Origin of the sequence: Lysobacter sp. Hz25, assembly GCF_046097045.1 — a bacterium.
Lineage (GTDB): Bacteria > Pseudomonadota > Gammaproteobacteria > Xanthomonadales > Xanthomonadaceae > Lysobacter > Lysobacter antibioticus_B.
On the sequence record NZ_CP175666.1, the window covers coordinates 816,359 to 873,670 of the forward strand.

Below are 57,312 nucleotides of genomic sequence, written 5' to 3' on the forward strand. Positions count from 1 at the left end.
CGCGCCGGGATTTTCCGATAAGACGTCCCTGTCTTATCGGAAAACGCCGCACGTCCTGTGCGGCGCCCTCCGGGTCTCCACTTGACCGGTAAAGCGGCAAAGCAGATCAAAATCTCGGCAACGGCAACGGCAACGGCAACGGCAACGGCAACGGCAACGGCAACGGCAACGGCACGCCAGGGCTTCAAATCGACAGCAGGGTTCGGGTAACCCGCCATTCCAGGGCAGGCCTGAAGCCAAACAGCGCATCCAACTATTTGCGCCGCAGCGCATGACCATCGCGCTGCATCTGCCGATGATGCCGCTCCGCGCAGGACGGGCCGCAATAGAGCCGCTGCGGGTCGTCGTCGAACGGTTCCAGGCAGGCGTGGTTCAAGCAGTAGCCGGCCGCGAGCGGCCGGGTCGTGGCTTCCGCGGCCAGCAGATGGGCCTGCAGCGATTGGGCGAGGTTGATCTCCTCGAATTGCTGCGCTTGATCGATGATGTCGCTCATGGAGGAATCGAATCCTTGGGAAAGGCGCCGACGCGAAGTCGTCGCAGGGAGGCGGGTCGAACGCGGCAGGGCTGGTCCGATATGGCGGACCGGGCGGCCGTGTTCGTGTCGGCATCAGCCTTCCATCGCCGCGTCCCACCGGCTGACACGCGGGCGCGGACGGCGGAGGCGAAATCGCATGGCCTGCGCGTTTTGCGCCGTGGTTCACGCCGGAATGCGGATGGGCTGAACCGAGTCCCTACGGCATGAGGTCATGACATGACGTGCGCATGAACGAAGTCCATAAATGCGGCGCGCGTATCTCGAGGTGAGACGTCGGCTCGCTAAGGTGTCGTCATCGGCCATCGCGCGGCCGAGTGGAGTGCGCCATGACGTTCGAGACCCGTCCCGATCGCGGCCCGGAACCCAGCCGCGCCATGCAGGCGCTGTACGACGCCACCTGGTTCGCGTTGTGCGAAGGCGACCGTTATTCGGCGATGGGTCGGCGCGCGGTCGCCAACTCGTTCTACAAGCTGCTGCCGCTCCTGGCCGAAGCGCGCAAGGCCATGGTGCTCGAGACCGCCGCCGTCCAGGCCGCGGGCGACGGTGCGGCGATAGCGGGCGAGCGTGCGCTGTGCGTGCTGCCCTTGGCCGGCATCGAGACCATCGACGCGGCCTCGTCGTCGCTGGCGCAGGACGAATGAATCGGCGCGGACCGGTCTAGTCGACGGGTCGGTGCCGGTTCGATCGTCGTTGTCGGCATCGCGCGGGCCACGGACGCGATCGGTCCGCAACACGGCTTGGGCCGGCCAGACCCGCCGATCCGATTCGATCCGGCTCAATCCGGGCAAGCCCGATCCGGGCAGGCCCAAGGCCCTGGTTTTCCTGCGTTTCAGGGCCGTCGCCGCGGGCGCGCAAGGCCCGACAGGCGACGAAGCAGCCGGCTCCGGCTATGATCCCCGGACCGACACAAGGGAAGTGGATCGATGATCAAGTTGGCTTGGGTACTCGGCTTCACCGCAATGCTCGCTCTACCCGCCGGGATCGCTTCCGCCGCCGAACCCAATGCGCCCGCCGCACCGGCTGCCCCGCCTGCCGCTGCGACCGCCGTTACCAGTGCCGCCGACAAGGCCTTGCACGACACCATCGCCGGGCTCGATACGCAGGTGTTCGACGCGTTCAACCGCTGCACCGACCCGAAGCAGCTCAAGCGCTATTCGGATTATTTCTCGTCCGACGTCGAGTTCTATCACGACATCGGCGGCGTCTCCTGGACGCGCGAATCGATGATCGCCCAGACCCGCGCCGGCGCCTGCGGCAAGATCCGCCGCGAGCTGATCCCGGGCACGGTCAAGGTGCGTGCGATCAAGAATTACGGTGCGCTGGAAACCGGGCAGCATCGTTTTTGCCAGGTCAAGACCGGCCAATGCGACGGCATCAGCGACTTCCTGCTGATCTGGCGCCAGCAGGCCGATCATTGGGAAGTCGGCCGCGTGATCAGCTACGGCCACGTCGACAACAATCCCTGAGCGGGCGCGGCGGGCCTGAGGCCCGCATTGGCGCGATCCGCGGCGTGATCAGCGGCGTGTTCGCGATCGCGCCCTGCTGAATCCGTTCGAAAGCAAACCGCCTCCCCGTGCTCGGCATTGCGTGCTCAGCAGGGGGAGGTTTCGGCGCGTCCGCTCGACCGCTTGCCCAGCGAGAGCCGGGCAGCGGGCGATCAGGACTTCTTCGGCGGCGGCAGGGCCTTGGCGTGAACCTTGTTGCCTTCGGCGAGCAGGGCGTTCGGCGCCAGCACGATGGTCTCGCCCGGGCGGACGCCGCTGAGGATCTCGATCTCGTTGCCGAGGTTGCGGCCCAGGGTGACGTCGCGATAGGCGATGGTCGAGTCGCTCTTGAGGGCGACGATCTGGGCGCCGCTGGCGCGCTGGACCACGGTCGACACCGGCAGCACCACCGCCGCGGCGGCGCGGGGCAGGTGCAGGCGGACGGTGCCGACCATGCCGGCCGGGATGCGGCTGTCGGGGTTGGGCAGGCGCAGTTCGGTGCGCATCACCCCGGCCTCGCGCGAGAGGTTGCGCGCGCTGCGCGCGACCTGGGCCTTGAAGACCTGCCCGGGCAGTTCCGGAAAGCTGACCTCCGCTTCCAGGCCCGGTTCGATCTGCAGGGCGGCGTTCTGCGGTACGTCGACGACCACGCGCAGCGGGTCGAGCACGTTGACCTCGAACATCGGCGCGCTGGCCGAGGCCGAATCGCCGACCACGCGATCGCCGCGCTCGATGTTGCGCGCCACCACCACGCCGGCGAACGGCGCGCGCACCGCCTGGAACGACTGCCGTTCCAGGGCCGCGGTCAGGCGCGCCTGGGCGGCGTTGCGCGCCGCGACCGCGACATCAAAGCTGCCCTTGCGGTCGCTGAAGTATTCCTTGGAGATCGCGCCCGAACCGATCAGCGCCTGGGCGCGGTCGTAGTTGACCTTGGCCAGTTCCTGGTCGGCCGCGGTCTGGGCGAGCACGGCGCGCGCTTCGCGCACCGATTGGTCGATCTCCGGCGCGGAGATCGTCGCCAGCACCTGGCCGGCGGCGACGCGGTCGCCGAGTTCGACCTTGCGTTCGCTGACGAAGCCGGTCGCGCGGGCGTACAACTGTGCCGACTCGCCGGCCTGCGCGCGCGCGGGCAGGGACAACTCGGTGATCGGGTCGGCGGCCTTGGCCTGCACAGTGAGCACTTCGGGCAGGGCCGCGGCCGGTGCGGTCTCGGCGTCGCTGTGGCCGCAGCCCGACAGCGCGGCCAGCAGGGCCGCGGCCAAGGCGGTGCGCAACAGCGAACCGTTGAGGACGATGTTCATGGAGCGACTCCTGCGGCGATGGCGGCGGCGTCGACCGGATCGGTCTGCGCCTGCGGTTTCCGGCGGCGGCCGAGCACGGCCAGGATGGAAGGAACCAGGATCAGGGTGGCCGGCGTGCCGAACAGCAGACCGCCGATGACCGCGCGGCCGAGCGGCGCGTTCTGTTCGCCGCCGTCGCCCAGGCCGATCGCCATCGGGATGATGCCGAGCACCATCGCGCAGGCGGTCATCAATACCGGGCGCAAACGCACCGCGGCGGATTCGTAGGCGGCCAGTTCCGGGTCGTGGCCGTCGGCGATCAGGCCGCGCGCGAAGCTGGTGACCAGCACGCTGTTGGCGGTGGAGACGCCGATCACCATCATCACGCCCATCAACGCAGGCACGCTCAGCGGCGTGCCGGTGACGAACAGGCCGATCGCGGCGCCGGCGATCGCCACCGGCAGGCCGGACATCGCCACCAGCGGCTGGATCCACGACTGGAAGTTCACCACCAGCACCAGGAACACCAGGATCGCCGACATCAACAAGCCGGCGGCGAGCTCGCCGTAGGCGCTCTGCATCTCGCCGGCCTGGCCGACGATCTCGATGCGGTTGCCGGGCTTGAGCTTGGCGCCGAGTTCGCTAGTGATCGCGGTCAGCTCGTCGTAGACCGAGCCCAGGTCGGTGCCCTGCACGTTGGCGACCACGCTGATGGTCGGCGCCAGGGTGGTGCGGGCGATGCTGGCGGGAACGTTGCGCGGCGTGACCGTGGCGATGTTGCGCAACAACACCGCCTGGCCGTCGCTGCCGATGCGCAGCGGCGCGTTGAGCAGGGCGTCGATGTTCTGCAGGCGGTCGATCGGCGCCTGCACCTGCACGGTGTAGGCGATGGCGTTGACGGTGTCGGTCCAGTACACCGGCGAGACCGTGCCGGCCGAACCGAGCACCGCGAGCACGGCGCGGCTGGCCTGCTGCGCGTCGAGGCCGAGTTGGGCGGCGCGGGTGCGGTCGATCTTGACCTGGTACTCGGGCAGGTCGAGCACCTGGCGCAGGGCGATATCGACCGCGCCCGGCACCTGGTGCAGGCGTTGCTCGATCTGGCGAGCGGCGGCGAGGTTGCCGGGCACGTCGCGGCCGATCAGGCGCACCTCGAAGGCGGCCGCGGCGGAACCGGCGAGGGTGCGACTGGTCGCGTCGGGCGGGCGCTCGAACAGCTTCACGTCGGGGAAGCGTTCGGCGATGCGCTGGCGGATCTTGACCAGGTAATCGTGGCTGTTGGCGTGCGGCGAACGCAGCTGCAGCATGATCTCGGCCTCGAACGAGCCGACCACGGTGCTGTCGACCAACGACAGGTTGATCGCGTCGGGCACGCCGATCTGTTCGTACACCGTCTGCAGTTCGGCCGGCGGGATGATGCTGCGGATCTCGCGCTGGATTTCGCTGACCCGCGCCGCGGTCTCTTCCAGGCGCGTGCCGGTCGGCAGGCGCACCTGCAGGCGCAACTGGCCGGCGTCGACCTGGGGGAAATACTCGCGGCCCAGCGACATCGCCGCGAGCGCGCCGGCGCCGAACACCAGCACCGCGACCAGGCCCAGCACGGCGCCGTGATGGCCGAGCCGGATCAGCAGCGCATGATGCTTGTCGCGCAGCCGGTCGAGCACGTGTTCGACTTTATGACTGACCTTGAGCAACAGCTTTTCCGGCGCCCAGCGCGGGTTGGCGCGGCTGGCGATGTCGGCCGGCAGCAGCAGGTAGCACAGCACCGGGATCAAAGTGCGCGAGAGCAGGAACGAGGCCAGCATGGCGAAGATCACCGCCAATGCGAGCGGGGTGAACACCCACGCCGACAAGCCGGTCATCAGCAGGATCGGCGTGAGCACGATGCAGATCGCGATGGTCGAGACCATCTCCGGGAACACCACTTCCTTGGCGCTGTCGAGGATCGCGGTGCGCACGTCCTTGCCCAGGGCGATGTTGCGGTTGGTGTTTTCGACGTCGACCACCGCGTTGTCGACCAGGATGCCGATCGCCAGCGCCAGACCGCCCAGGGTCATGACGTTGAAGGTGTAGCCGAGCAGATGCAGCATCGCCACCGAGGCGAGCAGGGCCAGCGGAATCGCCGACAGCACGATCATGCTCGAGCGCCAGGAACCGATGAACACCAACACCACCAGGGCCACCAGCAGGCCGACCAGCACCGCCTCGTGCTCGATCGAGCCGATCGCGTTGTCGACGAACACCGACTGGTCGAAGATCGGCTGGATGCGCGTGCCCGGCGGCGCCGAGGCTTCGATTTCCGGCAGGCGTTCGCGGATCGCGCGCACGATCTCCACCGCCGACGCGCCGCCGAGCTTGATCAGCGCCACCGACACCGCGCTGGAGCCGTCCATGCGCGCGATGTTGGTCTGCAGCGCGCCGCCGTCGCGCACCGAGGCCACGTCGCGCACGTAGATCACCACGCCGTTGCGCGCGGTCACCGGGATTTCCAGGAACTCGGCCGCCGTGGCCGGGCTGGTGTCGATCGAGATCTGCATCTCGCGCCGGCCTTCGCGGATCGAACCCGAGGGCAGGGTGGGGCTGCCGCGTTCGAGCGCGCCGGTGACGTCGGCCGGGGTCAGGCCGTAGGTCTGCAGCTTGGCCGGATCCAGGTCGACCATGATCTGCCGCGGCGCGCCGCCGTAGGGCAGGGTCATGCGGATGCCGGGGATGGTCTGGATCTGCGAACGCAGTTGCAGGCGCGCGTAGTCGTACAACTGGGCCTCGGTCAGCGAATCCGATGACAGCACCAGTTGCAGCACCGGCGTGCTCGACACGTTGTTGCGCACCACCAGCGGCGGCGAGGTGCCCGGCGGCATGCGCCGCAGGATCGTCTGCGAGACCGCGGTGATCTGGACCAGGGCGCGGTCGAGGCTGACGGTAGGCTGGAAATCGATGCGCACGATGCTGGCGCCGTTGAGCGTTTCCGAACGCACTTCCTTGAGGTCGTCGACGGTGTTGAGGATCGCCGCCTCCGAGAACGAAGTCATCTTCGCGGCGACGTCGGCCGCGGGCAGGCCGCTGTAGGTCCAGACCAGGTTGACCGAGGGGATGCCGACCTCGGGCAGGATGTCGGTCGGCATCTTGCGCGCCGACAACACGCCGAACAGCAGGATCAGGATCGCCAGGACGCCGATGGTGTAGCGGCGGCTCAGGGCGTATTGGACTATCCACATCGCGAGGGGTTTCCGACGGCTGGATGAGTGGAGCGAGTGTCCGCGCCGTGCGGCCGGGTCGTCGGCCGCTCGACGTGGGAATGGCTGTGCGTTGGCCGCGACGATCGGGCGGGCGCTCGACAGCGTGTCGGCGTCGGCACGGGGGGCGGTGGGGTTCCGGGCTGGGCTCGGCCTCGCTGGGCGAAGAGGGGGATGGCGCCTGCCGCGCCTGTCCTTACGGCCCGCTCCGGAGCCGGCGCCGGCGGTCGCCAGCGTCGCCCCATTCAGGACGGCGTCGTCGAGCGCAGACTCATCGCTCGCCGGGCCATTGCCGTGGCGTCCGACGGGAGATTGGGCATAACTTAGTCCCTGGGGCGCCGACGCGTTAGTACATTACTGTCGCATCATTGCCTATTCCTGCAATTCGGCCGAAGCGGCACAGTCTGAGGCCAGATTCGTGCCGATAATCGCCGCAACCCGATAGCCGACGGGAAGCCATGAACGCCAATACTTCCGCAGAATCGATCGCCCAACGCGGAAGCTGCGCGGCGCTGGCCGAGCTGGTCGACCGGATTGCCCGATTGACGCATGGCGACGGAGTGCACCCGACCGGGGTCGGCGCCCTGCAGCTGATCCGCATGAGCGCGCCGACCGAGTGCTCGCCCTCGGTGTACGAACCGCGCCTGTGCATCGTCGCCCAGGGCCGCAAGGTCGTGACCCTGTCCGACCGCACTTATCACTACGATCCGCTCAATTACCTGGTGGTGTCGGTGACCCTGCCGATGATCGGCCAGGTCGTCGAGGCCACGCCCGACAAACCCTATCTGTGTCTGCGCATCGACATCGACCCGGCCGACATCGCCCGCTTGCTGGTCGACGCCGGTCAGTCGCTGGCCGAGCGCGGCTACGGCGGCAGCCACCATTCGGCCGATCTCGGCCTGTACGCGGCCCGCGTCAACAAGACCCTGATGGATGCGGTGCTGCGCCTGATGCGCCTGCTCGATACGCCGCAGGACCTGCCGGTGCTGGCGCCGCTGGCCCTGCGCGAAATCTTCTACCGCGTGCTGATGGGCGACCTCGGCCATCGTCTGCGCGCGCTGACCGTCAGCGACAGCCGTTCCAACCGCATCGCCAAGGCGGTGGCGGTGTTGCGCCAGTGTTATCTGCAACCGCTGAGCATCGAAGCCCTGGCCGAGCAGGTGCACATGAGCACTTCGTCGCTGCACCACCAGTTCAAGGCGGTGACCACGATGTCGCCGTTGCAGTTCCAGAAGCAGTTGCGCCTGCACGAGGCGCGCCGGCTGATGATGGTCAACGGCGTCGAGGCGGTGGTCGCCGCGCATCGCGTGGGCTACGAGAGCCCCTCGCAGTTCAGTCGCGAGTACAAGCGTTTGTTCGGCGCGCCGCCGCGCGCGGAAGTGGTGCAGGCGCGCAGCGCGCCGCAGAGCTGACCGGCCGAGCCGGGGCGCCTGCGTCGAGGCACCGCAGATTCGCGTGCTTGGATAGGCCGACCGGTTCGCGCTGCCACGCGCGCATCCATCGCGCACTCACCTTCGCTCACCCACGCTTGCGCTCGCTAACGATGCGCAGGCGCAACGCGTGCGCTGTAAGCAGTAACGCAAACGAAGTGCGTTGCAGGACAGCATCGGCGGCGCGAACGCAAATAAATCCCGGATATTTTTCTTTTGCCGCGCGCGTCGCATTTTTGCCCGCGACGCATCGGTAGCGTCTGCGCTCGATGCGAGTGGAGCCAGCGATTGCGATCGCCAGCCAAGCCGGATTCGTCGGCGTGGAATCGCAATACACCAGCACAGGGACGCTGCCTGCACCGCGACGGAGCGAAAGCCTTCGCTTCGTTAGACCAAGGAGCAGGGGTCCCGCCATGACACACCGATATCGCCGCAGTCTGATGCTGTCGGCGTCCGCAGCATTGATCGCCTTGGGCGGTTGCGCCGACAGCGGCGTGAAGCCCGAACCGCACGACAAACTGACGCGCGCCGATATCCGCTCGCAGGCCGCCTTGCCGCCGCTGAGCTGGCAGATTCCGCTCGACGTCGATGTGACCCAGGGCAATCCGAACCTGCAGGACCTGCAGGACGATTTCGACTTGATGTCGTGGCAGACCTTCGTCGCGGTGAATTGGCCCGCCGACGCCAACGGCAACCCGAACACCGGCACCACCATCGGCGCGAACCTGCCGACGGTGTGGGAGAGCTGGAAGGAAAGCCGCGAGGTCTTCCTGCCCGGCGGCGCCGCGCCGCCGGCGTGGGGCACCGACTCGCCGCCACCCGAAGTGTGCAAGGGCATGGGCGACGGCACTCTCAACCTGACCCAGGTCGGCAAGACCCCGAACGTACTCGACGAAAGCGCCGAGCCGTTCGAGACCGGTCCGCTGATCGACCAGAACGGCCAGTACGTGCGCTTCGCGATCATGATGAACCAGGACATGTTCGACCGCATCGTCAGCGACCAGCTGTACAGCAAGGCCGGCCAGGCCGCCTTCAACAAGCCGGCCGACTTCGCCCAGAAACAGACGCCGAGCAACGTCGGCGCGATCATGATCAAGTCCTCGTGGAAGGTGATGGGCGGCAACGACGATACGAGCCGCTTCCACACCATCAAGGCCCTGGTCTACACCAACCCGGGCGAGCACGAGGGCGTGTCGGCTTCGTGCAAGTTGCAGACGATGGGTCTGGTCGGCCTGCACATCGTGCACAAGACCAAGCACGCACCGCAGTGGGTGTGGTCGACCTTCGAGCACGTCGACAACGCGCCGAGCCTGGGCGAGCCGCAGTCGAAGCCGAGCTACAACTTCTTCAAAAAGAACTGCACCGCCTGCCTGGCCAACGAGCCGCCGCCGCGGCCATGGAACCCGAACGCGAGCTACACCCAGCCGACCCAGGTGGTGCGCGAGATTCCGCTGACCGATGCGACCCAAAAGCTCAACGCCCAATACCAGGCCTTGCTGCGCGGCGCCAATGCGAGTTCGGTCTGGGCCAACTACGAGCTGATCAGCACGCAGTGGCCGACCAAGGCGAATAACCCGATCGACCCCAGCGGCACGCCCGCGCCGGTCTTCCTCGCCAACGCGACCCTGGAGACCTACATCCAGGGCAAGACGCCGCAAGGGTCGTCGAGCTGCATGGGCTGCCACAACAACGCCACCATGACCAACGGCATGACCTCGGACTTCACCTACCTGCTGCAGCGCGCGCAATAAGGAGCCTTTCGATGACCCCCATGGACACCTTCATCAGCCTCAGCATCGGCCTGACCGGATTCAAGCGCGGAGCGCTGGCGCCTGATGACGATACCCACGACATCAAGTCCCTGTATCTGAAGACCTTCGCCGAGCGTGTGACTCAGGCGACGGTCGACGACATCCTGCTTTGGTACAGACTCATCGACAAGCGGGTGTTGGGCAATACGCCCGATCGCGAGGAGCGCGTGGTAACGGTGCTGTTCGCGGACAAGCCCGAGTACGAACTCCCGTGCCGGAAACTGTTGTTCCTGTGGTATGCCGGCGCCTGGCCGACGGTCGTCGACACCCCCGCGTCCACTCACGGCCAAACCTTCAGCGAAGTGATCTCGGCCGAGAGCTACATCCAGGGCCTGGTCTGGCGGGTGATGCAATCGCATCCGATGGGCAGCACCACCTACAACTACGGTTACTGGGCCAACCCGCCGCCGCCGCTGAGCGCCTACCTGGAGAACCCGGTATGAGCATCGTCACGCCTACCGGCGGCTTCGACGTGGTGATCGTCGGCTCCGGCATCGCCGGTTCGATCATCGCCTACCAGATCGGCAAGACCGGCAAGAAGGTGCTGATCCTCGAAGGCGGGCCGCCGGTGCCCAAGAGCCGCGAGGAATATCTGCAGACCTTCTTCACGTCCAACGCCAAGACCCCCGAATCGCCATACCCGCCGACCATTCAGGGCGCCGTCCCGGCCACCGACGACAATCCGCTCGGCCAGCCCAACCCGTCCAGCCTCAACACGCCGCGCTACACGGTGTTGCAGATCAATGCCTGGCAGAACCCGAACGTCAGTTATTTCGTCTACGACGCCCCGAAGCAGGGCATAGCGCCCGACAGCCCGGAACTGACCTTCGCCTTCGGTAGTTCCTACGAGCGCGTCGCCGGCGGCACCACCTGGCATTGGCTGGGTACTTCGCTCAACAATCTGCCCAACGATTTCCAGCTCAAGACCAAGTACGGCCAGGGCGTCGACTGGCCCGGCGGAGTGCAGTTCTACCAGAACCTGGTGCCGTACTACCGTAAGGCCACCGAGGTGATCGGCGTGTCCGCCGACAAGCAGGCGATGGTCGATCTGTACAAGACCTTCGACGTCGAACCCAGCGGCGTGTACGGCGACAACTACGGCTTCCCGATGCCGGCCATCGTGGAGTCGATGAACGACGTGCTGTATGCGCAGAAAGTCACCACCCTCAAGATCGACAACATCCCGCTGTTCGTCACGCCGACGCCGCAGGGCCGCAATTCGCGGCCCGGCAACCGCCGCCAGTGCGCCGGCAACACCAACTGCATTCCGATCTGCCCGATCCAGGCCAAGTACGACGGATCGGTGACCCTGGCCCAGGCCCTGCAGACCGGCAACGTGCAGATCCAATACAAGACCGTGGCGAGCAACATCCGCCTCAGCGGCGACCGGGTCAGCGGCATCGACTACATCACCTACGACAGCCAGACCGGGCCGCCCACCGGCACCGGCACGGTGTCGGCGAAGCTCTACGTGCTGGCCGCGCACGCGATCGAGACGCCGAAGTTGTTGCTGATGTCGAAAAACAATCCGGGCTGGAAGAATGGCGTCGCCAACAGCTCCGGCCAGGTCGGCCGCAACCTCATGGACCACGTCATGTACCTGGCCTGGGGGCTGGCCAAGGATCCGATCTATGCTTTTCGCGGGCCCTTGTCGACCTCGGGCATCGAGGCGGCGCGCGACGGCGCCTTCCGCAGCCAGCGTGCGGCCTATCGCATCGAGATCGGCAACGAGGGTTGGAACTGGGCCACCAACGACCCCAATACCACTCTGTCCGATTTCGTCTTCGGCCAGAACATGACGCAATTGAACGGCGACTCGCTCAACCAGCAGAACCAGCCGCTGCGTTTCGATCCGACCCTGCCGGCCTTCAGCAAGTTGTTCGGCACTCGTCTGGTGAACACGCTCAACGCGATCTACGTGCGCCAGTTGCGCCTGGGCTATCTGATCGAGCAACTGCCCGATCCCGACAACCGAGTGCAGTTGTCGTCGCTGCGCGATCACCTCGGCCTGCCGCGCCCGGCGGTGACCTACCGCATCCGCGAAGACTATGTGAGAAACGCCTTCGTCTCGGCCAAGCAAGTGTCGACCCAGATCTTCAACGCGCTCGGCGCCAAGGAATACACGCAGCTGCCGGGGCCGGTGCAAACCAGCGGCGATACGGCGACGGCGAGCCTGTTCGAATACAAGGGCGACCGTTTCGCCTTCTACGGCGCCGGCCACATCATCGGCACCTACCGCATGGGCAGCAACCCGCGCGATTCGGTGCTCAACGCGCGGCAACAGTCCTGGGACCATTCCAATCTGTACATGGTCGGCAGCGGCGTGTTCCCGAGCACCGCCACCGCCAATCCGACCTTGACCATCGCCGCCCTGGCCTTGCAGGCGGCGGACAATATCCTGCACGACCTCGTTTAACCCCACGGGGCGTGCGGATGCTGCAGGGAGGGCAGAGGAGGCCGCGTCCGGGAGGGGCGCGGCCTCATTGCATTGGGCGCGGGTATCGCCGTGGCGATGGCGGATCCGTTAGAGCATCCACTCCGCCCGCGCGCGAATTCGGATGAGCGCCGCGAGTCGTCGTGCGTTTCGGTTTCAATGGAAACGGAATGCCGGGCAATGCTGTCACGGATGCCCGATCGAATCCGATCGCCTGTTCGAATCGCCTGTTCGAATCGCCTGTTCGAACCTAACGCAAGTTCGCTGGATCACCCCACGCGCGACGTCATTGCGATTCGTTCTATGAAAAATTTGACGCCGCGGTAGGGGAATTAAACGCGCGTCACGTTTGATCTAGTGAGCCGGTTCGAAGCGCCTTGCGCACGAACGGCTCTTATCGAGGTTTCCATTCGCCGGAACAAGGTCTTCGCCTTGGCCCCGCCGCGGGCGTGCGCCCGTCGGCGACGGTGTTCCGTGCTTGCGATCACACGAATAGGAAAAACAAAGAATGAAGAAGATCCCCTCCGGCAGGACATTCGCCGTGCTCGGTCTCGCCGCGGCGTGCGCGACCGTGTTGATGTGGTCGCGTCAGGATGCGCAGCAACGCTCGCTCGGTGCGCCCGGCGATGCGTTCGCCGCAACCTCCCGCGCCTCGGGCTCCTTTACCGGGGCCAGCATGCGCAACGTCGCCTACGTTGCGCCCACGCCGCGCAACGATGCGCAGGCCAAGCTCGGCAGCGGCCAATTGCTGGATGCGGTGCAGTGGCTCGCGCAGACTCAGGCGGCCAACGCGGCGTCGCCGAGCGCTGCAACGACGGGTGCCGGTGCGTCCGGCGGCTCGGGCAGCGCTCAGGGCGCTGCGAAGCAGACGGTCAGCGCCGCGGCGCAGATCGCCGCGCTCGATCGCGCCGGCATTCCGCTGCGCTTCCGCGACGGCGAGAAGGTCAAGGTCAACCTCGGCCTGGCGCTGAGCTTCGAGGAAGTGCAGAACCCCAGCCTGCTCGATCGCGCAACCTCGAGCTTGCGCGAAACCCTGCTGGCCGCCGGTCTGCAGGCGACACCGGTCAACGGCTCGCCGGTGCTGGAGGCCTTGGTCCCGTTGGCGAAGCTGGAATGGGTCGCCAGTCTGCAATCGGTCGCCCAAGTGTCGTTGATGAAGATGTCGCAGACAGCCGTGTTCAGCGACGGCGCCACCGCCAGCAACATCGATCATCTGCGCACGCTCGGCAACTACGATCAACTTGCCGAGAATCTGCGCAGGGACCTGCGCGGCGAAGGCCTGAACATCGCCATCATCGATCATTTCGGCAACCTCAACGGCGAAGTCGCGGCGCTGCAGGCAGCCGGCGAGTGGCCGAGGAACACGGCTGCGGAGCCCAACAAGATCACCATGCGGGCGTTGCAGGGGCAGGCGTTCGGCCACCGTGGCGCGGCGCACGGCAACGCGGTGACTGAGATCGTCTACGACATCGCGCCGGCGGCCTCGTTCCGCGTCTACGACAGCTCCGGCGCGGCCGACTGGGTCAGCGCGGTCCAGGACGCGGCCAACCTCAATGCCCAGAACGTCAGCCAGGGCGAACCGCGCTCGCAGGTCATCACTGCATCGCTGGGCTTCGATCTGTACGGGCCGGGCGACGGCACCGGCACCGGCAGCGCCCTCAAGGGCCTGTACGACGCCATCGAGGCGGCCGCGCGCAATGGTGTGCTGGTGCTCAACGCCGCCGGCAACGAAGCGCAGGTGCATTGGGACGGCGGCAGCACTCCAGGTGCGGTCGCCAACGTGCGACAGGATTTCGACCTCAGTGCGGCGGGCGTCGACACCGTCAATCGCTTGAACCTGGGCGCCGACTTCGGCGGTTGCATCCCGGTCGGTGCCTTCAGCGCGGAGGACCAGGAGGATTTCGAGGTCAGCGCGACCCTGGGCTGGAACGACTGGACCAATGCGAACAATGTCACCGACGCCGACTATCGGCTGGAGTTGGTGCGCTGGGCCGATGCGGTCCGCCGCAACGGCCGCGTGATCACCCCGGCCGGCTGGGTCGTGGCGACGCAGTCGGACGAGCTTCAGACCGGCGGCGCCGGCCAGACGCCGCTGGAAGGCATTTCCTTCATTCCGTCGGCCGCCACCCGCACCGCCGAATGCGATGGCGTGTTCAACAACCGCTTCGCCGGCGGCGGCAAGTTCGGTCTGCGCATCGTGCGCAAGACCGCTGGCGCGAACAATTTCCTGCGCCTGATGATCGGCGGCTATTACAAGCCGCAGTACGCGCAGGCCGAACGTTCGCTGATCCACCCGGCCGACTCGGCCAGCGCGATCACGGTGGCGGCGCTGGATGCGGCGACCTCGAACCTGGAGGGCTACAGCTCGCGCGGCCCGGTGCTGGCGGCCGGCGGTGCGCGCCCGAACGGACAGGCGGCGGGCAACGCCAAGCCCGACATGGCGAACTTCGCCAACGTCGACACGGTGTCCTACGGCGCCAACGAGTTCAACGGCACCTCTTCGGCGACGCCGCACGTGGCCGCGCTGGCCTTGCTCGGTCTGCAGCATCAGCGTCAGCTGACCAACGCGACCGTGCCGGTGCTGGCGGCCAACCCGACCGCGCAGCAACGCGCCGACCACGCCGTGGCGCTGCGTCAGCGCAACGTGTCCCTGGCCGGCTCGGTACAGGACTCGCTGACCTACGTGGCCGGTACCGGCGGCAACGACCTCGGCGTCGCCGGCTTCGACAGCAGCTATGGCACCGGCCGTTTGAAGTTCCACGCGCAGTCGCAGGCCTGCTTCCTGTCGGCGCTGTACGACCCGGCCTACCGCGGCCTGTTGCCGGCGCAGGCCAACCCACTGCCGGCAGGCCAGAAGAGCTACGACGTGCTGCACGGCGAGAACGACACCGCCTGCTCCAACGCCGTCGCGCAGTAAGGCGACAGCGCGGTAGACAGGTCATGGACCCGCGTCGCGTCCGCGCGGCGCGGGTCCGTCACCGAGCCGGCCTTGGCGTCGGCCCCGCAGGAGGCATGGCCACGATGCCCGCCGATACGGCGGGCATCGCCTTGTCTCGCTCATGCCGCCGCCGTTCGGCCCGCTATTGTCTCAGCGTGGATGCCGGGCGCTCCGCCTCGGCGGCCAGTCCTCATTGCATTGCGCGCTGCAGGCGGGCGAGGACCTCGCGCAATTGCGGCAGCAACTCGGGGGCATCGAGAATCTCGAACTCCACGCCGGTCATGGCCAGCAGCGCGACCGCCTGGTCGACCGAGTCGGCGCCGACGTGCAGCAGGCAGTAGTGATCGTCGACGGCCTCGAGCACCCCGCACCAGCTCGGGATGCGGGTCGCGAGCGCTTCGGCCGAGCCTTGCAGGCGCGCGCGCAGGCGATGCAGCTGCGAGGGTTGCCGGATGGAGCGCTCGACATAGGTGGCGACGTCCTCGGGCAGGGTGCGCGGCACGAAACTCGGCCCCGGCGTCTGCACCTGGGCGATGCGGTCGATGCGGAAGGTGCGCCAGTCCTCGCGCTGGCGATCCCAGGCGACCAGGTACCAACGCTGGCCGGTATGCGCCATGCGCAGCGGCTCGACGTTGCGGGTGCTCGGCTTGCCGGTGCGGTCGCGATAGCCGAGCTTGAGCAGCAGATGGTCGCGGCAGGCGGTGGCCAGATGGGTCAGGGTGTCGACGTCGGGCGTGGCGTTGTTGTGGCTGAGCGACACGGTCACCGAGTACAGCGCGCTGACCCGGCGGCGCAGGCGTGCCGGCATCAGCTGGTCGAGCTTGCTGAGCAGGCCGAGCGCGGTGTCCTCCATGCGCGACACGCTGCCGGTGGCGCTGCGCAGGGCCACGGCGACGGCGACCGCCTCGTCGTCGTCGAGCAACAGCGGCGGCAGCGAGGTGCCGGCGGACAATTGGTAGCCGCCGCCGACGCCGACCGAGGCCTGGATCGGGTAGCCCAACTCGCGCAGGCGTTCGACGTCGCGGCGGACCGTGCGCGCCTCCACTTCCAGGCGTTCGCACAGTTCCGCGCCGGTCCAGTGGCGCCGCTGCTGCAACAACGACAGCAGGCGCAGCAATCGGGTCGAGGTCTTGAGCATGGGCCCAGTCTAGCGACTATTTAGGACATATCCTGTCCGCTATTAGTCGTATCCTGAGCTTGTCCCGCGGTACGCCCGCCCTTCGACCAGGAATGCCCTCATGACCGTACAGACCTATCAGTTGAGCTGCCACTGCGGCGCCGTGCGCTGCGAAGCCGAGGTCGACCTGGCCGAAGGCAGCGGACGCTGCAATTGTTCGATCTGCGCCAAGCTGCGCAAGTGGGGCGCGGTGATCCGGCCGAGCGCGTTCCGCCTGCTGTCGGGCGAGGACGCCCTCAACAATTACCAGTTCGGCGGTTTCGTCGCCCATCACCAATTCTGCAAGCACTGCGGCGTGCACGTGTTCGGCAAGGGCTACGTCGAAGAGATCGGCGGCGACTATTACTCGGTCAACCTGGCCTGCATCGACAACATCGAACACGCCGAGCTCGCCGAGGTGCCGGTGACTTATTTCGACGGCCGCCACAACAACTGGTTCGAAGTGCCGGCGGTGACCAGCCACCTTTGAGCCGGCGACCTTCAGGGCAGCGATACAAGGCGCTGCGGCGCGGCTGTGCGAGGATGCAGGCCCCGACCGCAGCGAAACCGACGCGATGGATACCGAGCGACTCAAGCAGTGGTGCCGTGCCTACCCGGGCGCGGACGAGGTCGTGCATCCGGCGCCGTCGAACATCCTGGTCTACAGCGTCGGCAAGAAATTCTTCGCCTACTTCAAGACCAGTGAGCCCGAGCGCTGGCGTTTCAGCCTGAAGGTCACGCCGGACCGCTTCGTCGAACTGACCGACATGCCCGGCGCCAAGCCGGCGCGTTTCATGGGCCGTTATCACTGGGTCACCATCGTCGACGTGCGCGGCCTGCCCGACGATTACCTGCGCGAACTGATCGACTGGTCGTATCGCAAGGCGCTCGGCGGGCTCAGCCGCAAGCGCCAGGCCGAGATACTGGCCGATGCCGATGAAGCGCAGCGGCTCAGGCTGGCGCCGATCGCGCCGACGAAAGCTCGCCCAAGACTCGTAACGCTGCCGCGACGCGGGCATCGAGCGGATGGCCGTAGTTGAGCCGCAGACAGTGGCCGTGGCCGCGATGCGCCGAGAAGATCGGCCCCGGTGCGATGCTGATGCCGCGGTGCGCCGCCTCGCGATGCACGCGTAAGGCATCGCGGTCCTCGGGCAGTTCGATCCAGAGGAAATAGCCGCCGTCGGGGCGGGTCACCCGCGTGCCCTGCGGGAAATGCTCGGCGACCGCGGCCAGGTAGGCGGTCTGCTGCGCGGCGAGGGTCGTGCGCAGCCGCCGTAGGTGGCGCTCGTAGCTGCCGCGCTGCAGATAGCGCGCGATCGCCAGTTGCGCCGGCACGCAGGTCGCCAGGGTGTTGGTGAGTTTGAGCCGCGCTACCTGCTGCGTGTAACGCCCGGCCGCGGCCCAGCCGATGCGGTAACCCGGCGCGAGGGTCTTGGAGAACGAGGAGCAGTGCAGCACCAGCCCGTGCCGGTCGTAGGCCTTGGCCGGCGCCGGCCGGTGCGTGCCGAAGTGCAGCTCGCCGTAGACGTCGTCCTCGATCAGGGGCAGTTCGTGGCGCGCCAGCAGTTCGACCAGTTCGCGTTTCTTTTCGTCCGGCATCGTGCTGCCGAGCGGGTTCTGGAAATTCGTCATCAGCCAGCAGGCCTTCGGCGCGTGGCGTGCGATCGCGGTGGCCAGCGCGCCGAGCTCGATGCCGTCGCGCGGATGGGTCGGCACTTCGATCGCATGCAGGCCGTGGCGTTCGAGCACCTGCAGGGCCGCATAGAAGCATGGCGATTCGACCAGTACCGCGTCGCCGGGCCGGGTCACCGCGGCGATGCACAGGTTCAAGGCCTCGATCGCGCCATTGCACACGACCAGATCGTTGGCGCCGAGCTCGACCCCGCCGATGCGATAGCGCAAGGCGATATGGCGGCGCAGTTCGGCGTTGCCCGGGGTCAGGTCGTCGACCGTGCTGCGCGGGTCCAGGTGCACGGCCTCGTGCGCCATCGCCCGCCCCAGCTTGGCGAGCGGGAACAGCGCCGGGCTCATGAAGGCCGAGCCCAGCGGCACGATGTCGTGGGCCATCGCCGATTCGAGCACTTCGAACACCAACTCGCTGACGTCGACCGGCCGCGACTCGCCGTCCGGCTGCGACGCCGCATCGGGTTCCGGTGGCAGCGTTCGGGCCTGCTCGCTGACGTAATAGCCCGAGCGCGCCCGCGACTGCACCAGCCCCTGCGCCTCCAGCAGGTAATACGCCTGAAACACGGTGGACGGACTGAGCTGCCGCGCCGCACTGGCCTGGCGCACCGACGGCAGCCGCTGCCCCGGCGACAGCAGCCCCTGGCGGATCGAACGGGCGATGTCGTCGGCGAGGGCCTGGTAGCGCTTCATGTGGGGTCCGAATGTTCGAGGCTAGTGTCGGCGTCCCTGATCCCGCTTCGCGGGAGGGCATGCCTGTCCCTTCTCCCGCTTCGCGGGAGGGGCGTGCTTGTTCCCTTCTCCCGCTTCGCGGGAGAAGGTGGCCGAAGGCCGGATGAGGGCCGCCGTAGGCCAATCCACGACATCACCGCCAATGGGCCCTTGGTATGGCTAAGTCCGGTCAAGCCATGTATCGCGACACTTCCGCGACCTGCCCCCTCGTCCCGTCTGGAGCCATTCGAGGGTTTCAGCCGGGACGCACCGCAACACTTCCGCAAACGGCTCCCTCGTCCCGTCTGAAGCCATTCGACGGTTTCAGGTCGCTACGCAACTGACATGGTTTTTTATCCAAAATCTGATTCTACGTCTTCTGATCCGGTCCGGGCAGAATGCCCTCCGTAGCAAGAGCCCCCTTCGGAAGCCTGCCGTCATGAACCCGCAAGTCGAACTCAACCTGGCCCTGATCCTGTTCGTGCCGTGGTTTTCGATCCTGGCCTGGCTGTTCTGGGCCTATCCGCGCCAGCCGCGCGGCGGCGCCCGCACCGTCTTCGACAGCGCCAGCCTGATCCTCGCGACCGTGCTGGCCGGCTGGGGCATGCACTGGAGCATGCACAACGCCGACCCCAACGCCGGCGCCATCTGGAAACAGGTGTTGGCCAGTTCGGTCGCCTATGGCCTGTTCCTGCTGGTCATGACCCTGGCCATCGTCGTGCGTTGGCGCTGGCTGCGAGCTCGCCGCGCGACCTCTACCGCTGAGCCGGCCGCTCAAGCGGACACTCACCGAAACAGCACCCGCCCGCTCGCGGGCAAGGTCGAATCATGAAGATCCTGTTCGTCGCCGCCTTTCTCGCGGTGATCCTCTACAACCTCGGCGCCGGCCTGTACTACATGCTGGTCGACAAAGGCACCAGCAAGCGCACCGTCAACGCCCTCACGCGCCGCATCGTTTTCTCGATCGTATTGATCGGCCTGGTCGTGGCCGGCATCGCCACCGGCGTGGTCGAACCGCACGGCGTCGGCGTTTAAGCCCACTGCCCGCGCAGGCTAAGCTGGCGGCAAACCGCCGAAGAAGCCTGCGCGATGCCTCACGCCCGAATCGTTTCCAACGCCGACACCGCCGAGTACTACTTCGAAGAACGCTGCCACATCATCGAGTGGTGGAATTCCAGCGACGACCCGCAGACTTCGATCGCGCGCGCCCGCGTCGAGCCCGGCGTCACCACCCGCCTGCACCGCCTGCGCGACACCAGCGAGCGCTATGTCGTGCTCGAAGGCCGCGGCCGGGTCGAGGTCGGCGACCTGCCGCCGAGCATCGTCGGCCCCGGCGACGTCGTGGTGATTCCGCCGGGCGTGGCGCAACGCATCGCCAACCTCGGCGACAGCGATCTGCTGTTCCTGGCGATCTGCACGCCGCGCTTCGAGCCGGCCAACTACGAAGACATCGATCCGGAGGCCGCATGAGCACGACGGCGCCGACGCTCGGTCTGCGCGAACGCTACCTGGGCTGCCTGCTGGGCCTGGCCTGCGGCGATGCGGTCGGCACCACCGTCGAGTTCAGCGCGCGCGGCAGCTTCGCGCCGCTGACCGACATGGTCGGCGGCGGGCCGTTCGGCCTGCGCGCGGGGCAGTGGACCGACGACACTTCGATGGCCCTGTGCCTGGCCGCAAGCCTGATCTACCGCCGCGGTTTCGACGCGCGCGACCAGATGAGCCGCTACTGCAACTGGCGCGAAGTCGGCTACATGAGCAGCAACGGCGAGTGCTTCGATATCGGCATGACCGTGAGCGCGGCGCTGACGCGCTTCATGACCGGCCACGACCCCTTCGCCGGCGACACCGGCCCGCGCGCGGCCGGCAACGGCGCGCTGATGCGGCTCGCGCCGGTGCCGATGCTGTGGCGCCGGCATGCCGAGGCGACCCAGCACTATGCGGCCGAATCCACCCGCACCACCCATGGCGCCGCCGAGGCCCTGGACTGCTCGCGTTTGTTCGCGATGCAGTTGCGCGCCGCGCTGATGGGCGCCGGCAAGGACGCGGTGCTGACCCCGGCGATGCCGCCGCCGGCGAGCCCCAAGGTGGCGGCGATCCATGCCCGCGACTACGCCGGCAAGCGCGAGGACGCGATCGTCGGCTCCGGCTACAGCGTCGAATCGCTGGAGGCCGCGCTATGGTGTTTCCTGCACAGCGACGACTACGAAACCGCGGTGCTGCGCGCGGCGAACCTGGGCGACGACGCCGACACCACCGCGGCGATCTGCGGCCAACTCGCCGGCGCGTTCTACGGCATCGACGCGATCCCGCCGCAGTGGCTCGAACGCTTGACCATGCGCGAAGAGATCGCGGCGATGGCGGAAGCGCTGCTGGCGTTGTCGGACAGCGACGAGGTGTTGGCAGGCGCGTGAGTGATGGGGGACAAGCAGGAGCAAATCCCCCTAACCCCCTTTTTCAAAGGAGGAGCGTGGATCCTCCGCGGGCGGGCTGCTCATGTTGCTGCCCGCAGAAATGCATCGATCGTGGCCACGTCGCCACGTTCCAGCCAGGCCTCTCCCCCCTTTGAAAAAGGGGCGGGGGGAGTGCTTTTAGCTCGCCGAATGCCTCCAGCCCAGCGAGCGACTACTTACCCCGCGGTTTCAAGGCGTCCGGCGCGGTCTCGTAGACCGGGTCGGTCAGGCCCTGCAGGCTGCGCGCGCCGCCGCCTTCGACGTCGAGCACGACCACTTCGTTGCGGCCTTTGCGCAACCAGGGAGCGGGCACGAACAGGGTCTGCTGCGGGCCGATCTTCCAGTAGCGGCCGAGGTGATGGCCGTTGATCCAGACATGGCCCTTGCCCCAGCCGCGGGTGTCGAGGAAGGTGCTGCCGACACGGTCGAGTTCGAAGCTGCCGCGCCAGAATGCCGGGCCGGTCGGTGCGGTCTTGCTGGAATAGCGCAGGCCGCTCAGGTCGCTCAGCGGCAGCGGGTGCATGGTCCAGTCGAATAGTTCGCGCCCGCCGACCGTCACCGAACGGGTGATGCCCTTGCGTTCTTCGTCCAGGCGCGTGCCGAAGTTGATCCGGCCCATGTTCTCGACGAGCAGGTCGAGCCGCTCGCCCGGTTTCAGGTCGGTCGCCAACTCGCGTTCGCCGAAGCGCCGGTCCAGGGTGCCGAGCGGCTTGCCGTCGGCCAGCGCCACCGCGTAGTCGCGCACTTCGTCGACGACCAGCTTGCCGCTGGCGCCCTGCGGCACGGTGTTGCGATAGAGCACGAAGCCGTAGTTCTGGTCGAGCGCTTCCATGGTCCGCGGCAGTTGCGCACGCACCGGCCGGCTCAGCGCCGGCAGAGCGTCGAGCACGCTTACCGATTCGCGCAGCACGAACGGCGCGATCGCGATGGTCGGCGCGGCCGGCTCGGGAATCGGCGGCAGACTTTCGCCGGCTTCGAGATGACGCCCGATGACCTCGCGCAGGGCGCGGTATTTCGGCGTGATGCGGCCGGCTTCGTCGACCGGCGCGTCGTAGTCGTAGCTGGTGGTGTCGGGCTGGTACGGCATGTCGCGGCTGTAGTTCGCGCCGGCCATCCAGCCGAAGCTGGTGCCGCCATGGAACATGTACAGGTTGAACGAAATGCCCTGGCCGAGGAACCAATCGACCGTGCTCGCCGCTCGCTCGGGCGGCGTGGTGTGGTGCTGCTCGCCCCAGTGGTCGAACCAGCCGGCCCAGTACTCGCCGACCATGCGCGGCCCCTGCGGGCGGAACGCCTTGAGGTGCTCGAACGAGGCCTTGGCGTCGGCGACATCGCCGTCGAAGTTGATCACCGCGGTCACGCCCGGCAGCGGCCCGCCCTCGAAATAATGCGGGCCGGCGCCGTCGGAGGTGAACAAAGGCAGGTCGAAACCGGCACCGATCATCTGTCGCTTGATCGTTTCCATGTAATCGCGGTCGCGGCCGTAGGAACCGTACTCGTTCTCGACCTGCATCATCAGGATCGGCCCGCCGCGCGTACTCAACAGCGGAGCGAGTTCTTCATGAGTGCGGCGCAGGTAGCGCTCGACCGCAGTCAGAAAACGCGGGTCCATGCTGCGCACGCGCAGGCCGGGGGTGCGCAGCAGCCAGGCGGGAAAGCCGCCGAACTCCAGTTCGGTACAGATGTAAGGGCCGGGGCGCACGATCACGTCCAGGCCTTCCTCTTTCGCGGTGCGGATGAACGCGGCGACGTCGAGATTGCCGCTGAAATCGAACCGACCCGGCTCGGGTTCGTGCAGATTCCAGAACACGTAGGTGGTGACCGTGTTGAGACCCATCGCACGCGCCTGCCGCAGGCGCTCGCGCCAGAACTCGCGCGGAATGCGCGGGTAGTGCATTTCGCCGGAGCGGATCAGGTGCGGCTTGCCGTCGAGCAGGAAACGGTCGCCTTCGATGGCGAAACGCGGCGCGGCGAAACTTCCCAGTGAAGCGAAGGCGAGTCCCAGGCCGAGCAGGGCGGCGGCGATGCGGTGACGAGGTGCGCGTTGGATCATGATCGGGTTCCGTAGGTCGGCCGCCGCGCGGCGAGATGCGGTGGATGGATTCGATGCGGCGGCTTACGAACGCAAGCCGCACGGCGTCGGTGCCGATTCCAGCCACGCTTCGTTGAAGGCCTGCGCGGTCGAGGCGACCTGCGGCGCGGTGGTGCCGGGCTTGTACAAGGTGCCGCCGATGCCGAAGCCGATCGCGCCGGCCTTGCGCCAGATCGCGAGCAGGTCGGTGTGGATGCCGCCGACCGGCAGCACCGCGGTGCCGGCGGGCAGCACCGCGCGCAGAGCGCTCAGCATCGCCGGGCCGAGTGCATCGGCCGGAAACAGCTTGAGCCCGTCGGCGCCGGCGTCGAGCGCGGCCAGGCATTCGCTCGGCGTCGCCGCGCCCGGCAGGGCGAACAAGCCGCAGGCCTTGGCGTAGCCGATCAGGGCCGGATCGGTGTGCGGGCAGACCATCAGGCGCGCGCCGATGCGGACCAGGGTGTCGACTTCGTCGGCGCGACGCACGGTGCCGGCGCCGAGCAGGATCGCATCGCCGAAACGCCGTTGCAGGCGGGCGATGCTTTCGAACGCATCGGGCGAATTCAGCGGCACTTCGATGATGCGCCAGCCCGCATCCCACAGCGCTTCGCCGACCGGCAGGGCCTCGTCGGGGGTGATGCCGCGCAGGATCGCGACGAACGGCGACTGGACGAGCCAGGCCGGCAGCGTGCTCGGCAGGGGCAGGGACGTGGCGAGGGTCATACGAATCGGGCTGCCTTTGCGATGCGCCATAAGCCGCGGCAAAACGCGGTGTCGCCTTCGATGATGTAGTGGGGGATGCCGTAGCGGCGCAGCGCCAGGGCGTAGGTCGCGGCGAGCTTGGCGCCGCCGATCACCGCGACTTCGCCGCCGTCGCCGGGTTCGTTGTTGGCGGCCAGGCACTCGTAGCCGATCAACAGGCCGGACAGGAACGCCGGCAGCTCCTCGACCGGCGCGGCGTCGCGGACGTTGCGCGCGCGCACGCCGAACAACTGGTGCAGCCAGTCGGGGCGTTCGCGCGCGGTGTCCAGGCCCTTGATGAAGCCGCGTTCCGACCAGGCCTCGGCCGGCAGGCCGCGCCCGAGCAGGCTGTGATGCAGCAACAGCGAATAAATCTCGCCGGTCGGATAGGTCGAAAACCCGACCACGCCGCCGCCGTCCAGGGTCAGCCACTTGCTGTGCGTGCCCGGCGCGGCCACGCGTCGCGTTCCGGGCGGCACGCCGAGCGCCTGGGTTTCTTCGCCGCGCATGACGTCGTCGAAGCCGTCGCTGGCGCCGCTGACGCCGGGCACGATCGCGGCGCGGCGCTGCTTGAACGTCAGCGGCTGCAACGCCGCGGCGAGCGCATCGGCATGGGCGGGCAACGGCGCATACGGCGCTTCCTGCCAACCGTTGCGCGCGCCGACCATGCCGGCCAGCAGGATCGGCGCATCGCCATCGTCGAGGTCGACGCTGAGCAGGTCGTCGAGCGCGGCGGCGAAGGCCTCCGGCGAATGCAGCGAGGCCATGCCGCGCGCGCTCTGGCGCGTGGCGATGATGCCGCCGAGCGAGTCGAAGGCGTGCACGCGCAGATGAGTGGAGCCCCAGTCGACGCCGATCAGGGCGACCGCGTTACCGGTGTTGGGGGCGTTGCGGTGGAGCGATTCATCGAGCATGGCGTTCCTCCTCGCGGCGCAGGACGCGGCCGCGGCGTTCGCCGGTGGCGTGGGCATCGCGCAAGGCGCAGGCGCCGCCGACCCAGACGGCGCGGATGCCCGCGGCCGCTTGCTTGGGTTCGGCGAAGGTGGCGCGGTCGGCGATGGTGGCGGGATCGAACAGCACCAAATCGGCGGCGAGTCCGGGGGCGATGCGTCCTCGCCGTTTCAGGCCGAAGCTGTCGGCCGACAGCGCGGTCATGCGGCGCACCGCTTCGGGCAGATGGAACAGGCCCTCGTCGCGGCAGTAATGGCCGAGCACGCGCGGAAATGCGCCCCACAGGCGCGGATGCGGGTGGGCGTCGTGCGGCAGGCCGTCGGAACCGATCATGGTACGGTCGTGGCTCAGCACGCGGCGCACGTCGTCCTCGCGCATCTGGAAATACACCGCGCCGGCCGGGTGCAGGCGGCGCGCGGCTTCTTTCTGGTCGACCCGCCAATCGGCGGCGATGTCGCTCAGGTCGCGACCGGCCTGTTCGGGGTGCGGCGTCGACCAGCTCACGAGGATCCGGATCAGCCCGTCGACGTAGTCCGGATCGAGCACGGTCGAGCCGGCGGTGTAGGGATAGGCGTCGAGGCCGACCCAGTGCCGGCGCCGGCGTTCGTCGATGCGCGCCAGGGTTTCGACGGTGCGGCCCCAGTTCGCGGGGCCGGCGCATTTGTGATGCGACAGCACGACCGGGGTGCGCGCGGCTTCGCCGGCGTCGACGGCTTCGTCGATCGCTTCGAGCACACCGTCGTATTCGTCGCGCAGGTGCGAGGCGTAGACGCCGCCGTGGGCGCCGCTCTCGCGGACGAGTTCGATCACTTCGCTGTTCGGCGCGGCCCGGCTCGGCTGGTAGAACAGGCCGCTGGAGAAACCGATCGCGCCGGCCTGCATCGCCTCGCGCAAGCGCGCGCGCATGCGTTCGATCTCGGCGGCGTCGGCGGCGCGGCCGAGGTCGGCGACCTCGGCGATGCGCAGGGTCGAATGACCGACCATCGCCGCGACGTTGACCGCCGGGCGCGCCGCATCGACCGCATCGAGGTAGTCGCGGAAGCGTTCGAAACGAAAATCGGCCTGGCCGCCGATCAACGACAGCGGCGCCGGCGGTTCGCGGTCGGCGCGCCACGGCGCCAGGCTGATCCCGCAATTGCCGGCGATCACCGTGGTCACGCCCTGGCTGAGCTTGTTGAACACGCCGGGGTCGTCGAGCACCGCGCGGTCGTCGTGGGTGTGGACATCGATGAAGCCCGGTGCCAGTGCGAGCCCGCGCGCGTCCTCGCGTTGGCGTCCGTGCAGGCTGTCGGGCGCGCCGATCGCGGCGATGCGCTCGCCGTCGATGGCGACATCGGCGCGGTAGCCGGGGCCGCCGCTGCCGTCGAGCACCCAGGCGTCGGCGATGACCAGATCGAAGGTGGCTGCCGCCGGTGCGAATCTCGTGCTCATGAGCGGCCGGGAACCTGGGCGCGTTCGACTTCGGCCTTCGCCCGGCGCGCCTTCTCCAGCACGCCCGGTTCCTGGCGCAGCGCGACTGCGATCGCCAGCATGTCGATCACCGCCAACTGCATCAGCCGCGACACGCCGGGCGAATACGGCGTCGCCGCGCTCGACGGCGGCAACAGCAGCGGCACGTCGGCGTCCCAACCCAGCGGCGCGCCGGCCTGGGTCAGGGCGATGATGCGCGCGCCGCGCTGCTTGGCGATGCGCACGCTGTCGTTGACCTCGGGGCTGCGGCCCGACAGAGAGATCGCGAACAGCACGTCGTTGGCGTCGAGCATGCCCGAGGCGAGCCGCTGCAGATGGCCGTCGCTGTGTGCGGTGGCGGCGATGTCCAGGCGCAGGAAGCGCAGGAAGGCGTCTTGCGCGACCACGCCCGAGCCCGAGCCGACGCCGATGCAGCACACGCGGCGAGCGCCGGCGATCAAGCCGGCGGCGGCGTCGAGCGCGGCCGGGTCGGTGCGCTCGCGCACATCGTGCAGGGCCGCGGAGATGCTGTCGCAGACCTTGTGCACCAGGGTCGCGGCGTCGTCGTCCTTGTCGATGGTGACGGTCTGATAGGGCACGCCGACGGCGAGGCTGTGGGCGAGCTGGACCTTGAACTGGCGCAGGCCTTCGCAGCCGATCGCGCGGCAGAAGCGGGTCACGCTGGGTTCGGACACGTTGGCGCGTATCGCCAGCGCGCCGATGCTGGCGTGGATCGCGAAGTCCAGGTCGGCCAGCACGGTCTCGGCGACCTTGCGCTCGGCCGGGCGCAAGGTGTCGAGCGCTCCGCGGATCTTGGGGATGAGGTTGTCGGACACGATGGGGTCGTTCCTCGGAAGGGTGTCGATCGAGCCGATAACGCGGCGGGTAGGGCGTATTGATCGCGTCGGTGGCGCGGCGAGCGGGTATCGATCGCGCCGATGGCGCGATCAGAAGAAAGTATTGATGGCGCCGGTGACGCGATAGCCGTCGTCGACGGTCAGCAGCACCTGCCATTTGTCGAACGTGGTGCAAGGGTGCGAAATGCCGGTGGCGACGAGATCGCCGACCTGCAGCGGATGATCGTGCGGCAGTTCGAGATAGGCATGTTGGTCGTTCATCTTGGCGATGCGCGCATCGCGCATGGGCGACGGCGCCGGCTCGCCGGGGCGGTGCCAGCACAGCGGCTTGGGCAGGTCGATGTCGTAGGACGCATCGCGCTTGCCGAGGGTGAGCAGGGCCAGGCCCGGCTCCGGGCGCGACTGCACCGCCGCCCACACTTCCAGCGCCGGCTGCAGGCCGTGGCGGAAGCTGGCGTCGTGGCGGGTGCGCATTTCCTGTTGCAGGCCGTGATAGAAGCCGTGGTCGGAGGTGAGGTAACACCCCGAGCGCAGCACGCGTCGCAGGGGGCGCGTGGTCGCGCCGACCGTGGCGAAGGCGTCGGCGACAAAATCGAAATACGCCGAGCCGCCGGCGCTGATCAAAATCTCCTCGCCGTCGAACAGGCCCTCGCCGTCGCAGCGGCGAGTCAGCTCGACCAGTTCGGCGAGCAGGCCGCGCACGCGCGCCAGGTCGCTGTCGCGGTCGGCGCCGACCCACAGGCCTTCGTAGCCTTCGATGCCGGCCAGGCGCAGCGCGGGGCTCGCGGCGACTTCGCGTGCGAGCGCCAGCGCGGCGTCGAGGCCGCGCACGCCGGTGCGGCCGCCGTCGGCGCCGAGTTCGACCAACACCGGCAATCGACGTTGCGGTGCGAGCCGCTGCATCGCCTCGGCGAGGCGTCGGGCGCCGGCCGAGGAATCGACCAGGACCCAGGCCTCGAAACCGGGGTCGTCGCGCAGCAGCGCGGCCAGGCTTTCGATGTCGGCGATCGCGACCGGCTGATTGGCCAGCAGCACCCGGCGCACGCCGAACCGATGGGCGATGCGCAACTGCGGGATCGTCGCCAGGGTGATCGCCCAGGCGCCGGCATCGAGTTGGGCCTGGAACAACTGCGGGCTCATGGTGGTCTTGCCGTGCGGCGCGAGCAGAGCGCCGGCACGTTCGACGAAATCGCGCATCCAGGCGATGTTGTGGGCGAGAGTGGATTCGCGCAGCACCGCGACCGGATACGACAGGCTGCCGTCGAGAACATGCAGGCCGAGCCCGCCGATCGCGTCCTGGCGTGTGGCCTGCTGCAACGGCAATCCCTTGACGCCGGGCAGCAACAGGTTCTGTCCGAGCTCGCGCAGTGCCGCGTTCATCGGTACGGCTCCAGTCATCAGTAAGGCTCCAGGGTGAGTTCCGAAGCCATCACCCGGTTGCCGGCCATCAGGCCGCCGTCGACCGGCAGCACCGCGCCGCTGATCATGCGCGCCTGCGGCGAGGCGAGGAACCAGGCGGCTTCGGCGATGTCCTCGGGCGTGGCGAAGTCGCCGAGCGGATACCACTTCTTCAAGTCCTCGAACACTTGCGGATGCCTGTCGGCGCGCGCCTGCCAGGCCTGGGTCTTGACCGTGCCCGGGCAGATCACGTTGGCGCGCAGGCCAAGCCGGCCGTATTCGATCGCGATCGATTTGGCGTAGCTGATCAAGCCGGCCTTGGCCGCGCTGTAGGCCGGATGGCCGAGTGCGGCGAGGCCGTTGACCGAGCCGATGAAGACGATGTTGCCGCGGGTATGCTTGAGCCCGTCGAGCGCCGCTTCCACCGTGCAGTAACCGGCGTTCAAGTTGACGTCGACGTCGCGCTGCCATGCGCCCGGTGCGGTGCCGGCCAGACTCAGTCCTTCGGCGCTGCCGGCGTTGGCGATGACCGCGCCGATCGGGCCGTGCGCCTGGGTGACCGGCGCGAGTGCGGCGCGCAAGGCGTCGAGATCGGACAACTCGGAAGCCGCGGTCAGCACTTGCCCGGGCGCGAAGCTCGCGGCCAGCGCGGCCAGCGCATCGGCATCGCGATCGTGGGCGAGCACGCGATCGCCTCCGGCGACGAAACGGGCGAGCAATCCTCGGCCGATGCCGCCCGCGGCTCCGGTGATCAAGGTCAAACGGCTTTGGCTCATGGACGGATCATTCCTTCAATGGGGGCGCCCGCAGCGTCGGACCGAGCGCAACGAGGCGATCGGGACGCAGCGGGTGGTGACGGTAGACCGGAATATCGCCGATAGCGGGAGGCTTTGGGTGTGCCGAGCGAGGCGTCGGCACACTCTCTGCGTGAGGCGGGGCCGTGCGAATCCATGTGTCCCCGTCGTGGCGGCCGCGCGACGAAGACGCGATCGTTGCGCAGGATTTCGGCCGCAGTACGACGGCGAAACGGCGCAGGTGCGGGCCCGATTGCGTGCCGGTCGCGTGCCGGTCGCGTGGCTCGGGCGCGCGGCCGGACTCCCAGGAGCGGGGTGCGGCGAATGGATCACAGCGCGGTTCCCTGGTCATCCGATCATTCCTGTAAATTTCAAACACAGATGGCTTGATGGGCGACGGAAATGTAGCAGAGGCCCTAATAAATCGCCATGGTGCAGTGCAAAATGCATCGTGAAAGTTTGTAAGATACTTTCACGTCGGCAACGGGAAGGCCTTGAACCTGCCATCCGGCGCCGAGCGCCGCCGCCATGCTGCCCGCGATCTGCGAGCGGTGCGGCGGAGCGCGCCAGCCGTCGTAGCTTCGCTGTTTCCGTTCCTCCCTACGCAGAGAGTCCATCCATGAGCGATTCCAATTCCATCGTCCGCTACGGCCTGGAGCCCAGCGGCGCCGGCGGCCAACAACTGCCGTTCTCGCCGGCGGTGCGTGCCGGCGACTTCGTCTACATCTCCGGCCAGGTCGCCATGAACGAGCGCGGCGAGATCGAACAGGGCGGCATCGAGGCGCAGACGCGCCGGACCATGGAAAACGTCAAGAAAGTGCTTGGCCTGGCCGGCTGCGACTTGAGCCGCGTGGTCAAGGTCACCGTCTGGCTCGACGACACCCGCGACTTCTGGAGTTTCAACCGCGTCTACCGCGAGTACTTCGGCGAACAGCCGCCGGCGCGTTCGTGCGTGCGCTCGCAAATGATGGTCGATTGCAAGATCGAGATCGAAGCCATCGCCTATCACCCGGTGGCGCGTTGATTACCCGGCAATGCACTGACTAATCCATGACGCGCTGAAGCGTGTCGCCGTCGCCGTCGCCGCGACCGTAATCCTTCTTCTTCCCTCATCGAACCCCACCGAGGCACCTGCATGAACCGACGCGACTTCCTCGCTACTTCCGCGACCGCGGGCACCGTATTGGCCAGCACCGCGTTCACGCCGGCCTTCGCCCGCAAACGCTCGAAGTTGCGTCTGGGCCTGATCGGCACCGGCATGCGCGGCCAGGTGCTGCTCAAGGAGCTGGTGCGTCGCGACGACGTCGAGGTCGTCGCGTTGTGCGACGTCGAGCCGATCATGCTCGGCCGCGCGCTGAAGATGATCGAGAAGGCCGGCCGGCCCAAGCCGACGACCTACGGCGAAGGCGGCGACAACGACGCCTACCGCAAGATGCTCGACAAGGGCGGTCTCGACGGCGTGATCATCGCCACGCCCTGGGAGTTCCATGCGCCGATGGCGATCGCGGCGATGCAGGCGCGCATCGCGGTCGCCTGCGAAGTGGTTGCCGGCATCACCCTCGACGACCATTGGCAGGTGCTGCGCACCCAGCAGAAGACCGGCACGCCCTACATGTTGCTGGAGAACGTGTGCTATCGCCGCGACGTGCTGGCGGTGCTGAACATGGTGCGGCAGGGCCTGTTCGGCGAAATCGTGCATCTGCAGGGCGGCTACCAGCACGACCTGCGCGCGGTGAAGTTCAACAGCGGCAACCCCGAGCGCGCCACCGGCGGCGGCGTCGAGTTCGGCGCCAAGGGCTGGTCGGAGGCGCGCTGGCGCACCGAACATTCGGTCCAGCGCGATGGCGAGCTGTACCCGAGCCACGGCATCGGCCCCTGCGCGATGGTCGCCAACATCCATCGCGGCAATCGCTTCACCTACCTCAGCTCGTTCTCGAGCAAGGCGCGCGGCCTGCACGACTACATCGTCAAGCAGGCCGGCCCGGACCATCCGAACGCCAAGGTCAAATTCAAGCTCGGCGACCTGGTCACTACCCAGATCGCCTGCGAAAACGGCGAGACCATCCTGCTGCAACACGACACCTCGCTGCCGCGTCCGTACTCGCTGGGCTTCCGCGTGCAGGGCACCGACGGCCTGTGGATGGACATCAACGATTCGATCCACATCGAAGGCAAGACCGCGCCGCACGAGTGGGACAAGGCCGAGGCCTGGCTGGCGAAGTACGACCACCCGCTGTGGCAGCGGTTCGCCGACACTGCGGCCGGCGCCGGCCACGGCGGCATGGACTACTTCGTCGTGCACGCCTTCATCGAGGCCCTCAAGGCCGATGCGCCGATGCCGATCGACGTCTACGACGCGGTGGCCTGGAGCGCGATCACTCCGTTGTCGGAGCAGTCCATCGCCGAGCACAAGACCGTGGAGTTCCCGGACTTCACCGAAGGCAAGTGGAAGAACCGCAAGCCGATCTTCGCCTTGAACGATCGCTACTGAGATCTGAGCTCACCGCGCAGTAGCCGCTCGCCGTCGATCCGGCGGGCGGTCGCCGGCGATGCGTGCTCTCGTCGCTGGTGCCTACTCTCTCTCTGCCTTCCGACCTCCACCCGGCGCATGCCGGGTTTTTTTGTCTCCAGGTCGCGGGCTTCAAGATCAGGAGCGGTGCAAGCCGCGACCGCGAACGCATGATCGCGGCCGTTCGTAGCGTGCGCGACCGCTCTGCCGCCCGGCCGAGAAATCCGGAGCGCTGCCCGAGGGCAGGCAGCGCTCCGCGGCAATGGACCCGCAACGGGTATCGCCAAAGCGGTCGTAGGCTAGAGGCGGGTGATCCTGAGCCAGTTGATGTTCCATCCGCCCTGCGCCGCATAGACGCCGAGGTTGTAGGTCCCGGCGCCGACGCTCACGGTGTGCGAGACCGTGGTCCAGTTCTGCCAGCCGCCGGTCGCGGGAATCTGCACGGTTCCGAGCACGACGCTGCCTGCATTGAGGTCGAGCGACAGTGCGCCGCCGCCGGCGCTCGCAACCCGGTACTCAATGCGGTAGGTGCCGGTGGCAGGGAAGGTGATGCCGTTGTAGGCCATCCAGTCGCCCTGATCGATCCAGCCGACGTTCTGGCCGCCTTCCGAACATGCTTCGGCCTGCACGCCCTGCTGCGCGCTGAAGTTCTCGGCCTGCAGCGTCAGCGACCAGGGTTGCGAGAACCGCGCCACCGCCAGCGACGAGGCGCGGTCGTTGAAGCCGTCGCCGGCCAGGCAGGAGGCGTCGGCGCTCTTGGTCACGCTGGCGCCGCTGAAGTTGTCGTCCTGGTAAAGCGTGACCTGGTAACCCGGATTGACGCGCAGCGAAGAGATCTGGTCGTTGCCGATACCCCTGGCCTGCAACTGCGCGGCCGTGTAGCGGCCTTCCGGCAGCGCCACGCCCCAGCCGCCGAAGTCGCAATGCTGGTACGCCGATGCGACGCCGGGATTCGCGCTGTCCCCCGAGTACACGCGCACGTAATCGACGTACATCTTCGCCGGCAAGCGCGTCTCGTCCACGGTGAAGCCCGGCCAGTTGCCGCCGATGGCGAAGTTCAGCAGGAGGAAGAAGTCCTTGTGGAACTCCTCGGTGCCGTTGACGCCGCCCTGGATATTGGCTTCGTGGAACTTGTTGCCGTCGACGTACCAGCGGATCGCGTTGACGTCCCACTCCACGGCGTAGACGTGCCAGTCCTGCACGGTCATGGCGGTGTTGCCGCCGTACTGTGCGTAGGTGCCGTTGTGGTCGCTCCAGTGGATCGTGCCGTAAGTCTTGTCCTCGTCGTTGACGTGCTCCATCACGTCGATCTCGCCTGAAGCGGGCCATCCGGCCTGCGGCAGGTTGGCGCCCAGCATCCAGAAGGCGGGCCAGGCGCCCTTGAACGAGGGCAGCTTCATGCGTGCCTCGATGCGGCCGTACTTGAAAGTCCGGCGGTCCTGAGTCTTCATGCGCGCCGAGGTGTAGCGATAGCCGCCGAAGTCCTCGCGCTTGGCGGTAATCGCCAGGGCGTTGTTCTCGATGCTCGCGTTCTCGCGCCGGTAATATTCCAGTTCGTTGTTGCCCCAGCCGTTGCTGCCGTTACCGGTTTCGAACACCCAGTCGGGCCCGATGGCCCCATTGAACTCGTCGCTCCACACGAGCTGCCAGTTTTGCGCGAAGGCGCTGCCGGAAAGCAGGAAAAACATCAGGAATGCGATGCATTGGGTCGCGGATCTCATGTGCTGTCCTTTGATTTGATGGCCGGAGCGGCGGCGCATGCGGCCCGTTGCGCTCGCATGCGGGGCCGTCGGCCCGGGCGTGGATCAGGTGTGCTTGCTGCGTTGCCGTGCGCGGTGCGCCGCTGCCGTGCTTACGGCGCGGCGGTCGTTTTCCGGCTTGCTGCCGGAAGCGCGTCGGCGGTCGGTGCGGGGGGATTCAGGGCTTGCCTGCTTCGTCTTGTGCCTCCGTTGCGAAGTAGATGCGGGCCCGCTCCGCGTGGAGCGGTACCTAATCCCTCTTCAATGGGCCATGCCCTGACGCGGGAGGGTGATCCCTCCTCATGCCTCACCGTCGCCCGCCTCTGATCTGGCGGACATCCGGTGGGCTTTGGTCCGCAGCCTGCTCCAATTGACAGCGCTGTCAAGCGGTGCGGCGCAACTTGTCGTACTTGTCGCGAATTTGCCGCATACGACGGTGATCTTCAGCACGGATTTGCTGCGCTGCACCCAGGGTGGCGGTCGGTGGCGACGGGATGAGATCGCCGTCGCACGCGTCTATATGGTGAGGAAGGACGGGCGTGACCGGCTTGCTTGGGTGCGCAAAGCACATTGCCGCCAGGCGCCGTGGTCGTTGCGGACGTCGTCGTGGCCGCGGCGCGCTCGCCTCGTCTCCGCCCGTTCAGAGGTCTGCATGAGAACGATCAACTGCAGTAACTGTCAAAATATAATTGACAGGTTATAAGAGGAGGGTATAGCCTCTAAAAACACATTAAGAGGTTATGCGGATGCGCCTCGCGATCGGTCGTTCCGTGCTCGGCGCCGCACTGTCCTCGCTGCTGCCGGCCTGCGCGCAGTCGCCGGCGGTAGCGTCCGTAACCGTCATGCCGAACCCGCCCGCCATCGTGGTGATCGATGCCCCCAGCAATCTGGGGTTGCGCCCTCCGGCGCCGGGTGTCGAGCCGGGCGTGCGGAAATTGCCCGATGCGCTGCGCGCGACCGGGTTGCTGCGGCGCCTGCACGCCCGCGATGCAGGCCGCGTCGATCCGCCGCGGTATTCGCCGGCCCCCGACTTCGCGATCGGCTTTCGTAACGGCGCCGCGCTGCGCGACTACAGCCAGACCCTGGCCGACCGTCTGACGCCGCTGCTCGCGCAGAACCGCTTCGTGCTGGTGCTCGGCGGCGATTGCAGCGTGCTGCTCGGCAGCGGTCTGGCCCTCAAGCAGCGTGGCCGCTACGGGCTGGCCTTCATCGATGCTCACGACGATTTTTCCTTCATCCGCGATCGCCGCCGCTACCGCGGTCTGCTCACCGCGGCCGGGCTCGATCTCGGCTTGGCGACCGGGCACGGCCCCACTGCGCTGTCCGACCTGCGCGGGCGCTCGCCGTACTTCCGCACCGACGAGGTGGTCCATCTCGGCTTGGTCGTCGCCGATCAGGACCGCGTCGACTACGACGTCGAGAGCTTCGAGCGCTCCGGCATCCACGCCATCGAGGCCGAGGCGATCCATCGCCGCGGTGGCGACGCCGCCGGGCGGGAGGCGCGCACACGCCTCGAGGCGATGCCGACCGACGGCTACTGGATTCACCTCGACGCCGACGTGCTCGCCGAACGGGTGATGCCGGCGGTGGATTCGCCGAACCCCGGCGGCCTCGACTTCGATCAGTTGCGCGCCGTGCTCGCCCGATTGCTCGCCAGCCCGAAAGCGGTGGGTATGGAGCTGACGATCTTCGATCCCGACCTCGACCCCGACGGGCTCCTCGCGCGGCGCCTGGCCGACACCGTCGCGAGCGCGTTCAAAGACAGCGGCCGCTGGCCGCGGCAAGGCGCCGCAGCTACCGCATCGTCCGTGTCGGAACGCTGAGGTGTCACCGTGCAGCGACGCAGCTTCCTGCTGACCAGCGCCGCCGCGATGACCTGGTTGTCGGGGCCTGCCGCAGCGCCGATGCCGGGAGGCAAAGTCGTCGATGAAACCGCGCCGGGTTCGCCTACCGCGCCCAACGGCGAATCGATCCACGCCGCGCAACCGCACTCCATCACTGCCGCGACCCGGCTGCTGTTCGTCAGCGGCCAGATCCCGGTCGACGCGCAGGGCGAGGCGCCGCAGGATTTTTCCGGACAATGCGCTCTCGCTTGGGCCAACCTCGAGACGCAGCTACGCGCGGCCGACATGGACCTGCAGCACCTGGCGAAGCTGACCGTCTTCCTCGCCCGCGGCAGCGACCGCAAGCGCGAACGCGAGATCCGCCGCCGCCTGTTGGCCGGCCGTGCCGATCCCGCGGTCAGCGTGGTAGTGACCGGTATCTACGATGAAGCCTGGCGCATCGAAATCGAGGCGATCGCGTTGGCATAGGGATCAAAGTTGCCGTCTCGCCATTCCTCTTCGCGAAATCGATACCGATTCGGTCTCGGGCTACATTCAGTTGATACGAACGTAGGCGTAACGATTCTTCAGTTCCGCCTGGGTCGACTCCGGGACCTCGATGCCGTCGAGCCACAGGCGTTGCAGGCTCGGCAACTCGTCCAGTATCGGCAGGATGCCTTCGATGCGGAGGTGATATTGATCCTGGGCGCAGCCGAGCGATAAGTACTCAAGCTTGGGCATGCCGCGCAACAAGTTCAATTCAGCCTGAGGGATGTTGGTACACCACAGATCGAGTGAGAGCAGTTGTTCGGACTCGCGAATCGCGGCCAGTCCTTGGCCGGTAACCCGGGTTCGGCCTGCATCGAGGTGGAGCAGGGTCGCCGAGCGCTTGAGGCTGGCGGCCATGGCGTCATCGAACGGTGTTTCTTCGATATCCAGCGACTGCAGCGCCGGCATTTCCATCAGGGCGTCGAAAGCGCGGTGCGTCAGTCGCGCCGAATGCAAGGACAGTTCGCTCAAGCCCGGGCTGCGCGCGACTTCCAGTATGTCCAGCTCCGCGAGCCCGTAATGTTCGCGAAATACGCGCAGGTGTTCCGCGGTGTCGAAGCCCTGTAGGCGGCCGGGGCGCCGGATGCGCGACACATCGAGTTCCCGCAACTGCGGTATTTCGAGTACATGTTGCATGGCCCGCCGCGTGACCTCTCCCATCACTCGCAACTCGTCGATGGAAGGAAGGGCGGCCAGCTCGCGCGCGTGGGCCTTGGTCAGCAGTACCTTGCCATCGATGGTCAGTCGCTGGATGGGGCCGGATGCGATCAGCGCAGCGACTTCGTCGGCACCGAATCCGCTTTGCAGCGTCGGGCCATCGTTCCAACCTGTAGTCATATATCCGAACTCTCTGACTGCTGTGCAGCATGATCGATGCGTCCGATGAGCGGGTCAACGCGAATCGAACTGCGATCGGATCCGGCAGCGCATCAGATCTTGGAACGATACTCGCGGTGAAGACTTCGGTACTCCCTCGGCGCCATGCCCACAGTGGCCTTGAACTGGCGCGCGAACGCGCTCTGGTCGGAGAAGCCGCAGGACTGGCCGACCTCGGCGATGCTCGCCTCTTCCTGCAGCAACCTCATTGCCGCTTCGATGCGGATCTTGGTCAGGGCCTGTTGCGGGGTCAGCTGGAACACGCGCTGGAAATGGCGTTCCAACTGCGCGACCGAGAGCTTGGCCAGTTCGGCCAAGGCGGTCACGCGCAGCGCGCCGGCGAAATGCGCCTGCATGTGTTCGGTGACCCGGCGCAGGCGTTCGTAGGTCGGGTGATGGCCGTCGGGCGCGCCGAGGTCGCGCGACAAGCCGACCAGGCCTGTGCGGCCGTCGGCCAACGGCAACGGGCGCTTGCCGGTCAGGCACCAGCCCGGTTGCCGGTTCGGAAACAAATGCACCTCAAGCTGGTTTTCGATGGTCTCGCCGTCGAGCACGCGCCGGTCCTGGATCGCATAGCGGCCGCCGAGGCGGGCCGGAAACAGTTCGGTGACGTCGCGGCCGATCACGTCCTCGCGCCGCTTCAGGCCGAGCCGGCGCACCAGGGTCAGGTTGGCGTGGCTGTAGCGGCCGGACGCATCCTTGGCGAAGAACACCACGTCGGGCAGGGCGTCGCACAGGGTCTGCATGAGGTCGGCGGGAATCTGTAGGGACATGGCAGCCTGCTCCGGGCGGTTCCTCAACGAAAGCCGGATTATGCCGAATTCCGCATCCATGACCGGCAAGGATTCCTAGACGCGCGAGGCCGCCGACGCGAGCATGGCGGCATGCACAGCCTAGACATCATCGACTCCCACACCGGCGGCGAACCGACCCGGGTCGTGGTTGCCGGCTTCCCCGATCTGGGCGGCGGCAGTCTGGCCGACAAGCGCGAGCGCTTCCGTGCCGAATTCGACCACTGGCGCCAGGCCATCGCCTGCGAGCCGCGCGGTTCCGACACGGTGGTCGGCGCCTTGCTGCTGCCGCCGAGCGAGCCCGAGGCCGCCGCCGGAGTGATTTTCTTCAACAACGTCGGGTACCTGGGCATGTGCGGCCACGGCACCATCGGCCTGGTGCGCACTCTGCAGCACCTCGGCCGGATTCAGCCGGGCCGGCACCGCATCGAGACGCCGGTCGGCACGGTCGGTGCGGAGTTGCACGAGGACGGCCGGGTCTCGGTCGACAACGTTGAAAGCTGGCGCCATCTGGCCGGCGTGCGCGTGCAGGTGCCGGGCTACGGCGAGGTGGTCGGCGATGTCGCCTGGGGCGGCAACTGGTTCTTCATCGCCCGCGTCGCGCGGGTGATCTCGCTGCTGCACCAGCGCGAGCTCAGCGATTATTCCGAAGCGATCCGGCATGCGTTGGAAGCGGCCGGCGTGACCGGCGCCGGTGGCGCGCCGATCGACCACATCGAACTGGAAACGCGGTCGACCACGCCCGGCGTCGACGCGCGCAACTTCGTCCTGTGCCCGGGGCTGGCCTACGACCGTTCGCCGTGCGGCACCGGCACCAGCGCCAAGCTGGCCTGCCTTGCCGCCGACGGTAAGCTCGCGGCGGATGCGGTGTGGCGCCAGGAGAGTGTGCTCGGCAGCGTGTTCGAAGGGCGCTATCGCCCGGGCCCGCGCGGCGTCCTGCCGACCATCACCGGCAGCGCCTACATCACCGCACACGCGCAGTTGTTGATCGACGAAGCCGACCCCTTCGCCTGGGGCATCGCGGCGAAGTGACCGGCATGAGCGCAGCGCCTTCCAACAGCTACGACCTGATCGTGATCGGTGCCGGCATCGTCGGCAGCGCCTGCGCCGAGCGTGCCGTGCAGGAAGGGCTGCGGGTCGCCGTGGTCGAGCCGGGCCCGGTCGGCGGCGGTGCCACCGCGGCGGCGATGGGGCATCTGGTGGCGATGGACGACGACCCGGCCGAGTTGGCTTTGTCGCGTTATTCGCTGGCGCTGTGGGAACGCTTCGCCGATCTGCCCGAAGCCGAATTCAGCCGTTGCGGCACCTTGTGGGTCGCGCGCGAGGCGCGCGAGTTCGACGGCGTCGCCGCCAAGATCGCGCGCCTGGCCGCGTCCGGCGTTCGCGCGCAACGAATCGACGCAGACGAGTTGTACCGACTCGAACCCGGCCTCACCCCGGGGCTGTGCGGCGGCATGTTGGTCGCCGACGAGGCGGTGGTGTATCCGCCGCGCGTCGCCCAGCATCTGTTCGAGCGCGCCCTGCAGGCCGGCGCCACGGCGTTCCTGGGGCGTCGTGTCGTCGAGCTGAGCGCCAACGGTGCGCGCCTCGACGACGGCAGCGAATTGGTCGGCCCGGTCCTGGTCGCGACCGGCTGCGCCGTGCCCGAGCTGCTGCCGCAGTTACCGATGCGCGCACGCAAAGGGCATCTGGTCATCACCGAGCGCTACCCCGGGCGGGTGCGCCATCAATTGCTCGAACTCGGCTATGCCGACAGCGCCCACGGCGATGCCGACAGCAGCGTCGCCTTCAACGTGCAGCCGCGTCCGACCGGGCAGATCCTGATCGGCTCCTCGCGCGAGTTCGGTGTCGAGGATCGCGCGGTGTCGCTGCCGATGCTGCGGCGCATGCTCGACCGCGCCTTCGCGTTCCTGCCGATGTTGCGGGAGTTGCAGGCGCTGCGGGTGTGGACCGGTTTCCGGCCGACCACGCCCGACGGCCGCCCCTACATCGGCGCGGTCGCCGACCGGCCGCGCACCTGGGTCGCGGCCGGCCACGAAGGGCTCGGCGTGACCACCGCGCTGGGCACGGCGCAGTTGTTGCTCGATCAAATGCTCGGCCGCGCGCCGGCCATCGATCCCGCGCCCTTCTTGCCGGAGCGTGTCCTGCAGGAGCGCGCGCTGCGATGAAACGTCCGAACGTGCAGTTGTCGATCGACGGCATCGCCGTCGAAGTGCCGGCCGGGGCCAACGTCGCCGCGGCCGTGGCCCAACTCGGTCTGCGTTTTCGCCGCTCGCGCAGCGGCGAGACGCGTGCGCCGCTGTGCGGCATGGGCCTGTGTTTCGAGTGCCGGGTCAGCATCGACGGCGTCGCCCATCAACGCGCCTGCGTAGTGGTGGCGCGCGACGGCATGCAGGTGCAGCGCGATGACTGAGCCCTGCGACGTGCTGGTGATCGGCGCCGGCCCGGCCGGGCTGGCGGCGGCGCGCGCCGCGGCGAGCCACGGCGTCAACGTCGTGCTGGTCGATCTGCAGGCGAACCCGGGCGGGCAGGTCTGGCGCCACGACGTGCGCAAATCCGCACCGGCCGCCGCGCGCCTCGCAGTGGCGGAGATGCGCGCGCGCAGCAATCTGCATTGGCTGCCGCAGGCGCAGGTCGTTGCGACCGCGCCTGGCCGGGTGCTGATCGAAGAAGCCGGCCTGGTGCGCGAAATCGAATACGGCGCCCTGGTGCTGGCCACCGGCGCGCGCGAGTTGTTGCTGCCGTTCCCGGGCTGGACCTTGCCCGGCGTCACCGGCGCCGGCGCCCTGCAGGCCCTGGTCAAGCAAGGCTGGCCGATCGCCGGCAAGCGCGTGCTCCTCGCCGGCAGCGGCCCGCTGCTGTTGGCCTCGGCCGCGACCTTGCGCCGACACGGCGCGCAGGTACTGGCGATCTGCGAACAGGCACCGGACGCGGCGCTGATGGCGTTCGCTTCGCAACTGTGGCGCTGGCCGGGCAAGTTGCTGCAGGCCGCAGCGCTGCGTACGCGCCTGGCCGGGGTGGCCTATCGGCGCGCGAGCTGGGTACGCGCCGTGCACGGCGACGAGCGGGTGCGCGAAGTCGAGATCGAAAGCGCGCGCGGGGTCGAACGCATCGCCTGCGACCAGGTCGCGGTCGGTTACGGCCTGGTGCCGAACACCGAACTCGCCGCGCAGCTGGGCTGCGCGCTCGAGCTCGACGGTCGCCATCCGCGCGTGCGCGTCGACGAACGGCTGATGACCAGCGTCGACGGCGTGTACGCCGCCGGCGAGGCCTGCGGCATCGGCGGCGTCGATGTCGCGCGTGTCGAAGGCGCGATGGCCGGTCACGCCGCCGCCGGCGCGGACGATGCCGCGCGTAACCTGCGTCCGCGCCGTCGCCACGCACGCGCCTTCGCCGATCTGTTGCCGCGTTATTTCGACCTGCGCGACGACGTGCGCAAGCTCGCCGAGCCGGCCACGCTGGTATGCCGCTGCGAGGACGTGGCGTTGGCGCAGTTGCAAGGATATTCCGACGCGCGCGCGGCCAAGCTGGCCACGCGCTGCGGCATGGGCAGTTGCCAGGGCCGCATCTGCGGCACGGCGCTGACCGAGTTGGGTCTGCTGGTGCCGGCGACGCGTGCGCATGCCGCGCGGCCGCCGGTTTTTCCCACCCGGCTGGCCAGTTTGGCCGCAGCCGGCTCTTGTTCCGATCGTACTTTCCTTACCGAATCCAAAGGGTCTGTCTAATGAGCAATGCTTCGTTCTGGCGTGGCGTCATCCCCGCGATCACCACCCCGTTCCGCGCCGACGGTGCGATCGATCACGCCTTCCTCGCCGAACACGCGCGCACCTTGATCGATGCCGGCTGCGTCGGCATCGTGCCGCTGGGTTCGCTCGGCGAAGCGGCGACGCTGAGCTTCGAGGACAAGCTGGCGATCCTGCGCACCCTGGTGCAGGCGCTCGACGGCCGCGCGCCGGTGATCCCCGGCATCGCCGCGCTGTCGACCGACGAAGCCGTGCGCCTGGCGCGCGAGGCCGCCGCAATCGGCTGCGCCGGCCTGATGGTGCTGCCGCCGTACGTGTATTCGAGCGACTGGCGCGAAATGAAGGCGCATGTGCGCGCAGTGATCGAAGCGACCCCGCTGCCGTGCATGCTCTACAACAATCCGATCGCCTACAAGACCGATTTCGTGCCCGAGCAGATCGCCGAACTCGCCGCCGAACTGCCGAACCTGCAGGCGGTCAAGGAATCCTCGACCGATGTGCGCCGCTTCGCCGCGATCCGTTCGCTGCTCGGCGAGCGCCTCGACCTGTTGGTCGGCATGGACGATGCGGTGGTCGAAGGCGTGGCGATGGGCGCGACCGGCTGGATCGCCGGCCTGGTCAACGCCTATCCGAAGGAATCGGTGCAGTTGTTCGAACTCGCCCGCGACGGCGGTGCGCGCGCCGCGGCCGATCTCTACGCCTGGTTCCTGCCGCTGTTGCGCCTGGACACCGTGCCCAAGTTCGTCCAGCTGATCAAGCTGGTGCAGGAGCGTGTCGGCCTGGGCAGCGAGCACGTGCGCGCGCCGCGCATGGTCCTGGTCGGCGCCGAGCGCGACGCCGCGCTCGCCGTGATCGAGCGCGCCATCGCCGCGCATCCGGGCCGCTGAGATGGGCGCGCGCGAACCGGTACTGATCGAAGGGCGCTGGCAGGCCTCGCGCGATGCCGGCGGCGATTTCCGCGCCTTCGATCCGACCCGCGGCACGCCGTTCGGACCGGCGTTCCCGGTGTCCGGCGCGGCCGACGCCGAGGCCGCGCTGGCCTCGGCCTGCGCCGTCGCCGACGAACTGGCCGCGGCCGATCCCGAACGCATCGCCGATTTCCTCGAGGCGTATGCGCTCGGCATCGAACACGACGCGCCAGACCTGGTCGCGCTCGCGCATCTGGAAACGGCGCTGCCGATCGAACCGCGTCTGGCCAAGGTCGAATTGCCGCGCACCACCGGGCAGTTGCGCCAGGCCGCGCGGGCGGTGCGCGAGCGTTCGTGGACGCAGCCGATCATCGACACCGCGGCCGGTCTGCGCAGCCATCTCGCGCCGCTGCACAAACCGGTGCTGATCTTCGGGCCGAACAATTTCCCGTTCGCCTTCAACGCGGTGGCCGGCAGCGATTTCGCTTCGGCCATCGCCGCCCGCAACCCGGTCATCGCCAAAGTGCATCCGTCGCACCCGGCGACCAGCCAGCGTCTGGCCGAGCTCGCCCACCGCGCCCTGGTCGAGGCCGGCTTGCCGGCCGCGGCCTTGCAGGTGCTGTATCACCTCGACCCCGCGCAAGGGCTGGCCCTGGCCGGCGATGCGCGGCTTGGTGCGCTCGCCTTCACCGGCAGCCGCAACGCCGGCCTGGCGCTGAAGGCGCGCGCCGACGCGGCCGGCGTGCCGGCCTATCTGGAACTGTCCAGCGTCAATCCGGTGTTCTTGCTCGAAGGCGCGCTGCGCGAGCGCGGCGAAGCCTTGGCGCAGGAGTTCTTCGCGTCCTGCACCATGGGCACCGGTCAGTTCTGCACCCATCCCGGCATCGTGGTGCTGCCGCGAGGCGCCGACGGCGATGGCTTCGTCGCCGCGGCCGCGGCTTCGTTCGCGCAGGCCCCGTCCGGGGTGATGTTCTCGCGCGGTGTGCTCGATCACCTGCAGCAAGGGCTCAGCGATTGGCGCGAAGCCGGCGCGGAACTGGTCGCCGGCGGCGCCACGGCGGAAGGCGAGGGGTATCGCGTGCAACCGGCGCTGCTCAGCGTCGATGCGGCGACCTTCCTCGCCGACCGGCGCTTGCAGAGCGAGGCCTTCGGGCCGGTGAGCCTGGTCGTGCGCGTCGACGGTATCGAACAGGCCGTGGCGATCGCACAGGGGCTCGAAGGCAATCTGACCGGCACCATCTATGCCGGCGAACCCGACGCTGCCGACGAGGCTCGCCTGGCGGCGAGCCTGCGCCCGCGCGTCGGCCGCCTGATCGCCAGCCGCATGCCGACCGGCGTCGCGGTGAGTCCGGCCATGCACCACGGCGGGCCCTACCCGAGCACCGGCCATCCCGGCTTCACTGCGGTCGGGTTGCCGGCGGCGATCCGCCGCTTCGCCGCCTTGCATTGCTACGACCACGTGCGCGACGAGTTGCTGCCGCTGGAGTTGCGCGACCGCAATCCCGGCGGCATCGCGCGTCAGGTCGACGGCCGCTGGACTTACGATGACCTTGGAGCTGCGCCATGACTCAGATCGGTGGTTTGACCCTCGAGCAGGCGCGTGCCGGCCTGCAACCGTGGAGCGAGCGCGCACCGGCGATCGGCGCCGACGAGTACGCGCAGCGCATCGAACGTGCGCGTGAGCTGATGCGGCGCGAGCGCTGCGAGGCCTTGCTGATCACCGCCGGCACCTCGCTGCGCTATTTCACCGGCGTGCCCTGGGGCGCGAGCGAGCGGCTGGTGGCGATGCTGCTGACCCTCGACGGCGACCCGGCGGTGATCTGCCCGGGCTTCGAATCCGGCTCGCTTTCGCACGTGCTCAAGATCCCGGGCGAATTGCGCCTGTGGGAAGAACACGAAGACCCCTGCGCGCTCGTCCTCGACACGATGCGCGCGCGCGGCGCCGCTCGGCTGGCGCTCGACCCGGGCGCGCCGTATGCAGTGTTCACCGCCTTGCGCGCGCTGGCACCGACGCTCGACATCGTCGATGCGACCGCCATCGTCGACGGTTGCAGGGCACGCAAGACCGAGGCCGAGCTGGCGTTGATGAAGCAGGCCACGGCGATGACCCTGCAGGTCCATCGGCTCGCCGCCGGCCTGGCCGAAGAGGGCGTGAGCACGGCGACCTTGCGCCGTTTCATCGACGAGGCGCATCGCGCGTTCGGCGCCGACAACGGTTCGACCTTCTGCATCGTCCAGTTCGGCGAAGCGACCGCGTACCCGCACGGCATTCCCGGCGAGCAGACCCTGCGCGAAGGCGAACTGGTGCTGATCGACACCGGCTGCGCAGTGCAGGGCTATCAGTCCGACATCACCCGCACCTACATCTGCGGCCGTGCCGGCGCCGAGCAGCAGCGGATCTGGGACCTCGAACTCGCTGCGCAACGGGCCGCGTTCGATGCGGTGCGCCCCGGCGTCAGCGGCGAAGCGGTCGATCAGGCCGCGCGCACGGTGCTCGAACGCGGTGGCCTGGGCCCGGACTATCGTCTGCCCGGCTTGCCGCACCGCACCGGGCACGGTTGCGGCATGAGCGTGCACGAGACGCCGTATCTGGTGCGCGGCAACCGGGTCGGGCTGGAGCCCGGCAACTGCTGTTCGAACGAACCGATGATCGTGGTGCCCGGCCAGTTCGGAGTGCGGTTGGAGGATCACTTCTACGTCACCGAGAACGGCGCGGCCTGGTTCACCCCGCCGTCGCTGGCGATCGACCGGCCGTTCGCCGATTGAGTCGCCGGCGGCATTGAGTCCGCTGGCGACTACCGGGCTTCCTCTGCACGGGCCGTCTGCCGCGCCGGTATCGGCGGTCCCCCCGGGCGGCCCGTTCAGAGGGGAATCCATGGCGCGGATCGGCATCGGCAGACACTTCAGGCACATCCGCGTTCGCGCGGATTGCCGCATGATGGCCCGCATCCGTCCGAATCCCGAACGAGTCCCGCGATGAATTCGATCCGAACTGCTCCGCCGCGCGCGCCCCTGGCCGCACTGACCGCCGCCTTGCTGCTCGGCCTGAGCCTGGCCCCGGCTTTCGCCGCCGAACCGTCCGCCACCGCGGCGCCGTCCGCGTCCGCGGCCGATGAGGCGAGTGCGCGCGACAGCGAGGCCGGCGTGCGTTTCAAGGCGCTGTACACGCGCGAATGGAAATGGCGGCAGGCGCAGTTCGCCGGCGGCGACGACGAAGACGTGCAGGGCCAGGCCTCGAGCCGTCTGCCCAAGGTCGACGTCGCGACCCAGGCCGAGCGCGAGCGTTATTGGGCGCAGGTGCTGAAGGAACTCGACGCGATCGACAAGGCGCAGCTGCGCGGCGAAGACCCGGTCAACTACGAGGTGTTCCGCCAGCAGATCCAGAGCCTGCTCGCCAACCAGCGCCTGCGCGGTTGGGAGATGCCGTTCAACAGCGACAGTGCGTTCTGGACCAACCTGGGTTTCACCGCGCGCCGTCCGATCCGCGACGCCGAAGGCTATCGCCGCTACCTGGGCCAGTTGCGCGACATCCCGCGTTATTTCGACGAACAGATCGACAACATGCGCGCCGGTCTGGTGCGCGGCTACAGCGTGCCGCGCGTGACCCTGACCGGGCGCGACGCGTCGATCAAGGAAGTGGTCGACGCCAAGCTCGAAGACAACCTGCTCTACACCCCGTTCAAGCAGATGCCGGCGAACATGCCCGCGGCCGAACAGACCCGCTTGCGCGCCGAGGCCGCCAAGGCGATCGACGAGCAGGTGCTGCCGGCGTATCGCAAGCTGCTGGCCTTCATGCAGGACGAGTACATGAAGCAGGCCCGCACCACGCTGGCGGCCGAGGCCATGCCCGACGGCGAGGCACTGTACCGGGCCAAGATCCGCGAATACACCACGCTCGATTTGCCGCCGGCGCAGATCCACAAGATCGGCCTGGAGGAAGTGGCGAAGATCCGCGCGCAGATGGACCAGACCATCGCCAAGACCGATTTCAAGGGCACGTTCCCGGAATTTCTGCATTACCTGCGCACCGATCCGAAGTTCTATCCGAAGACCGGCGACGAATTGCTGATGCGCGCCTCGTGGCTGGCCAAGCGCGTCGACGGCCAGATCGGCAACTATATCGGCCTGCTGCCGCGCCAGCGTTTCGCGATCCGTCCGGTGCCGCCGGACCTGGCGCCGTTCTACACCGCCGGCCGCGGCGGGCGCGACGTGTACCTGCTCAACACGTACGACCTGCCGTCGCGGCCGTTGTTCAACCTGGCCGCGCTGACCCTGCACGAATCCGCGCCGGGGCATTCGCTGCAGACCTCGCTCGCGGCCGAGCACGAAGGCCTGCCGGACTTCCGCCGCTACACCTACATCTCCGCCTACGGCGAAGGTTGGGCCTTGTACTCGGAGAAGCTCGGCATCGAGATGGGCTTGTACGACACGCCCTACGACTACTTCGGCTATCTGACCTACCAGATGTGGCGCGCGAGCCGGCTCGTGGTCGACACCGGCATCCATCACCTCGGCTGGAGCCGCGAACGTGCCCAGGCCTTCCTGCGCGACAACACCGCGCTGAGCGAGCACGAGATCCAGACCGAGGTCGACCGCTACATCGGTTGGCCGGGCCAGGCGTTGTCATACTACCTTGGCCAGATGAGCATCGAGCGCGCGCGTGCGAAGGCCGAGCAGGCCCTGGGCCAGGACTTCGACATCCGTGCCTTCCACGATGCGATTCTCGCCCTGGGGTCGGTGCCGTTGCCGGTGTTGGAGCAGCGTGCCGATCGTTTCATCGACGAGAGTCGCGCGAAGGCAGCGGCGCAGCGGGCGAAGACCGCCGCGGCGGCGGCCGCGAAGCCTTGATCGGTCGTTGTATCGATTAGCGGCATGGGTACGTCGCTTCTCCTGTAGGAGCGGCGTGAGCCGCGACAGGAACGCGCAGAAGCCGCACTGCCGTTGTCGCTGATCGAGGCCTCGAAACTATCGCAGGGTAGGAGCGACGCGAGTCGCGACCGCGCGGTCTCGATCGCGCGGCGTTCCCCAGTAGGAGCGGCGCAAGCCGCGACTGCGCCATTGCGATAACGACGCGGCGATCTGGAGGCACGGTCGCGACTCACGTCGCTCCTACACGGGGTGGTGTCGTCGCATATAGCTGTGGCTGTGGCTGTGGCTGTGCGTCGCCGAGCCCTCGCGAAGGCAATAGAAGACCCGAAGGGCGGCGCGCAGGGATGCGCGCCGTTTTTCATCGGGACAGGGATGTCCCGTATGTAGATCCATGCGTCGGCATCGAACGTGCGGGCCTGTGATTCAAAGCAAAAGCCACTTCTTTGGTGACTTTTGACCGAAGGGAATCCAGACGGACTTTTGTTGCTTTAGACAAAAGAAAGTTACCCGCCGCTTTAGTGGCGGAAGCTCTAAGCGTTTGATCTTGATCTTGCTTGATCGAAGCGCGGCGAGACCGCACCAACGCGGTCGCGGCTCGCGCCGCTCCTACCCTTGGTGGCACCGCCACAGCAGATTCGCCGAGATGTTCTAGCGGCAGAAGCTCTTGGCGTTTGATCTTGATCTTTCTTGAAAGAAGCCTGGCGAGACCGCACCAACGCGGTCGCGGCTCGCGCCGCTCCTGCCCTTGGCGGCGTCGCTGCAGCAGATTCGCCGAGACGATGCCGCAATCGGTCTGCGGCGCGACAACGCTGCCCTCAACCTCCCACCGGCTCGGGCAATCCCCAGGCCCGCCAATGCTGTGCGTACTGCGCCTGCGGCAGCAGCACGAACACCGGCTGCGCTTCGGGCTTCAACCACGCCAGTAAACGGTCCATCTCGCCCTCGGCGATCGCGGTGCAGCCGGCGGTGGCTTCGCCCGGGGCTTTCCACAGGTGGGCGAAGATGCAACTGCCCGCGCCGGCGACGCCGTCGCGGTTGTGTTCGATCACGAAGCCCTGGCGATAGCGTTGATCGCCGCCGGCGTGCAGGTCGCGGCGCATCGGTTCGGTGGAGCCGGCGACCGCGGCCTCGCCGACGGTCTTGGCGTCGACGATGCGGTTGTACAAGGGCGAGTCGCTGACGTCGATGCAGTAATCCGACACGGTCATCGCGCTGTAGGGCAGGGCGGTGGCGGCGCGCTGGGCGTAGCCGAAGGCGGTGCCGATGCGGAACAGGCCGGCGGGGGCGCGGCCGTCGCCTTCGCGCTTGGCCGGGCCGTCCTGCTGCGCCGGATGCAGGCCGAGGCCCCAGGCCGAACCGGCGCGGCCGATCGTCACCTCGGCCGCATCGCCGACCGAGCGCCACTGGCCGCCGACGCGCTCGAAACGCTGCAGCCGGCCCTGGTTGGCGTCCCAGCCGGCCGTGGTCACCACCACCAGTTGCCCGGCCTGACTGGTTTCGCCGCCGTGGCGGTCGCTGCCGGTCGTGACGCAGCCGGCCAGCATCAGGGCCAGTCCCGCCGCGACGAGGCCGGCGCACCAGCGCAGTCCCGAAGCGGGCTTGAGCCTGGCCCCAGGCCTGGCTGGGGATGCGGAATCGCCCACGGACGAGGGCAAACGGAAGGACCGGAGCATGGGCGTTCCTCGCGGCGCATCGCGCGGCATCAGGTGTCGAGCATGTCCTGGATGCGTTCGGCGTTGCTGTCGAGCTGGCTGAGCCGGCCCTGGCCGCGTTCGCACAGCAGGATGAAAATCAGGTCGAGCAGGTGCTGCAGCGCCGACTGGTACAGCAGCGGCTCGACGTGGGCGCGCTCGTCGTGGGCCGAGACCAGCAGGGAGAAATCGGCATGGGCGCGCAGCGGGTTGGGGGTGTGGCGGGTCACCGAGACGACCTTGCCGCCGGCTTCGCCGAAGGTGCGCGCCAGGTGGCACAGCGCGGTCTGCTTGCCGAGCTCGGAGAACACCAGCAGCAGGTCGTTCTGGTTCGCGGTGGCGGTGCTGGCGGTCATCAGCACCGGGTCGAAATGGTGGACGCTGAGGATGCCGATCATCGCCAGCTTCATCGCCAGGGCGCGGGCCGGGATGCCGTCCTCGCCCAGGCCGATGATGAACACCCGGCGTGCGTCCTGGATCAGCTCGGCGATGGCGTCGATGCGCTCGGCCGGGTTGATCAGGCGGGTTTCCTCCTCGGCGCGGGCCTTGCCGTGCCACAGGCGTTCGGCCAGGGCGGCATGCGGGTCGGCGTGGACCGATTCGACCGTGTGGGCGTCGTCGTGGCCGTGGCCGCGCGCGACCGCCTCGCCGATCGAGTACTTCAGGTCCGGATAGCCCTTGAAGCCGAGCTTCTGGCTGAACTTGACCACGCTCGACTGGCTGATGCCGAGCGCGTTGGCCAACTGCTGCGAGGAATAGTCGCGCAGCAGGTGCGCGTTCTCGAGCAGGTAATCGGCGATCCGGCGTTCGATCGCCGACATCTGGTCGCGTTCGGAGCGGATCTTGAGCAAGGGCGACATCGGCGGGTCCAGTCCTGTACGGCTAATCCTGTGGCGAAACCGGAGCCGCGGCTCAGACGTCGAGCGGTTCCAGGCCGCGGATCTCGCGGATGCCCAGGCCCGGCGCGTCGGTCACCGTGATCTCCGATTCGTTGAAGATAACTCCCCCGTCGACCGGATTGAATGCGCACAGCGAGGGACCGTCCAGATCCACCTTGGTGATCACATTGGATTTGGCCACCGCCAGGTGGACGGCCGCGGCGACGCTGATGCTGGTCTCGATCATGCAGCCGATCATGCATTCGACCCCGTACATGGCGGCGATGTCGGCGATCTGGATGGCCTTGGACAGGCCGCCGGTCTTCATCAGCTTGATGTTGATGATGTCGGCCGCGCGCATCCGGATCAGGTCGATGACCTCGGCCGGGCCGAACACGCTCTCGTCGGCCATGATCGGGGTGTGGACCCGATCCGTGACGTACTTCATACCGTCGAGGTCCTGGGCCTTGACCGGCTGCTCGACCAGTTCCAGGCGCACCCCGGCGTCTTCCAGGGTCTGCAGGGCGTAGACCGCCTGCTTGGCGGTCCAGCCCTGGTTGGCGTCCAGGCGCAGCAGGGCGCGGCCTTCGACCGCGGCATAGATCGCCTTGACCCGCTCGATGTCGACGCCGATGTCCTTGCCGACCTTGATCTTCAGCGACTCGAAACCGCGGTCGACCGCGGCGATCGAGTCGGCGACCATCTTCTCGATGTAGTCCACGCTGATGGTGATGTCGGTGGTGATGACCGGGTCGCCGCCGCCGAGCATCTTGTACAGCGGGGCGCCGTAGAGCTGGCCCCACAGGTCGTAGACCGCGATCTCGACCGCGGCCTTGGCGCTGGAATTCTTCTCCAGCGCGCCCTGGATCAGGCCGGTGATGCGGTTGAGGTTGGCGATCTCCTCGCCGATCAGGCGCGGCGAGATGAACTTGCGGATCGCCTCGACGATCGAGCCGTGGGTGTCGCCGGTGATCACCGCCGTGGCCGGCGCCTCGCCGTAGCCGATGTGGCCGGTGTCGGTGTGGACGGTGACGACGATGTCCTCGACCACGTCGACCGTGCGCAGCGCGGTCTTGAACGGAGTTTTCAGCGGGACCCGCAGCATGCCGAATCGGATGTCGGTGATCTTCATGTGGTCGGTAAGGTCTTGGTTCGTTCGGCGTGTTCGGTGGTTGGGAGGGTGGCGGCGCTCGGCGACGCTACTTCGGAGGGTATCGACGGCGATGTGAAGTCGGCGGCCGCGGCTTGGGAGAGGATCGCTCTCCGGCGTGGAGGGCCTCGCTCATGGACGAATACGTTGAATGCTGGTGATCCGGTCCACGGTCGGCTGCTCGCGGTTGAACAGCAGCGGCACCAGCGGCGTCACCGAGACGCCGTTGAGGTGCACGCGCGCCAGCTCGCCGGTGCGGTCGCGGAAGGTGATGCCGGTGGTGTCGTGGATCACGTAGGGCCAGCCGTCCTCGTGGCCGACCACCATCATCACGTGGCCGGGGATGTAGATCAGGTCGCCCACTTCCAGGGTCTTGAGGATCTTCAGGCGGTCCTCGTGGCCGACGTCGTCGGCCAGGTCGATGCGGTTGTAGGCCGGGCTGACCGCCTGGTCGCGAGTATTGCGCGGCAGCTGCACGCCGAAGCTGCGGTAGATCTCGGAAACGAAGCCGCTGCAGTCGCGGGTGTTGTAGGAATGCCCCCAGCCGTAGCGTTCGCCGAGGAACTTGAAGCCTTGGCGGACCAAATTAGCCTGCGTCAGCGGCAGATAGTCCGCGGAAACATCCGCGGTGCGCGGCAGCAAGGCGGGGGAAAACTGCAGCCGCCCAGCCCCGTCGCGATATGGCAGTTCGATCACATGCGAGGCGTAATGGTGTTGGCCGTTGACCGGGCGCTCGGCCGGCCAGTCGGCGAGCAGCGGCACGCGCACGCCCATCTCCAACTGCACGTCCGACACGCCGGGCTGTTCGGGCGCATGCACGGTGCGCGCGGTCGCGCCGGTGACGACCAGGTAGGGCGCCTTGCGGGTGTAGGCGAAGATCGGCTTGGCCTCGCCCTCGGCGATGCGGTCCTTCTCGACCCAGGCCGCGTACAGCTCGCTGACCACGAACCAGTACTGGCCGTCGAGGCTCTCGTGCACGATCGCCACCGGCGTGCCCGGGAACAGCGCGCTTTCCTGGTAGCGGTCGATGTCGGTGTCGCCGCGCGCGGTGAACACGCGCAGCCGGGTCGGGAAAGTACGCAGGTCGGCGCGGCGCACCACCATGCCGTAGCGGGTGTCTTGTAGCGCCGGGATGGCGTCCAGCGCCAGAGCGTCGCCGAGTTGCTGCAAGGTCGGCGCCGGCACTTCCTCGCCGCGCTCGTCGTACAGGGTTTCCTCGCGCGCCTGCGACAGCGCCGCGATCCACTCGCGGACCTGCGCACGTCGCAGTTTTGCCGGCAGATGTTCGATATCGTGCACCGACGGGTCGAGCCGATGCAGGCGCTGGTTCTGCGCGTCGATCGCTTTGCGGTCGAGTATCGTCGTGTCGGGCTGGGTCTGCTGGCGTATCCAGTAGTCCGCGTTCAATTGCCCCTCCTCGATGCCGATCACGCCGGTCGCCGGCGTGCGCGCAGTCTCGCGTGCGAAGCCCGGCGCCGCGCCCAAGGGCACGGCTGCCAACAACGCCGCGATCAACAGCGCGGCGCGGCCATGGGAATGCTGCGGGTGGCGAGTGTCGCTACGCATCGCTTCATGCTCCGGGCGCGCTGGGCCGATCCCGCGCGCCGTCACAGGCCCGATGCCGGTCGTCCGGCACCCACCCGGCTTCGACGAACGCGCGACGTCGGGTCGGTCCGCAGAATACATACTTCCTACAAAAAATAGATAGAGAATAATTTATTGACCGGGTCCGCCCTTCATGTTACACAGCCATGAATCGATGGCCCCCGCGTGGGTGACACCAGGTATGGATCCCGTGACTGACCTGCTGTTTATCGCTCCCCGCGCGAGGGCCATCGTCTTCTTCGCTGGGAGTTGGCGGGCGGCCGTGCTGGCCGCGGCGCTGGCCGTGGCCGCGCCGGGCTGGGCCCACGGCGCGGCTGCGGACGACGCCGGCGAACGCCTCGCCGCCATCGTGGCCCTGGTCGACACCGGTCATTTCGAAGGCGCCCGCGCCCGCATCGGCGAGGCCCTGGCCCGCCCCGGATTGACCGCGCCGCAACGCCAGGCGCTGGAGTTCGAGCGCGAACGCATGCGCCGCATCCGCCTGGACTTCACCCTCGACGAAGCCCAGGCCCAGGCCAAGCTGCGCGAACAGATTCCCGACCTGCGCGCCGACGAGTTCGCCGCCTGGGACCGCGCCGGCCTGCTCGAACACCTCATCATCGACGGCGACAAGCGCTATTTCCAACGCGCGCCGTCGAACCTGTTCCGGCTCAGCGAGCAAGCGCTGGCGCGCCGCAAGCCCGGCGCCAAACCGCTGAGCCATGGGCCGATGGAAGTGCTCAACGCCCATCACGCCGAAGTACGCGATGCCGCGCTCAGGAGCGGGCTCGCCCATGCCGCGCCGCGGCGCGTGCGCGTGACCCAGTCGCTGACCGTCGACGCCGATGCAGTGCCGGCCGGCAAGACCGTGCGCGCCTGGCTGCCGTATCCGCGCGCCTTGCCTCGGCAGCAGGAAGGCATCCGCTATCTGGCCAGCACGCCGGGCCGCCACCGCCTCGCCCCGGAGTCGGCCCTGCAGCGCACGGTCTATCTGCAACAGACCGCGAAGGCCGGGCAGCCTACCAAGTTCCAAGTGCAGTACGAGCTCACCGTCTATGGCCAGTACCGCGCGATCGACCCCGAGCGGGTGGTGCCGGCACCGGTGAACCAAGACACCCGGCCGTATCTGGGCGAACGCGCGCCGCACATGGTCTACACCGACGCGCTGCGCAAGTTCTCGCGCGAAGTGGTCGGCGAGGAAACCAATCCTTACCGCATCGCCAGGAAGCTCTACGCCGCGGTCGACCGCATTCCCTGGGCCGGCGCGCGCGAGTACTCGACGATCTCCAACATCAGCGACTACGCCCTGCACGCCGGCCATGCCGATTGCGGCCAGCAGACCTTGCTGCTGATGACCCTGCTGCGCCTCAACGGCATCCCGGCGCGCTGGCAGTCGGGCTGGGTTTACGGCGACGACGGCTACACCAACATGCACGACTGGGCCTGGATGTATCTGGCGCCCTACGGCTGGATGCCGGTCGACGTCACGACCGGCCGTTTCGATTCGTCCGACGCGCAGCTCGCCGACTTCTACTTCGGCGGCTTCGATGCCTATCGCATCGCGTACAACGACGACTACGGTCGCGACTTCGTCCCGGCCAAGACGCACGAACGCTCCGAAACCGTGGATTCGCAACGGGGCGAGGTCGAGTGGGAAGGGGGAAATCTCTACTTCGACCAATGGGACTACGACTACGAGACACAAGTGCTGCCCGCCAAGGCCTGAGCAGGCGGAGCGGCGTCCATCATTCTGGGGAGGAAGTGCGGTATGAACGGCAAGACCTTGCGTAAGTCCGGGCTGTGCATGGCGATGGGGATCTGCCTTGCTTCGATGGCGCTGCAGCCGGCGCTGGCGGCCAACACCGACGGCTCGCTCGCCGGCCGGGTGACCGCCGGCGCCGAGGTCACGGTGCGCAGCACCGAGACCGGCTTCACCCGCACCGTGAAGGCCGACGAGAGCGGCAACTACCGCTTCCCGTTCCTGCCGATCGGCACCTATCAGTTGCAGGCCAGCAAGGACGGCGCCGCGGTCGGCGAGCCGATCGAGGTGGTGGTGAGCCTGGGCAACGAGGCCAACATCAACCTCGGCGACGCGACCAATCTCGGCGCGGTGCAGGTGATCGGCTCGCGGGTGATCTCGCCGGTCGACGTGCGTTCGACCGAATCGGCGACCAACGTCACCAAGGCCGAGCTCGAACGCGTGCCGGTCGGCCGCGACGCGCAATCGGTGGCCTTGCTCGCGCCCGGCGTGATCCAGGGGCAGTACGGCGGCGCCTCGTTCGGCGGCTCGTCGGTGTCGGAGAACGCGGTCTACATCAACGGCCTCAACGTCACCGATTTCTACAAGCGCGTCGGCTTCTCCTCGGTGCCGTTCGGCTTCTTCAAGGAGTTCCAGGTCAAGACCGGCGGCTACTCGGTCGAGTACGGCCGTACCACCGGCGGCGTGATCAATGCGGTGACCCAGTCGGGCACCAACGAATTCCGCTACGGCGCCGAACTGGTGTGGGAGCCGGCCTCGCTGCAGTCCAAGGGCAAGAATCACTACGACGCCGACGGCAATCCGTTCCGCATCGCCAGCAAGGACCAGTACGACCGCACCAACCTCAACGTCCATGCCTCCGGTCCGATCGTCAAGGACAAGCTGTTCTTCTACGCGATGTACGAGTTCCGCGACTACCAGCCGGAAAGCACCAACGATGCCGGCAGCACCTTCTTCAAGGGCAAGTCCGACAAGGGCTTCTGGGGCGCCAAGCTGGATTGGCAGATCAGCGACAAGCATCTGCTCGAATTCCTGGCTTTCTCGGACAAAAACGAGACCACCACTGACAACTATCAGTACGACTTCGACGCCGGCCAGCGCGGCAACCGTTCCAACACCCAGTTCAACGAGGCCGGCGGCACCAACTGGGCACTGACCTACACCGGCTACCTCACCGAGAACTTCTCGATGAAGGCCTTGTACGGCGAGAACAAACGCGACCGCATCCAGAGCAGCCTCAACGACATCGCCTGCGATGCGGTGCAGGACCGCCGCGTCGCCGGCCTGCCGCAGATTAGTTGCGTGTCGTCGGCGCAGATCGAGGTCGGCCTGGACAAGCGCGAAGCCGCGCGCCTGGACTTCGAGTGGCAGCTCGGCAACCACCTGCTGCGTTTCGGCCTGGACCGCGAGGTCAACACCTCCGACAACGAAAGCTTCTATCCGGGGCCGTCGCGCAGGTTCTTCCAGATCTACCCGACCCGTCCCGGCACCACGCTCGAGAACGGCGGCGTCGTGCCGGCCGGCGTCACCGCCTACGTGCGCGCGCGCCAGCAGGAAGTGCGTGGCAACTTCGAGTCGATCAACTCGGCGTACTACCTCGAAGACAACTGGCAGATCACCCCGGACTTCATGCTCAACGCCGGCGTGCGCATCGAGGGCTTCGACAACAAGAACGGCGAGGGCAATACCTACATCAAGATCGACGACATGGTCGCGCCGCGCCTGGGCTTCTCCTGGGACTTCAAGGGCGACGGCCGCTCCAAGGTGTTCGGCAACGTCGGCCGCTACTTCCTGCCGATCGTCAACCAGATCAACGTCAAGCAGGCCGGCGCCTTCCTCGACGAGCGCACCTTCTACGTGTTCAACGGTCTGGAGCCGTTCCAGTACAACGGCTCGACCTATTACCGCCCGATCCTCGGCGCGCAGATCGGCGCGGTCGACAACAGCCAGGGCGACGGCACCGTCGGCGACCTGCGCAGCGAGGTCGATGCCGACATCGACCCGGTCTACCAGGACGAGGCCATCCTCGGCTTCCAGTCGATGATCGACGACACCTGGTCGTGGGGCGTGCGCGGCATCTACCGCCGCCTGCACAACGCCATCGACGATATGGAGATCACCTCCAACGGCATCCTGTGCGGCGGCGAACCCGGCAGCATCGGTTACGTCATGGCCAACCCCGGCAAGGACGTCACCCTCTACACCGACACCAACTGCGACGGCAGCAACGATGGTTTCGTCACCATCGACACCTCGCGCGCCGGCTGGGCCTTGTACGACGACGACGGCAACTACGTCGGCGAGCGCGGCTGGGTCAAGCCCAAGCGCAGCTACCGCGCACTGGAGTTCATGCTCGACCGCGCCTGGGACGACAAGTGGGCGTTCAATGCCTCGTACACCTGGTCCAAGAGCGAGGGCAATGCGGAAGGGCCGTCGAACTCCGACTTCGGTTTCGACAACACCGGCCGCACCGAGTCCTTCGACGACCCGTTCGTGAACTTGAACGGCAACGGCCCCTTGCCGAACGACCGTCGCCACCAGATCAAGCTGCGCGGCGCCTATGCCTTCGACGACCACTGGTCGGTGGGCGCGACCTTGAACGCGCAATCGGGCCGGCCGATCAACGCCTTCGGCAAGGGCAACCCGTTCGACGACACCAGCTACCACAGCTTCTACGTCTGCGTGTCCAACTGCACCGCCGACGCCTCGCAGCGCGTGTACGAGCTGCGCCGCCGCGGCTCCGGCGGCCACCTGCCGTGGACCTTCGATATCGGCGCCAGCCTGACCTATCAGCGCTCGATCGGCGCAGCCGACCTGCGGGTGAAGCTGGCGGTCTACAACCTGCTCAACAACCAGCGCAAGCTCGAAGTCGACGACGAGTTCGAGACCGGTATCGGCGTGCCGAACGAGTTCTACCGCTACGGCACCGGTTACCAGAGCCCGCGCTACGCCCAGCTGACCGTGTCCGTGGATTTCTGATGCTGTACCCGTTGGCGGCCCTGGGATGGGGCCGCCTTTCTTTCCCGCAGGACCGTCCGAT

General features: G+C 67.8%; 47 protein-coding genes (1 of these 47 running past the window's edge). 28 read left to right on the forward strand and 19 right to left on the reverse strand.

Translation table 11 applies throughout. The features are described from left to right. Nucleotides 1-253: 253 nt before the first annotated feature. Nucleotides 254-493, reverse strand: a complete 240-nt coding sequence (locus tag ACKN61_RS03375; protein ID WP_408952314.1) for a hypothetical protein — start codon at nt 491-493, stop codon at nt 254-256. A gap of 368 nt (nt 494-861) precedes the next feature. Between ACKN61_RS03375 and ACKN61_RS03380 the strand changes: the two genes are divergently transcribed. Together ACKN61_RS03380 and ACKN61_RS03385 are read left to right on the forward strand one after the other, a co-directional pair. Beyond that, nucleotides 862-1,176 (forward strand): hypothetical protein, encoded by a 315-nt coding sequence (locus ACKN61_RS03380; RefSeq protein ID WP_408952315.1) that lies wholly within the window; start codon nt 862-864, stop codon nt 1,174-1,176. A 282-nt stretch (nt 1,177-1,458) separates the two neighbouring features. Beyond that, nucleotides 1,459-2,001, forward strand: coding sequence for a nuclear transport factor 2 family protein (locus ACKN61_RS03385; RefSeq protein ID WP_408952316.1), 543 nt, complete (start codon nt 1,459-1,461; stop codon nt 1,999-2,001). Between the two features lie 191 nt (nt 2,002-2,192). Here the strand turns inward: ACKN61_RS03385 and ACKN61_RS03390 are convergent, their stop codons facing one another. Beyond that, entirely contained in the window at nt 2,193-3,320 is a 1,128-nt protein-coding gene (locus tag ACKN61_RS03390; protein WP_408952317.1) for an efflux RND transporter periplasmic adaptor subunit, read from the reverse strand. Continuing rightward, nucleotides 3,317-6,511, reverse strand: coding sequence for an efflux RND transporter permease subunit (locus ACKN61_RS03395; protein ID WP_408952318.1), 3,195 nt, complete (start codon nt 6,509-6,511; stop codon nt 3,317-3,319). Before ACKN61_RS03395 ends, ACKN61_RS03390 begins: the two co-directional genes overlap by 4 nt. A 476-nt stretch (nt 6,512-6,987) precedes the next feature. On the opposite strand from ACKN61_RS03395, the gene ACKN61_RS03400 reads away from it, so the two are divergent. The 5 genes from ACKN61_RS03400 (at nt 6,988) to ACKN61_RS03420 (ending at nt 15,121) form a co-directional block, all read left to right on the forward strand. Beyond that, nucleotides 6,988-7,941, forward strand: a complete 954-nt coding sequence (locus ACKN61_RS03400; RefSeq protein ID WP_408952319.1) for an AraC family transcriptional regulator N-terminal domain-containing protein — start codon at nt 6,988-6,990, stop codon at nt 7,939-7,941. A 431-nt stretch (nt 7,942-8,372) separates the two neighbouring features. Then, a complete protein-coding gene (locus tag ACKN61_RS03405; protein ID WP_408952320.1) occupies nt 8,373-9,710 on the forward strand; it encodes a hypothetical protein in 1,338 nt (445 codons plus the stop codon). Nucleotides 9,711-9,721: 11 nt separating this feature from the next. Further along, nucleotides 9,722-10,213, forward strand: a complete 492-nt coding sequence (locus ACKN61_RS03410) for a hypothetical protein (protein ID WP_408952321.1) — start codon at nt 9,722-9,724, stop codon at nt 10,211-10,213. Next, nucleotides 10,210-12,186 (forward strand): GMC family oxidoreductase, encoded by a 1,977-nt coding sequence (locus ACKN61_RS03415; protein ID WP_408952322.1) that lies wholly within the window; start codon nt 10,210-10,212, stop codon nt 12,184-12,186. Before ACKN61_RS03410 ends, ACKN61_RS03415 begins: the two co-directional genes overlap by 4 nt. A 526-nt stretch (nt 12,187-12,712) precedes the next feature. Continuing rightward, a complete protein-coding gene (locus ACKN61_RS03420) occupies nt 12,713-15,121 on the forward strand; it encodes a S8 family serine peptidase (protein ID WP_408952323.1) in 2,409 nt (802 codons plus the stop codon). Nucleotides 15,122-15,332: 211 nt separating this feature from the next. Here the strand turns inward: ACKN61_RS03420 and ACKN61_RS03425 are convergent, their stop codons facing one another. Then, entirely contained in the window at nt 15,333-16,280 is a 948-nt protein-coding gene (locus ACKN61_RS03425; RefSeq protein WP_408952324.1) for a helix-turn-helix transcriptional regulator, read from the reverse strand. A 100-nt stretch (nt 16,281-16,380) separates the two neighbouring features. Between ACKN61_RS03425 and ACKN61_RS03430 the strand changes: the two genes are divergently transcribed. Together ACKN61_RS03430 and ACKN61_RS03435 are read left to right on the forward strand one after the other, a co-directional pair. Beyond that, a complete protein-coding gene (locus ACKN61_RS03430; RefSeq protein ID WP_031371959.1) occupies nt 16,381-16,788 on the forward strand; it encodes a GFA family protein in 408 nt (135 codons plus the stop codon). 85 nt (nt 16,789-16,873) lie between these two features. Continuing rightward, nucleotides 16,874-17,338, forward strand: coding sequence for an MmcQ/YjbR family DNA-binding protein (locus ACKN61_RS03435; protein WP_408952325.1), 465 nt, complete (start codon nt 16,874-16,876; stop codon nt 17,336-17,338). On the opposite strand, the gene ACKN61_RS03440 is transcribed toward ACKN61_RS03435, so the two are convergent. Further along, entirely contained in the window at nt 17,250-18,674 is a 1,425-nt protein-coding gene (locus tag ACKN61_RS03440; protein WP_408952326.1) for a PLP-dependent aminotransferase family protein, read from the reverse strand. The two genes, ACKN61_RS03435 and ACKN61_RS03440, sit on opposite strands and share 89 nt — an antisense overlap. A gap of 457 nt (nt 18,675-19,131) precedes the next feature. Here ACKN61_RS03440 and ACKN61_RS03445 point away from each other — a divergent pair, with 457 nt between their 5' ends. The 4 genes from ACKN61_RS03445 to ACKN61_RS03460 are packed head-to-tail and all read left to right on the forward strand — an operon-like array spanning nt 19,132 to nt 21,103. After that, nucleotides 19,132-19,524: a hypothetical protein gene (locus ACKN61_RS03445; RefSeq protein WP_408952327.1), complete on the forward strand. Its 393-nt coding sequence runs from the start codon at nt 19,132-19,134 to the stop codon at nt 19,522-19,524. Then, nucleotides 19,521-19,727 carry a twin transmembrane helix small protein gene (locus ACKN61_RS03450; RefSeq protein WP_031371955.1) on the forward strand — a complete coding sequence of 69 codons (207 nt, stop codon included), beginning with the start codon at nt 19,521-19,523 and terminating at the stop codon, nt 19,725-19,727. The genes ACKN61_RS03445 and ACKN61_RS03450 overlap by 4 nt, the downstream gene beginning before the upstream one ends. A 54-nt stretch (nt 19,728-19,781) precedes the next feature. Next, the gene (locus ACKN61_RS03455; protein ID WP_408952328.1) at nt 19,782-20,162 is read left to right on the forward strand and encodes a cupin domain-containing protein; all 381 of its coding nucleotides are present in this window, start codon (nt 19,782-19,784) and stop codon (nt 20,160-20,162) included. After that, nucleotides 20,159-21,103, forward strand: a complete 945-nt coding sequence (locus ACKN61_RS03460; protein ID WP_408952329.1) for an ADP-ribosylglycohydrolase family protein — start codon at nt 20,159-20,161, stop codon at nt 21,101-21,103. Before ACKN61_RS03455 ends, ACKN61_RS03460 begins: the two co-directional genes overlap by 4 nt. Nucleotides 21,104-21,314: 211 nt before the next feature. On the opposite strand, the gene ACKN61_RS03465 is transcribed toward ACKN61_RS03460, so the two are convergent. The 7 genes from ACKN61_RS03465 to ACKN61_RS03495 all read right to left on the reverse strand — a co-directional run bounded on the left by ACKN61_RS03465 (nt 21,315) and on the right by ACKN61_RS03495 (nt 29,385). Next, nucleotides 21,315-23,195, reverse strand: coding sequence for a glycoside hydrolase family 35 protein (locus ACKN61_RS03465; RefSeq protein WP_408952330.1), 1,881 nt, complete (start codon nt 23,193-23,195; stop codon nt 21,315-21,317). Nucleotides 23,196-23,258: 63 nt separating this feature from the next. Beyond that, a complete protein-coding gene (locus ACKN61_RS03470) occupies nt 23,259-23,936 on the reverse strand; it encodes a 2-dehydro-3-deoxy-6-phosphogalactonate aldolase (protein ID WP_408952331.1) in 678 nt (225 codons plus the stop codon). After that, a complete protein-coding gene (locus tag ACKN61_RS03475) occupies nt 23,933-24,868 on the reverse strand; it encodes a 2-dehydro-3-deoxygalactonokinase (RefSeq protein ID WP_408952332.1) in 936 nt (311 codons plus the stop codon). The genes ACKN61_RS03470 and ACKN61_RS03475 overlap by 4 nt, the downstream gene beginning before the upstream one ends. Next, on the reverse strand, nt 24,858-26,336 hold the full coding sequence (locus ACKN61_RS03480; protein ID WP_408952333.1) for an N-acyl-D-amino-acid deacylase family protein: 1,479 nt from the start codon (nt 26,334-26,336) through the stop codon (nt 24,858-24,860). Before ACKN61_RS03480 ends, ACKN61_RS03475 begins: the two co-directional genes overlap by 11 nt. Then, nucleotides 26,333-27,190, reverse strand: coding sequence for a MurR/RpiR family transcriptional regulator (locus ACKN61_RS03485; protein ID WP_408952334.1), 858 nt, complete (start codon nt 27,188-27,190; stop codon nt 26,333-26,335). The genes ACKN61_RS03480 and ACKN61_RS03485 overlap by 4 nt, the downstream gene beginning before the upstream one ends. Nucleotides 27,191-27,301: 111 nt before the next feature. Next, nucleotides 27,302-28,591, reverse strand: a complete 1,290-nt coding sequence (locus ACKN61_RS03490; RefSeq protein ID WP_408952335.1) for an amino acid deaminase — start codon at nt 28,589-28,591, stop codon at nt 27,302-27,304. A 17-nt stretch (nt 28,592-28,608) separates the two neighbouring features. Continuing rightward, nucleotides 28,609-29,385: an SDR family oxidoreductase gene (locus ACKN61_RS03495; protein WP_408952336.1), complete on the reverse strand. Its 777-nt coding sequence runs from the start codon at nt 29,383-29,385 to the stop codon at nt 28,609-28,611. 637 nt (nt 29,386-30,022) lie between these two features. On the opposite strand from ACKN61_RS03495, the gene ACKN61_RS03500 reads away from it, so the two are divergent. Then, nucleotides 30,023-30,427, forward strand: coding sequence for a RidA family protein (locus ACKN61_RS03500; RefSeq protein ID WP_408952337.1), 405 nt, complete (start codon nt 30,023-30,025; stop codon nt 30,425-30,427). Between the two features lie 111 nt (nt 30,428-30,538). Then, complete coding sequence (locus tag ACKN61_RS03505; RefSeq protein ID WP_408952338.1) at nt 30,539-31,894, forward strand: Gfo/Idh/MocA family protein; 1,356 nt, start codon at nt 30,539-30,541, stop codon at nt 31,892-31,894. Between the two features lie 317 nt (nt 31,895-32,211). On the opposite strand, the gene ACKN61_RS03510 is transcribed toward ACKN61_RS03505, so the two are convergent. Continuing rightward, nucleotides 32,212-33,633, reverse strand: coding sequence for a carbohydrate-binding protein (locus tag ACKN61_RS03510; protein WP_408952339.1), 1,422 nt, complete (start codon nt 33,631-33,633; stop codon nt 32,212-32,214). Nucleotides 33,634-34,397: 764 nt separating this feature from the next. Between ACKN61_RS03510 and ACKN61_RS03515 the strand changes: the two genes are divergently transcribed. Next, on the forward strand, nt 34,398-35,474 hold the full coding sequence (locus tag ACKN61_RS03515; RefSeq protein ID WP_408952340.1) for an arginase family protein: 1,077 nt from the start codon (nt 34,398-34,400) through the stop codon (nt 35,472-35,474). A gap of 9 nt (nt 35,475-35,483) precedes the next feature. After that, a complete protein-coding gene (locus tag ACKN61_RS03520; RefSeq protein WP_408952341.1) occupies nt 35,484-35,963 on the forward strand; it encodes a RidA family protein in 480 nt (159 codons plus the stop codon). 66 nt (nt 35,964-36,029) lie between these two features. Here the strand turns inward: ACKN61_RS03520 and ACKN61_RS03525 are convergent, their stop codons facing one another. Together ACKN61_RS03525 and ACKN61_RS03530 are read right to left on the reverse strand one after the other, a co-directional pair. After that, nucleotides 36,030-36,860, reverse strand: a complete 831-nt coding sequence (locus ACKN61_RS03525; RefSeq protein WP_408952342.1) for a hypothetical protein — start codon at nt 36,858-36,860, stop codon at nt 36,030-36,032. Between the two features lie 92 nt (nt 36,861-36,952). Beyond that, the gene (locus ACKN61_RS03530) at nt 36,953-37,672 is read right to left on the reverse strand and encodes a helix-turn-helix domain-containing protein (protein ID WP_408952343.1); all 720 of its coding nucleotides are present in this window, start codon (nt 37,670-37,672) and stop codon (nt 36,953-36,955) included. A gap of 111 nt (nt 37,673-37,783) precedes the next feature. On the opposite strand from ACKN61_RS03530, the gene ACKN61_RS03535 reads away from it, so the two are divergent. From ACKN61_RS03535 to ACKN61_RS03570, 8 genes are all read left to right on the forward strand, one after another. Further along, entirely contained in the window at nt 37,784-38,722 is a 939-nt protein-coding gene (locus ACKN61_RS03535; protein WP_408952344.1) for a 4-hydroxyproline epimerase, read from the forward strand. A 5-nt stretch (nt 38,723-38,727) separates the two neighbouring features. Next, nucleotides 38,728-39,858, forward strand: a complete 1,131-nt coding sequence (locus ACKN61_RS03540; protein ID WP_408952345.1) for an NAD(P)/FAD-dependent oxidoreductase — start codon at nt 38,728-38,730, stop codon at nt 39,856-39,858. Continuing rightward, nucleotides 39,855-40,103, forward strand: coding sequence for a 2Fe-2S iron-sulfur cluster-binding protein (locus tag ACKN61_RS03545; protein ID WP_408952346.1), 249 nt, complete (start codon nt 39,855-39,857; stop codon nt 40,101-40,103). Before ACKN61_RS03540 ends, ACKN61_RS03545 begins: the two co-directional genes overlap by 4 nt. Then, a complete protein-coding gene (locus ACKN61_RS03550) occupies nt 40,096-41,415 on the forward strand; it encodes an FAD-dependent oxidoreductase (RefSeq protein WP_408952347.1) in 1,320 nt (439 codons plus the stop codon). The genes ACKN61_RS03545 and ACKN61_RS03550 overlap by 8 nt, the downstream gene beginning before the upstream one ends. After that, nucleotides 41,415-42,320 (forward strand): dihydrodipicolinate synthase family protein, encoded by a 906-nt coding sequence (locus ACKN61_RS03555; RefSeq protein ID WP_031371924.1) that lies wholly within the window; start codon nt 41,415-41,417, stop codon nt 42,318-42,320. The genes ACKN61_RS03550 and ACKN61_RS03555 overlap by 1 nt, the downstream gene beginning before the upstream one ends. A 1-nt stretch (nt 42,321) precedes the next feature. After that, on the forward strand, nt 42,322-43,908 hold the full coding sequence (locus tag ACKN61_RS03560; RefSeq protein ID WP_408952348.1) for an aldehyde dehydrogenase (NADP(+)): 1,587 nt from the start codon (nt 42,322-42,324) through the stop codon (nt 43,906-43,908). Then, nucleotides 43,905-45,107, forward strand: a complete 1,203-nt coding sequence (locus ACKN61_RS03565) for a M24 family metallopeptidase (RefSeq protein ID WP_408952349.1) — start codon at nt 43,905-43,907, stop codon at nt 45,105-45,107. Before ACKN61_RS03560 ends, ACKN61_RS03565 begins: the two co-directional genes overlap by 4 nt. A gap of 210 nt (nt 45,108-45,317) precedes the next feature. Further along, nucleotides 45,318-47,189, forward strand: a complete 1,872-nt coding sequence (locus ACKN61_RS03570; RefSeq protein WP_408952350.1) for a DUF885 domain-containing protein — start codon at nt 45,318-45,320, stop codon at nt 47,187-47,189. An 836-nt stretch (nt 47,190-48,025) separates the two neighbouring features. On the opposite strand, the gene ACKN61_RS03575 is transcribed toward ACKN61_RS03570, so the two are convergent. From ACKN61_RS03575 to ACKN61_RS03590, 4 genes are all read right to left on the reverse strand, one after another. Continuing rightward, on the reverse strand, nt 48,026-48,754 hold the full coding sequence (locus tag ACKN61_RS03575) for a L,D-transpeptidase (RefSeq protein WP_408953749.1): 729 nt from the start codon (nt 48,752-48,754) through the stop codon (nt 48,026-48,028). 158 nt (nt 48,755-48,912) lie between these two features. Beyond that, nucleotides 48,913-49,761, reverse strand: coding sequence for a MurR/RpiR family transcriptional regulator (locus ACKN61_RS03580; protein ID WP_408952351.1), 849 nt, complete (start codon nt 49,759-49,761; stop codon nt 48,913-48,915). Nucleotides 49,762-49,813: 52 nt separating this feature from the next. Then, the gene (locus ACKN61_RS03585; protein WP_031373019.1) at nt 49,814-50,911 is read right to left on the reverse strand and encodes a dipeptide epimerase; all 1,098 of its coding nucleotides are present in this window, start codon (nt 50,909-50,911) and stop codon (nt 49,814-49,816) included. 150 nt (nt 50,912-51,061) lie between these two features. Beyond that, entirely contained in the window at nt 51,062-52,495 is a 1,434-nt protein-coding gene (locus ACKN61_RS03590; RefSeq protein ID WP_408952352.1) for an SH3 domain-containing protein, read from the reverse strand. 229 nt (nt 52,496-52,724) lie between these two features. On the opposite strand from ACKN61_RS03590, the gene ACKN61_RS03595 reads away from it, so the two are divergent. The 3 genes in view from ACKN61_RS03595 to ACKN61_RS03605 are tightly spaced (at most 59 nt apart) and all read left to right on the forward strand, a layout consistent with a single transcriptional unit that may run on beyond the window. Next, complete coding sequence (locus ACKN61_RS03595; RefSeq protein WP_408952353.1) at nt 52,725-54,239, forward strand: transglutaminase-like domain-containing protein; 1,515 nt, start codon at nt 52,725-52,727, stop codon at nt 54,237-54,239. 42 nt (nt 54,240-54,281) lie between these two features. Next, nucleotides 54,282-57,251 (forward strand): carboxypeptidase regulatory-like domain-containing protein, encoded by a 2,970-nt coding sequence (locus ACKN61_RS03600; protein WP_408952354.1) that lies wholly within the window; start codon nt 54,282-54,284, stop codon nt 57,249-57,251. 59 nt (nt 57,252-57,310) lie between these two features. Continuing rightward, nucleotides 57,311-57,312: a 2-nt sliver of a serine hydrolase gene (locus tag ACKN61_RS03605; protein ID WP_408952355.1), read on the forward strand. Its footprint extends 1,603 nt past the window's final position; a 2-nt sliver of its 1,605-nt coding sequence is all that appears in the window; its start codon straddles the right edge of the window (only 2 of its three bases are visible, at nt 57,311-57,312); the stop codon falls past the right edge of the window.

Bases quoted from the DNA above. Each gene is read 5' to 3' on its own strand.
- ACKN61_RS03545 (WP_408952346.1), top strand. From the start codon at position 39,855: ATGAAACGTCCGAACGTGCAGTTGTCGATCGACGGCATCGCCGTCGAA.
- ACKN61_RS03500 (WP_408952337.1), top strand. From the start codon at position 30,023: ATGAGCGATTCCAATTCCATCGTCCGCTACGGCCTGGAGCCCAGCGGC.
- ACKN61_RS03455 (WP_408952328.1), top strand. From the start codon at position 19,782: ATGCCTCACGCCCGAATCGTTTCCAACGCCGACACCGCCGAGTACTAC.
- ACKN61_RS03525 (WP_408952342.1), bottom strand. From the start codon at position 36,860: ATGACTACAGGTTGGAACGATGGCCCGACGCTGCAAAGCGGATTCGGT.
- ACKN61_RS03450 (WP_031371955.1), top strand. From the start codon at position 19,521: ATGAAGATCCTGTTCGTCGCCGCCTTTCTCGCGGTGATCCTCTACAAC.
- ACKN61_RS03585 (WP_031373019.1), bottom strand. From the start codon at position 50,911: ATGAAGATCACCGACATCCGATTCGGCATGCTGCGGGTCCCGCTGAAA.
- ACKN61_RS03385 (WP_408952316.1), top strand. From the start codon at position 1,459: ATGATCAAGTTGGCTTGGGTACTCGGCTTCACCGCAATGCTCGCTCTA.
- ACKN61_RS03410 (WP_408952321.1), top strand. From the start codon at position 9,722: ATGACCCCCATGGACACCTTCATCAGCCTCAGCATCGGCCTGACCGGA.
- ACKN61_RS03475 (WP_408952332.1), bottom strand. From the start codon at position 24,868: ATGCTCGATGAATCGCTCCACCGCAACGCCCCCAACACCGGTAACGCG.
- ACKN61_RS03590 (WP_408952352.1), bottom strand. From the start codon at position 52,495: ATGCGTAGCGACACTCGCCACCCGCAGCATTCCCATGGCCGCGCCGCG.
- ACKN61_RS03435 (WP_408952325.1), top strand. From the start codon at position 16,874: ATGGATACCGAGCGACTCAAGCAGTGGTGCCGTGCCTACCCGGGCGCG.
- ACKN61_RS03395 (WP_408952318.1), bottom strand. From the start codon at position 6,511: ATGTGGATAGTCCAATACGCCCTGAGCCGCCGCTACACCATCGGCGTC.
- ACKN61_RS03600 (WP_408952354.1), top strand. From the start codon at position 54,282: ATGAACGGCAAGACCTTGCGTAAGTCCGGGCTGTGCATGGCGATGGGG.
- ACKN61_RS03440 (WP_408952326.1), bottom strand. From the start codon at position 18,674: ATGAAGCGCTACCAGGCCCTCGCCGACGACATCGCCCGTTCGATCCGC.
- ACKN61_RS03400 (WP_408952319.1), top strand. From the start codon at position 6,988: ATGAACGCCAATACTTCCGCAGAATCGATCGCCCAACGCGGAAGCTGC.
- ACKN61_RS03425 (WP_408952324.1), bottom strand. From the start codon at position 16,280: ATGCTCAAGACCTCGACCCGATTGCTGCGCCTGCTGTCGTTGTTGCAG.
- ACKN61_RS03375 (WP_408952314.1), bottom strand. From the start codon at position 493: ATGAGCGACATCATCGATCAAGCGCAGCAATTCGAGGAGATCAACCTC.
- ACKN61_RS03550 (WP_408952347.1), top strand. From the start codon at position 40,096: ATGACTGAGCCCTGCGACGTGCTGGTGATCGGCGCCGGCCCGGCCGGG.
- ACKN61_RS03580 (WP_408952351.1), bottom strand. From the start codon at position 49,761: ATGTCGCCCTTGCTCAAGATCCGCTCCGAACGCGACCAGATGTCGGCG.
- ACKN61_RS03540 (WP_408952345.1), top strand. From the start codon at position 38,728: ATGAGCGCAGCGCCTTCCAACAGCTACGACCTGATCGTGATCGGTGCC.
- ACKN61_RS03420 (WP_408952323.1), top strand. From the start codon at position 12,713: ATGAAGAAGATCCCCTCCGGCAGGACATTCGCCGTGCTCGGTCTCGCC.
- ACKN61_RS03535 (WP_408952344.1), top strand. From the start codon at position 37,784: ATGCACAGCCTAGACATCATCGACTCCCACACCGGCGGCGAACCGACC.
- ACKN61_RS03465 (WP_408952330.1), bottom strand. From the start codon at position 23,195: ATGATCCAACGCGCACCTCGTCACCGCATCGCCGCCGCCCTGCTCGGC.
- ACKN61_RS03470 (WP_408952331.1), bottom strand. From the start codon at position 23,936: ATGACCCTCGCCACGTCCCTGCCCCTGCCGAGCACGCTGCCGGCCTGG.
- ACKN61_RS03445 (WP_408952327.1), top strand. From the start codon at position 19,132: ATGAACCCGCAAGTCGAACTCAACCTGGCCCTGATCCTGTTCGTGCCG.
- ACKN61_RS03415 (WP_408952322.1), top strand. From the start codon at position 10,210: ATGAGCATCGTCACGCCTACCGGCGGCTTCGACGTGGTGATCGTCGGC.
- ACKN61_RS03480 (WP_408952333.1), bottom strand. From the start codon at position 26,336: ATGAGCACGAGATTCGCACCGGCGGCAGCCACCTTCGATCTGGTCATC.
- ACKN61_RS03510 (WP_408952339.1), bottom strand. From the start codon at position 33,633: ATGAGATCCGCGACCCAATGCATCGCATTCCTGATGTTTTTCCTGCTT.
- ACKN61_RS03460 (WP_408952329.1), top strand. From the start codon at position 20,159: ATGAGCACGACGGCGCCGACGCTCGGTCTGCGCGAACGCTACCTGGGC.
- ACKN61_RS03555 (WP_031371924.1), top strand. From the start codon at position 41,415: ATGAGCAATGCTTCGTTCTGGCGTGGCGTCATCCCCGCGATCACCACC.
- ACKN61_RS03570 (WP_408952350.1), top strand. From the start codon at position 45,318: ATGAATTCGATCCGAACTGCTCCGCCGCGCGCGCCCCTGGCCGCACTG.
- ACKN61_RS03575 (WP_408953749.1), bottom strand. From the start codon at position 48,754: ATGCTGGCCGGCTGCGTCACGACCGGCAGCGACCGCCACGGCGGCGAA.
- ACKN61_RS03430 (WP_031371959.1), top strand. From the start codon at position 16,381: ATGACCGTACAGACCTATCAGTTGAGCTGCCACTGCGGCGCCGTGCGC.
- ACKN61_RS03505 (WP_408952338.1), top strand. From the start codon at position 30,539: ATGAACCGACGCGACTTCCTCGCTACTTCCGCGACCGCGGGCACCGTA.
- ACKN61_RS03495 (WP_408952336.1), bottom strand. From the start codon at position 29,385: ATGAGCCAAAGCCGTTTGACCTTGATCACCGGAGCCGCGGGCGGCATC.
- ACKN61_RS03405 (WP_408952320.1), top strand. From the start codon at position 8,373: ATGACACACCGATATCGCCGCAGTCTGATGCTGTCGGCGTCCGCAGCA.
- ACKN61_RS03390 (WP_408952317.1), bottom strand. From the start codon at position 3,320: ATGAACATCGTCCTCAACGGTTCGCTGTTGCGCACCGCCTTGGCCGCG.
- ACKN61_RS03530 (WP_408952343.1), bottom strand. From the start codon at position 37,672: ATGTCCCTACAGATTCCCGCCGACCTCATGCAGACCCTGTGCGACGCC.
- ACKN61_RS03380 (WP_408952315.1), top strand. From the start codon at position 862: ATGACGTTCGAGACCCGTCCCGATCGCGGCCCGGAACCCAGCCGCGCC.
- ACKN61_RS03515 (WP_408952340.1), top strand. From the start codon at position 34,398: ATGCGCCTCGCGATCGGTCGTTCCGTGCTCGGCGCCGCACTGTCCTCG.
- ACKN61_RS03565 (WP_408952349.1), top strand. From the start codon at position 43,905: ATGACTCAGATCGGTGGTTTGACCCTCGAGCAGGCGCGTGCCGGCCTG.
- ACKN61_RS03560 (WP_408952348.1), top strand. From the start codon at position 42,322: ATGGGCGCGCGCGAACCGGTACTGATCGAAGGGCGCTGGCAGGCCTCG.
- ACKN61_RS03490 (WP_408952335.1), bottom strand. From the start codon at position 28,591: ATGAACGCGGCACTGCGCGAGCTCGGACAGAACCTGTTGCTGCCCGGC.